The sequence below is a fragment of the Micromonospora sp. CPM1 genome (assembly GCF_023896895.1).
Lineage (GTDB): Bacteria > Actinomycetota > Actinomycetes > Mycobacteriales > Micromonosporaceae > Micromonospora > Micromonospora tulbaghiae.
Genome location: NZ_JAMHIU010000001.1, coordinates 573863 through 631533 on the forward strand (window position 1 = coordinate 573863; position 57671 = coordinate 631533).

Sequence of the window (57671 nt, forward strand, 5' to 3'; positions counted from 1 at the left end):
CCCGTCCGGGCCGAGCGCGGCGAAGTCCGGCTCGTCGTGTTCGGCCCGGCCGGTCAGCGGCGCGCCGGTGTCGAGACGCCGCCCGACGGCGAGTTCCCGGTCGGTGCGGCCCAGCAGGTCCCAGGTCTCCAGGTTCATGCTGATCCGCCGCACCACGAGCGTCGTCGAGTCGCGCAGCCAGTCCGGTCCGTCGGTGACCCACACCGCGGTGTCGGCCGGCGTGCCGGGCTTCGGGTTGGCGGTGCCGTCGAGCTGCCCGAACAGGTTGCGCTGGGTACGCCCCGGCTCGGCGCCGGCCGCCCGGCGGAAGCCCTGCTGCACCCAGCGGACGACGGCGAACGGGCGGCTGTCCTTGACCAGGACCCGCTGGGCGTGGGCGACGGTGAGCGGGTCGTCGGCGCAGATCTGGAGCAGCAGGTCCCCGCCGGACCAGCGGGGTTGCAGCCGGTCGATGCCGAACGCGGGCAGCTCGGCCACCGAGGCGGGCCGGCGGTCGTCGAGCCCGGCGGCGGCGTAGAGCCCGGGACCGAAACCGAACGTGACGGTGAGCCGGGCCGGCAGCACGCTCAGTTCCGGCTCGGTGTCGGCCAGCGCCGGGCGGCCCTGGGTGAGCCGGGCCGCGTCGTCGGAGAGCAGCCGCAGCATCCGCCCGAGCGCCGCCCGGTCGGTGCCGGGGCGCAGCGTGAACGCGACGAACGCCGCGTGTGCCTGCGGGTCGGTGGTGACGCCGGACTGCCGGGTGCCGTGGAACGGCTCGACCGCGCTGCCGACGTGTGCCACCGGGACGGCGTCGTCGGGGCGTACCCCCTGGGGACGGACGGCGGCGAGGGCGCCCGCGCCGGTCAGCGCGCCCCCGGCGGCCATCGCGCCGCCGGTGAGCAGGCCACGCCGGCTCACCCGGCGGGCGGGTGTGCCGGTGCCGGTCATGACGCCGGGCTCGCGCCGTGTCCGGGCGCGTACGTCTCCTGGGCGCCGGTGAACGGCTTCGCCACGGCGGTGAACGTCTGGGTCCGGCCGTCGGCGAAGGTGAGCGTGATGTCGAGCTGGTCGCCGGCCCGCACCGGGCGGGTCAGGTCCATCAGCATCAGGTGGTCGCCGCCGGGTTCCAGGGCGGCCCGGGAGCGGGCGGCGACCACGACGCCGCCCTGCTTCTGCCGCATCGCCATCGTCCCGCCGGTCATGGCCATCTCGTGGATCTCGGCCCGGGACACGTCGGTGGTCACCCCGGTGATCGTGATGTCGGTGTCGCCGTCGTTGGCGAGCGTGGCGAACGCGGCGGTCATGCCCTTGTCGGCGGCCTTCACCCACGGGTCGCGGACGGTGAGCACGCCCGCCGCCGCGCTCGCCGACGCCGAGCCCGGCGGGACGGCGGACGGCGTGCCGGAGGACCCGCAGGCGGTGACCGACGCGGCGAGCACGGCGGCGCCGATCAGGGCCGCCGGGCGCAGGAAGCGGCGGCTGGTGGTGCTGGGCATGACGTCGTCCCCTCGAAGATCCGGTGTTCGTACCGTTTGTCGGCGCGGTACGCCGGATAGTTCCGGCCGGGGCGGTCGGGCACGTCACACCGCAGGCGGCGGAGCGTCCCGGACCCGGGATCGGCGGTGCGGCCGGAAGGCATAATGGTTCCGGGTGTCACGTGGCGCGCCGGGCGCGGCCGCGGCCGGACGAGGGTGCCGGGCGGGCGCCCGGACGAGGGAGGCGACGGTGACCCAGGCGACGACCGGGGCGACCCGCAACACCCGTCAGCGCGCCGAGGTGCTGGCGCTGCTGCGGGAGTTGGACGGCTTCCACAGCGCGCAGCAGCTGCACCAGATGCTCGTCCAGCGGCAGGCGAAGGTCGGCCTGACCACGGTGTACCGGACGCTCCAGATGCTCGTCGACAACGGCGAGATCGACTCGGCGCGGTTGCCCGGCGGCGAGCACCTCTACCGCCGGTGCAGCCAGAGCCGCCATCACCACCACCTGGTCTGCCGCCGCTGCGGCCGGGCCGTGGAGGTGGCCGGCCCGGCCGTCGAGCGGTGGGCCGACCAGGTCGCCGCCCAGCACGGCTTCACCGACGTCGGGCACACCCTGGAGATCTTCGGCACCTGCGACCGCTGCGCCGCCTGAGCGGTGCCGCGGGCGGGCGGTGGCCCGCCCGCGCGTCCGGTCAGCAGTTGCGCAGCGCCGGCGACTGGTTGAGCAACTGGCCGCGGCTGGAGGTGAACCGGCGGTACGCCTCGGAGCCGGCCGCGCCGGGGCGGAACGCCGCGACCCGGTGGCAGTTCTGGAACGCCAGCGTCACCCCGAAGTGCCGCTCCAGGCCGGCGCGGATCGCGTCGCTGGCCAGCGCGCGCAGCAGTTGCCCGCGCTCGGCGTCGCCGGGCGGCGGCACCACGTTGTCGGCGAACTCGGCGTCGGACGCGGCCAGGTCGGCAGCGACCCGGCTGACCGTCTCCCAGGCGTACGGCAGGGAGTCGCGGACGCAGGCGACGAACTCCTCCTCGTTCACGGGACCGGTCTCGGCGGCGTGCAGCAGGGCGGGCGGAACGGTGAGCGACATGTCTCCTCCGGAGCACTAACGAACACGGTTTCCATTACCAACTGAGCACACCACGCGGCCGGCGGCCCGTCAAGCACCGGCGCACGCGAAACGGCGGGCGGACCCGCAGGCCCGCCCGCCGTCCGGCGATGGAACGTGTCAGCGCAGGCGCGCCTCGATCGCCTCGATGACGCGGGGACGCAGCTCGGCGGCCCGGATCACCGCGTCGACCGAACCGACCTCGACCGCGCGCTGGATGCTGTGCACCCGGTCGAACTCGGCGGCCACCTCGCCCAGCTTCTCCGCCCGCACCGACGAGCGCAGCTCGTCCAGCTCGGCGGTGAGCGTCGCCCGCTCGGTGCCGGCCGCGGCGGCGACCTTCGCCTCCAGGTCGCGTACCCGGGGATCGGCCGCGGTGCGGGCGGCGACCTCGCCGGCGAACACCACGGCCGCGGCGGGCGCGCCACCGAGCACCGAGGCGAACGACCCCTCGATCGCCAGCACCGTCATGTCCGGGTTGAGCGCCTTGGAGAAGACCACGAACGCGCCGCCGTGGTAGCGCGAGATCACGCAGAACACGATCGGGCCGCGGAAGTTGACGATCGCCCGGCCGATCTCCGCGCCGTACTCCAGTTGCAGCTTGCGCATCGACTCGGGTGAGCCGTCGAAGCCGGACAGGTTGGCCAGCACGACCAGCGGCCGGTTGCCGCTCGCCGCGTTGATCGCCCGCGCGGCCTTCTTCGACGAGCGCGGGAACAGCGTGCCCGCGGTGTAGGTGTCCGGGCCGTCGGTGGGCGGGAAGCCGTGCCGGGGCACCGAGCGGGACTCGATGCCGAGCAGGCACACCGGGATGCCGCCGAGGTGCACGTCCTGCACCACGGCGGTCTCCGCGTCGGCCATGCCGGCCCAGCGCTCCAGCACCGGGTGGTCCTGGTCGGCGAGCGCCCGCATGACGGTACGGATGTCGAACGGCTTCTTGCGGTCCGGGTTGGCGGTGGCGGAGAAGATCTCGCCCACCGTGGCGAAGTCGCTGCCGGCCACCGCGTGCGGATAGCCGCAGACGTCCCGGTCCACCGGGTCCATCGTGACGGCCCGGCGCGGGGCGTGCTCGCCCGGCGCGACGTACGTGTGGTCGTAGTGCGCCATCAGCACGTCCCGCGCGGCCGGCAGGTCCGGCGCCCAGTACTGCGCCTGCCCGTTCGGGCCCATCACCCGGTCGTAGCCGCCGATGCCGAAGTTGTCCTCGGCGGAGACGCCGCCGGAGAAGTCGAGCGACTGCTTGCCGGTCAGCACCATCGCCGAGTCCGGCGTCATGACCAGCACGCCCTTGGTGTGCATGAGCATCGTCGCCTCGGCGTTCCAGTACGGCTGGGCGCCGACGTTGATGCCGGCCACCACGATGTTGATCTCACCGCCGTCCTGGGTGAACTCGACGATGCGCTTGAGCGCCGCGGCCACCCAGTCCATGTTCTCGGTGCCGGAGGTCATCGAGATCCGGGCGCCGGCGCTCAGCGCGTACCACTCCAGCGGCACGCCCATCCGCTGCGCCAGGTCCAGCGCGGCGATCACCCGCCGGCACTCCGGTTCGGACAGCGCGCCGAGGGACTTGGTCGGGTCGCCCAGCAGCACCACCCGGGTCACGCCCTGCGGGTGCCGCGGCGTCGGGGTGGTCACCACACCGGCCACGATCGCCGCGCTGTTGCGGCCCTTCGGCCGGTCCACCGGCACCAGCTGGTGGTCCGCGTCCAGGTCGTGCTCGACGAAGTCGCCCAGCAGGCCGGTCAGCTCGTACGGGTAGACCGTGTTGCGCCCGGCCGCCCGCAGCACCTTCAGCCGGTAGTCGTCCAGCGGCTCGACCGGCTCGGCCGGCGGCTCGCCCACCGTCAGCTGCGCGTGCCCGGTCACGTCGAACGTGATCCGCACGCCCACCTTGGTCAGCTCGCCGGTACGCCGGTCGCGCTGCCGCGCGATGAACAGGATCTCCTCCAGCTCGGCGCCCACGGTGGTCGGGCGTACCCGCCCGGCGATCAGCTCCATCTCCTCGCGAGTCAGCTCGCTCGGCGGCCACACGTAGACGACGATCCGGTTGGTCGGGAACCGCGACTTCGACGGCCGCCGCGACTGCGCCCGGCGGATCGAGTCGATGCAGGCCGCCACCGTGTCCTCGGTGGTCGGCAGCGCCACCAGGCGGCCGTCCTGCTCCCGCAGCTCGGTCAGGTCACGCACCTGCGCGAACGCCACCAGCCGCTGGTCGGACGGGTTCTGCCGGGCCACCGCCTGGAACAGGTAGACCTCCTCGTCCAGCGACGGCAGCCGGGTCAGGTCGAACTCGCGCAGCCGTTCCAGCTGCATCCGCTGCGCGATGTACGGGTGCAGGCCGCGGATCAGCCGCTCCTCGGCCATCCCGCCGCCCTCCGCCGGGCGGAACGTGACGTGGTGGTGCATCACCGCGCCGCCACGGCCGGCGACGGTGGTGGTGAGGCGGCGTACCTGCTGCGGCAGCGGGTGCGCGTTGACCACGTCCAGCAGCGCGGCGGCGGTGGCGTCCAGGTCCGCCGGCTGGTTCTCCCAGGCCAGGTAGACGTCCGCGTCGACGGCCTCGCAGTCGCGGGCCACCTCGGCCAGGCCGCGCAGCGCGTCGCCGAGCGCGTCGAAGCGTACGGCGGCCGAGACCACACTCGACCCGTCCCGCCCGGCCACCACGAACGTGCAACCACCGGCGGTGCGGGTACGCACCTCGGTGAGCGCCTTGTTGCCGTAGTAGCGGCGGGTCAGCACCTCCAGCATGGCCGCGTTGTCCAGGTCGTTGCGGACCAGGCGCTGGCCGAGCAGCCGGACCAGCGGTTCGGTGCTGCGGACCATCTCGGCGATCCGCTCGGCGCGGTCCGGCGCGTCCGGCTGCGCGTCGAGGTGCCGCAGGTGGGTACGGACCTGGGCGTAGACCCGGGCCCGGTTGCGGCGCAGCAGCGGCTGGGCGAACCAGGCGAACACCACGCCCCGGGCCAGGTCGGCGACCACCGGGAAGCGGACCTGGGTGGCCGCGACGAGCCGCTCCAGCGTGAGGCCGGCCGGCTCGCGCAGCGCCTCGTCCGGCGGCGGCTCGCGCAACCAGGAGCGCAGCAGCGCGGCGATCACCGTGGCGTCGGCGGCGGCCCGCTGCTGGGCCAGGAAGATCCGGAAGACCGCGGCCTCCAGCTCGGGGGAGCGGTCCAGCTCGGTGACGCCGTAGTGGGCGAGCGCCTTCGCCAGGCGGGTCCGGAACGACTCGGGGGAACCGGCCCGCTCGACGTCGAGGCTCTGCAGGTAGGTGTGGAAGTACTCGCGGGCGCTGTGCACGTGCCCGCCCGGCCCGTCGTCGCCGCCGGGCCGGTTCCGGCTCAGCTCGGCCAGGTCGGCGAAGACGCCGACCAGGTCCAGTTCCTCGGCCAGCGGCCGGTGCCCGGCCTCGGTGGCGGCCCGCCGCGCGTCCAGGTAGTCGTCGAGCACCCGGCGCTCGTCGTGCGGGTCCACGTCGTAGCCGAGCAGCAGGGCGCACAGGTCCTCCTGGCCGCGCTCGGCCCGGGACCGCGCCGGCACGTCCGCGGGCGCGGCGGGCAGGTCCAGCTCGACCGCCGGTCCGGCCGGGCCGTCGGCGGCCTCGGCGTCGTCGTCGGCGACCGGCTCCAGGCGCAGCAGCGGCGCGCCGGCCTCCACCTGGGTGCCCACCGCCACCGACGACTCCTTGAGGCGGGCCCGGAACGGTGCCCGCAGCACCGTCTCCATCTTCATCGCCTCCAGCACCAGCACCGGCGCCCCGGCCTCGACCTCCGCGCCGACCTGGAGCGGCGTGGCGACCACGAGCGCCGGCATGGGGGAGCGCAGCACGCCGCCCTCGTCGCGGCTGATCCGGTGCGTCACGCCGTCCACCTCGACCAGGTGGACCGGGCCGTGGGTGTCGGTGAGCAGGCGGAACCGGGCGCCGTTGACGGCGATCTGGCCGGTGTGCCGGTCGAAGCGGTCCAGCTCGACGTCGGCGGTGCGGACGTCGCCACCGGCCTCGACACCGACCCGGAACCGGTGCGCGCCGACCCGGGCCACCCGCATCCGGTAGGTCACGCCGCGCAGCTTCAGGTCCAGCGGCCGGCCGCTGCGGTGCTGCACCTGCGGGCGGCCACCGGCCGCCGTGGACAGCAGCCGCTGCCGTTCGGCGGTCTCGTCCTCCTCGTACGCCTCGATCGCGGCGGCGGCGAGCGCCACGGCGGAGTGCCGGTGCGCGACCAGGCGGCCCTCGCCGCGTACCCGGTCGATCCAGCCGGTGTCCGCGCTGGCGTCGATCACCTCGGGCTGGTCGAGCAGGTCGAGCACGAAGCTCTTGTTCGTCGCGCCGCCGGCGATGACCACAGTGGTGTTCGCCATCGCCCGGCGCAGGCGGCCCAGCGCCTCGTCCCGGTCCCGGCCGTACGCGATGATCTTGGCGATCATGGAGTCGAAGTCGGCCGGGATGGTGTCGCCCTCGCTGACCCCGGTGTCGACCCGGATACCGGGACCGGCGGGCAGGTCCAGCCGGGTGATCCGGCCGGGGGAGGGGGCGAAGTCGCGGTCCGGGTCCTCGGCGTTGAGCCGCGCCTCGATCGCGTGCCCGCGCTCGACCGGCGGCTCGCCGGTCAGCCGGCCGCCGCCGGCCACGTGCAGCTGCGCCTTGACCAGGTCGAACCCGGTGGTCGACTCGGTGATCGGGTGCTCGACCTGAAGGCGCGTGTTGACCTCCAGGAACGCGAACAGCCGGTCGCCCGGGTGGTAGAGGAACTCGACAGTGGCCGCGCCCCGGTAGCCGACGGCGACCGCCAGCCGCTCCGCCGACGCCTTCAGCTCCGCGGTCTGCTCCGGGCTCAGCACCGGCGAGGCGGACTCCTCGATCACCTTCTGGTTGCGCCGCTGCACCGAGCAGTCCCGTACCCCGAGTGCCCACGCGGTGCCCTGGCCGTCCGCGATCACCTGGACCTCGACGTGCCGGGCGCCGGTGACCAGGCGCTCCAGGAACACCACGCCGCTGCCGAACGCCCGCGCGGCCTCCTGGCTGGTGCGCTCGTAGGCGTCGGCCAGCTCGGCGTCGCTGCGGATCACCCGGATGCCGCGCCCGCCGCCACCGGCTGTGGCCTTGAGCATCAGCGGGTAGCCGATCGAGGCCGCCGCGCGCAGCGCGTCCTCCAGGCTCTCCACCGCGCCGCGGCTCCACGGCGCGACCGGCACGCCGACCTCCTCGGCGATCAGCTTCGCGCCGATCTTGTCGCCGAGCTTGCGCATGGCGTCCGGGCTCGGCCCGACGAACGTCACGCCGATCTTCTCGCACAGCTCGGCGAACGCCGGGTCCTCGGCCACGAAACCCCAGCCCACCCACGCGGCGTCCGCGCGGGTCTCGACCAGCGCGCGCTCCAGGGCCTTGAGGTCCAGGTACGGGCGGGCGGACGCGGGGCCCAGGTCGTAGGCGACGTCCGCCTCGCGGACGAAGGTGGCGGTACGGTCGACGTCGGTGTACAGCGCGACGGTCTCGATCCGGCTGCCGGTCTCCGCGGCCAGTTCCCGGACCGCGTGGATGAGCCGCATCGCGGCCTCACCACGGTTGACGATGGCGACACGGGTGAACACGTGACCGTCCCCTTCGGTTGACCCACTCCTGCGCGCCGGGCGCGGCGATGCCCCCGGCCTGCCTCACCTTTCCGCCTGTCCGCGGGCGGCGCCATGTCGTAACGGCCGAAGCCTGTGTGGGGACCGTTGTAGGAACCGAACAAAAGTTTTTAGCCAGCCACTCACTACCCGCCGGTACGCGATACGGCGCCGGACCCGAACGGATCCGGCGCCGTATCGCGTCTGCGCTGAGTGCTCAGCCCGGGATCTCCCGGGGGTCGCGGCTGCGGGGGTACGTGTTCTTCTCGCCGATCGTGCCGTCCTGCTTCTTGATCACGTGCTCGGCGCCGCGCTCGGCCGCCATCTCCCGGCCGGCCGCCTCGGCCTCCGCCTTGGTGTCGTGGCGGCTGGTCGCGCGCTCGTTGCCCTCCGGGCGGTTCTTCCACTGCCCGTCCTGCTGGTAGGTGTCGATGTCGCCCTTCGCCATGCCGTCAGCTCCCTCGTTCGCGTGTCCGATGACAAATGTCTGCCCACGGGCGCGGTGCGTTAATCCTGCGGCGGCTCGGTGGTTTGCCGGAACGGCAAGGTTCCTTGCTGTCCGGTCCGAGGCGACGCACGATGGCGGGGCCGGTCGGGAGACGACCGGCGGCGAGGAGGCAGACATGACGGGGCACCACCACGAGCATCCGGCGGCGGACACCGACCCGGCCCGGTTCTGGGACGAGCGGTACGGCCAGCGGGACCGGATCTGGAGCGGCCGGGTGAACCCGGTCCTGGCCGAGGTGGCCGCCGCGCTGCCCCCGGGCACCGTGCTCGACCTGGGGTCCGGTGAGGGCGGCGACGCGGTGTGGCTGGCGTCGAAGGGATGGCGGGTCACCGCCGTGGACATCTCGTCGGTCGCGCTGGACCGGCTCGCCGTCGAGGCCGAGCGGGCCGGAGTGGCGGAGCGGATCACCACCGTCCGGCACGACCTGACGCAGGGCTTCCCGCCCGGCCGGTACGACCTCGTGTCCGCGCAGTTCTTCCAGTCGCCGCTGGTCCTGCCCCGGGAGACGGTGCTGCCCCCGGCGGCCGAGGCGGTCGCGCCCGGCGGCCGGCTGCTCGTCGTCGAGCACGGCGCGCCGCCGCCGTGGGCCGGGCCCGACACCGGCCACCACCGGTTCGCCGAACCGGAGGAGATCCTGGCCGCGATGAGCCTCGACCCGGACGGCTGGGACACCGAGCGGCTGGGCGCGGCACGCCGCACCGCCACCGGCCCGGACGGCCAGACCGGCGAGCTGATCGACCACGTGGTCCTGGTGCGGCGCCGCTGACCGCCGCGCCGGTCAGGCCCGCGCCCGCGGCCGGGTCAGCAGCAGCACCAGCAGCCCGGCCGCGCACAGCGCGGTGCTCATGCCGTACGCCCACCGGTAGCCGACCTGCGCGGAGATCCCGAGCAGCGGCCCGGCGAGCATGGCCCCGATCGGGAACGTGTTGGTGAACAGCGTGGTGGCCCGGCCCGGCTCGCCCGGCAGCAGATCCTGCACGTAGGCGATGCCGACGCCGGACACCGCGGCGATGAACAGCGCGTTCACCGGCTGCGTGAACAGCAGGACCGGCACGCTCGGCGCCAGCGCGGCGGTCGCGTAGTAGGCGACCCCGCAGGCACCGCCGACCAGGACCAGCGTCCGCAGCCGGACCCGCGCGGTCAGCGCGCCCAGCCCGAGCATCAGCGGGATCTCCAGCGCCGCGCACAGGCCCAGCACCAGTCCGGCGCGGGAGGGGTCGTCGTTCAGTTCGGTGTCGATGAACAGCGGCAGCGCCTGCACACCGACCGTCAGCGGGCACTGGAGCAGGACGAACGCGAGCACCGTCAGCGCCAGCCGCAGCCGGGACGCGCCGGGTGGGCCGGGCGCGGTGCCATCCGGATCGCCCGCGACCGGCCGCGCCGGCAGCGGCAGCTCCTCCAGCCGGAACGCGGCCACCAGCGCGGCCAGCGCGTACATGACGGCGGCCATGCCGTAGACCAGGCGGAAGCCGCCGACGTCGAGCAGCACCGCGGCCAGCGCCGGCCCGGCCACCCAGGCCAGCGAGAACACGGTACGCATGAGGCTGACGCCGAACGCGGCCCGCGCCGGATCGTCCCTGTCGAACAGCGCCCGGGTGTACGCGAACGACTGCGGGAACAGCGAGTTCGCCAGCGCCGTGGCGGTCGCGGTGAGCCCCAGCAGGATCCAGTAGTCGCGGACGTACGCGGTCAGACCCGCGCCCACCACGCCGGCCAGCGCGGCGCCGACGAGCAGCGCGCGCCGGATCGGCAGGCGGTCCGACAGCCGGCCGATCAGCGCCGAGGCGACCACCCCGGACAGCGGGGCGACGACCAGGAACACGGTCACCCGTAACGGACTGGCGTGCACCTCGCGGTCGAGGAACAGCGACAGGAACGGCAGCACCACGGCGGTGGAGAGGCCGACGGTCAGGAACACCACACCCAGCGGGAGCAGCCGGAATCGGCCGGCGCGCACCGCCGGCCTCGTGTCCAGAGCCATGCGGCGGACTGTACGCGGCGGCGGTGCGGCGGCCGACCGAGTTTCCGCCGCCCGGGTCAGCCGACGGCGGTGGGGGAGGGCGGCGCGCTGCCGCCCTGCGGCGCCTCGGCCGTCATCAGCCGGACGATCTCCGACCGGTCGGCCGCCGACGGCATCCCCCACTCCGGCCGGTAGCCGAACGCCCGGTCCAGCGGGATCGAGGAGGTCCGGCCGTCGAGGATCTCCACCGAGTCGGTGCCGATCAGCCCGGGATGCTCGACGCCACACGCCTCGGCCACCTTGACCAGGTCGCGGCGCAGCGTACGGATGTAGTTCGCGGCCCGGACCGACTTGCGGGCCGGGTCCAGACCCCGGGCCAGCCAGGCGTTCTGCGTGGCGACGCCGGTCGGGCAGGTGTCGGTGTGGCACTTCTGCGCCTGGATGCAGCCGATCGCCAGCATCGCCTCCCGCCCGACGTTGACCATGTCGGCGCCGAGCGCGAACGCCACCACGGCGTTGTCCGGCAGGCCCAGCTTGCCGGCGCCGACGAACACCACGCTCTCGTGCAGGTCGCGTTCGGCGAACGTCCGGTAGACCCGGGAGAAGCCCTGCTGGAACGGCAGCGAGACGGAGTCGCTGAAGATCAGCGGCGCGGCGCCGGTGCCGCCCTCGCCGCCGTCGACGGTCACGAAGTCCACGCCGCGGCCGGTGTCGCGCATCAGCGTGGTCAGCTCCTCCCAGAACCCCAGGTCGCCGACGGCGGACTTGATGCCGACCGGCAGCCCGGTCTCGGCGGCGAGCAGCTCCACCCAGTCCAGCAGGCTGTCGCAGTCGGAGAACTCGGCGTGCCGGGACGGGCTGACACAGTCGCGGCCGGCTGGGATGCCCCGGGTGGCGGCGATCTCGGCGGAGACCTTCGCCGCCGGCAGCAGGCCGCCGAGGCTCGGCTTGGCGCCCTGGCTGAGCTTGATCTCCAGCGCGCGTACCGGCGCCGACGCCACCAGGTCCTTGAGCCGTTCCAGGCTGAACCGGCCCCGCTCGTCGCGGCAGCCGAAGTACGCGGTGCCGAGCTGGAAGACCAGCTCACCGCCGTTGCGGTGGTACGGCGACAGCCCGCCCTCACCGGTGTTGTGCAGGCATCCGGCCAGCGCGGCACCCCGGTTGAGCGCCTCGACCGCGTTGCCGGACAGCGACCCGAAGCTCATCCCGGAGATGTTCACCACCGACTCCGGCCGGAACGCGTGCGCCCGGCCGCGCGCCGCGCCGAGCACCTTGGCGCAGGGCAGCGTCACGGCGTGCCCGGCGGTCGGCGCCGACGGCGGGACCGCCCGGCCGAACGTGCGGTGCTTGATGATCGGATAGCCGGACGTGTGCTCGATGTCGTTGTCGGTGCCGAAACCGAAGTAGTTGTTCTCCTGCTTTGCCGAGGCGTACACCCAGCGCCGCTGGTCGCGGGTGAACGGCCGTTCCTCGTCGTTGCCGGCCACGATGTACTGCCGCAGCTCCGGGCCGATCGACTCGATCAGGTACCGGGCCCGGCCCAGCACCGGGAAGTTGCGGCGCAGCGCGTGGTCGCGTTGCAGCAGGTCCCGCGCCGCCAGCGCGGCGACGGCGGCGACGGCTGCGGGTACGGCTCTCTTCGCCCAGCTCATCCCGCCACTCTTTCCGCCCCGGCACCCGGCCAAACTCCCGGTGGAACCCGGGCGGCGCGAGCGGTGTCATGGAAGCAGACCGACGGAGGCTGCCCTGGACGACGACGAACTCGTCACCCGCGTACGCGCCGGCGACCGGGAGGCGTACGACGCCCTGGTCGCCCGGCACACCGCGCCCGCGTACCGGACTGCGGTGCTGCTCGGCGCCGGTCCGGACGCCGAGGACGTGGTCCAGGAGGCGTTCGTGAAGGCGTACCGGAAACTGTCCCGCTACCGGGCCGAGGCGTCGTTCCGGTCCTGGCTGCTCGCGATCGTCGCCAACGAGACCCGGAACCTGCACCGGACGCGCACCCGGCGCGACGGGCTGACGCTGCGCGCGGCGGCGGTGGACCCGGTCGCGACGGTCACCGCCGACGACGGGCTCGACGCCGTGCTGGCGGCCGAGCGCCGGGCCGCGCTGGTCGGGGCGCTGCGCCGGCTGCCCGTCCGCGACCGGGAGGTGATCGTCTGCCGCTACCTGCTCGACCTCGGCGAGGACGAGACGGTGACCGTGCTGGGGCTGCCCCGGGGCACCGTGAAGTCACGGACCCACCGGGCGCTGGCGAAGCTGCGTGCCCTGTTGGACCGGGAGGTGGCGCACCGTGGATGACCTGGAACGGGAGCTGCGTGAGCTGACCGGCTGGCTGGAGCCGGCGCGGACGCCCGACCTCACCGCGCGGGTCCGCGCCCGGCTGGACGCGCCCGCGCCGCGCCGCCGGTGGCGGTACGTGCTGGCCGCCGCGCTCGCCGCCCTGCTCGTGGCGGCGCTGCCGCCGGGCCGGGCCGCACTCGCCGGCGCGGTGACCGGGCTGCTGCGGATCTCCGGGGTCGTCATCGACACCGCACCCGCGCCGCCACCGGCGGGTACGCCCTCGCCGCTGCCCGCGCAGCACCAGGTCGCGCTCGCCGAGGCGCAGCGACAGGTCCGCTTCCCGGTCCGCGTGCCGGCCCGCCTCGGCCCGCCCGAACGCGTGCTCGTCGCCGATCCGGACGGCGCCGGCGCCCACCGGGTCGTCAGCCTGCTCTACCGGGGCGGGACGGTGCGGCTGGACGCGTTCGACGGCTCGCTCGACATCGTGTTCCACAAGCGGTCCGCCGGGGCGGACGTGACGCTCACCCAGGTCGGCGGCGAGTTCGCGATCTGGGTGGGCGGTCCGCACGCGCTGGCGTACGTGGACCGCTCGGGGACGGAACGGGTCGCCACCGCGCGGTTGTCCGCCGCCACGCTGATCTGGGAGCGGGCCGGGGTGAGCTACCGGCTGGAGGGCGACCTCACCCGTGAGCAGGCGCTGGACGTCGCGTCCTCGGTGGAGTGAGCGCGGCGGGAACCTCGGGGCGCCGGGCGGTGTCGGGAAGACGAGAGTCGTCGACGGGGGAGGCCGGATGTCCGTTCGGAGAAGAGTCCTGCTGGTGCCGGTCCTGCTGCTGGCCGGTTGCAGCGGCCCGGCCGCGGTCCCGGCGGGCGCGCCGGCCACGGTCCCGGCCACCACGCCCGCCGCGGAACCGGCCGTGCCGGCGGCCTGCGCGGAGCGGCTGGAGACCGGCCGGCTGCCGGACTGGGCGGATGCCGGGTTCACCGGCGACACCCGGGTGCGGCACGTCTTCGGCGCCCGGGGCGACATCGTGGCGATCCTGTTCGCGTACCCGCTGGTGCACGCGCGCGGCGACGGCGCGAACAACAAGATCCTCTGGGTGGCGCGCCCCGAGCCGGGCCGGTCCGAGCCGGCGCAGCGGACACCCCTGGTGATCACCGCGACGCGCGACGGGACGGACAGTCCGGTCGTCCGCCGGGTGGACGGCGGGCCCGGGCCGTCCATCGTCGACCTGCCGGCCGCCGGGTGCTGGCGGCTGCGGCTGGACTGGTCGGGGCGCACCGACACGATGGATCTGGTGTACCGGCCGGCGTCCGGCTGACCGGCTGACCGGCATGGCCGCTCCCGGTCCGGGTAACGCTGCGTCATGGCGAAGTACACCGAGCCGGAACTGCGGGAACGCCTCAAGGCCGAGATCCGCGCCTCCGACAGGGGCGGACGGCCGGGGCAGTGGTCGGCCCGCAAGTCGCAGCTGCTGACGAACGAGTACAAGAAGGCCGGCGGGGGATTCGAGGGCCCGAAGGACGCACGGCAGCGCTCGCTGCAACGCTGGGGCGGCGAGAAGTGGCAGACCCGCAGCGGTGACACGCGCGCCCGCAACGGTGGCGAAACGCGCCGTTACCTGCCCGAACAGGCGTGGAAGGAGCTGTCGGAGAACGAACGGCGCGCCACCGACACCCGTAAGCGCCGCGCGTCGCGCTCCGGCCGCCAGTACGTGCCGAACACCGGCCCGGCGAAGCGGGCCCGCCGGGACGCCACGGCCGCCGAGCAGATCAACGAGCTGCCGGTGACCGAGGCGGTCAAGCTGGTCCGCGACCTCGACACCCGCCAGCTCGGCGCGGCGCTGCGCCGGGAGCGCGGCGGCAAGGCCCGCAAGACGCTCATCGGGCGGCTGGAGTCGGAACTGGGCCGGCGCCGGGCGGCGTGAGCGCGGACCGGCCGGACACCGGCGGCGGGGCCGGTCACCGGACCGGCCCCGCCGTGGTGCGCCGGTCGTCTAGCGGCGCGGGTGCTGCGGGATGCGCGGCAGCACGTAGGGCGGACCGGAGAAGATCAGGTCCGACTTCAGCTCGTGGTACGCGAGCTTCGGCTGGTAGTTCTCGTCGTAGACGGTGGCCAGGCCCTCCGGCGGGTCGGAGAACGCCCCGGGCACCCAGGAGTGCTTGTCGGTGAAGCCCCAGAGGGTGAACGACAGGCAGTGCCGCTCGGCCAGGCATGCCTGCATCAGCACGCTGAAGTTCGCCGCGGACGCCTGCAGGCGCGGGTTGATCTCCGCGGAGTCGCCGGCCTCCACCCCTTCGGTGATCTGGCTGCGCACGTCCACCTCGGTGAGGGCCGTGGCCAGCCCGAGCCCGGCGAACTTGCGCAGCGCCGCGGCCACCTGGAGTGTGCTGAAGTTGCCGTACTGGGTGCCCAGGTGGCCCTGTGCGCCCACGCCGTCGATCGGCACGCCCTTGGCCCGCAGGTCACGGGCCATGTTGTAGACGAACTGCGTCTTGTCGTCGGCCGGGTTGCCGGAGCCGAAGGCCTCGATGTTGTAGTCGTTGTAGAACAGCAGCGCCTTCGGGTCGGCGGCGCGGGCCCAGCGGAACGCGTCGGCGATGTAGCCGGGCCCGAGGTTCTGCGCCCAGAACCCCTTGTAGTGCAGGGTGGACGGGGTGTCCCAGGGGTCGCTGACCGCCTCGTTCACCACGTCCCACTGCCAGATCTTGCCCTTGAAGTGGGTGACCACAGCGGTGATGTGGTTGCGCAGGATCTGGCGCAGCTCGGCCTTGCTGATCGAGCCGTCCGCGACCCCGCTGGTCAGCCATGCGGGCAACTGGTTGTGCCAGACCAGCACGTGGCCCCGGACCCGCTGGTTGTTCTTGCGGGCGAAGTCGATCAGCTCGTCGGCCGGGCCCCAGTTGTAGGTGCCGCGGGTGGGTTCGAGGCTCTCCCACTTCATCACGTTCTCGGCGGTGACCGTGGAGAACTCGGACGCGGCTATCTGGCGGTACTGCGGTTCGCTGGCGTCGTTGAGGGCGGCCATGTCCACTGCGGTGCCCACGTACAGGCCGTGGCGCTTGGCCAGCTCGCGCAGGCTCTGCGCGGCTGGGTCGTACGGCCGTCCGGCCGTCGCGGGGACGACGTTGAGGGCGGTGGCGGTCACGACGGCGACGGCGCCGGCGGCGAGCCAACGTCTCAGCTTCATGGTCGTTCCTTTCGGGAGGGTGCGCACGGCCGGGGTCGGCGGTGGCGGTGCCGGGAACGCCGCGGCGTGGAACGGACCGGCGGGCGCCCGGGTGGACGGACGGTGCGGGCTTCCGAAACTTCCGGTCTCACTTCCGGAAGTAGCCCGAAACATTACGGACGCCGATAGCCGTCCGTCAATCACCGGATCGGGAGGGTGAGGTGACGCCTCAGCGCAGCGGGCGGCAGGAGGCCCGGACGACCAGCTCGGTGGGGAGCTGGATGTGCGTGTCCCGCTCGACGCCGGCGATGAGGTCGATCAGCAGGCGCAGCGACTCGGCGCCCATGCGTTGCAGCGGCTGCCGGATCGTGGTGAGCGGTGGGTCGACGAGCGCCGACTCCGGGATGTTGTCGAAGCCGATGACCGACAGGTCGTCCGGTACGCCGAGGCCGAGGCCGCGGGCGACGTCCACCGTGGAGATCGCCGAGAGGTCGTTGCCGGCGAAGATCGCGGTCGGCCGGTCGGGGAGCGCGAGCAGTTCGGCGGCGGTGCTGGCGGCGGTCTCGGTGCGGAAGCCGCCGACCCGGACCAGCTGCTCGTCGACGGGCACGCCCGCGTCGGCCATCGCCTTGCGGAACCCGGCCTCGCGCAGGCGGGCCGACTCCAGGTCGGGCCGGCCGCTGATGTGCGCGATCCGCCGGTGCCCCAGCGACAGCAGGTGGTCGGTGGCCAGCACCGCACCGGCGAAGTTGTCGGAGTCGACGGTGGGCAGGCCGGACGGGCCGGTGTGCGGGTCGACGGCCACCACGTGGAAGCCGTGCTTGGTCTCGACCACGGTCGGCGTCACGATCACCGCGCCGTCGATGAGCGTCCCGGACAGCCGGGCCAGCGAGCGCCGCTCCCACCCTATGGCCGCGCCCTCGCCGTCGCCGCTGGAGTAGGCGAGCAGCTGGTAGCCGCTGCCGGCGACCTCCCGGGAGGCGCCCTTGAGCAGCTCGGTGGAGAACGGCTCGAACTCGGCGACCAGGATGCCCAGCACGTTCGTGCGGTGGCTGCGCAGGCTCTGCGCCCCGAGGCTGGCCTCGTAGCCGAGCTCGTGGATGACCTGCTGGACGCGCTCGACGGTGGCCTGCGCGACGCCGTACCGCCCATTGACAACCTTGGATACGGTTGCCACCGAGACGCCGGCCGTACGTGCCACGTCCGACATCTTGACGCGCTGCTCGAACACCACGCGGACGATGATAGAGGGCTCTCCCGGCGGGATCGAAGACGATGTCGAAAACGTTATCGATACCGATTGACTTCACGTTACGGCCCTGTAAAACTCCCCCGCAGGTAACCCGGCTAAGTGGTCGAGGAGACATCTATGGCGATGAAGCGCCGTGCTGGTGCCGTCCTGGCACTGTTTGTGACAAGCGCTCTGCTGGCCTCCGCGTGCAGTGGTGGGGGCGAGGAGGAGAAGGCCGCCGAGAGCGAGCTGTACAAGAACCCGGTGACGTTGACCTGGTGGCACAACGCCTCGCAGGACGGGCCCGGCAAGACGTACTGGGAGAAGGTCGCCAAGGACTTCTCCGCAGCCCACCCGACCGTCAAGATCGAGATCGAGGCGATCGAGACGAACCAACTCCAGCGCACCCGGCTCCCCGCCGCGCTGCTGAGCAACGACCCGCCGGACGTCTTCCAGGCCTGGGGCGGCGGCGAGATGCGCGAGCAGGTCGAGGCCGACTACCTCAAGGACATCACCGACCAGGTGAAGGACGAGGTGGCCGACATCGGCAGCGCCTCGGAGATCTGGCAGGTGAACGGCAAGCAGTACGGCCTGCCGTACCGGATGGGCATCGAGGGCATCTGGTACAACAAGGACATGTTCGCGAAGGCGGGCATCACGGCGCCGCCGGCCACCTTCGAGGAACTCAACGCCGCGGTCACCAAGCTCAAGGCCATCAACGTCGTCCCGATCGCCCTCGGCGCCGGTGACAAGTGGCCCGCCGCGCACTGGTGGTACAACTTCGCGCTGCGTGCCTGCTCGGTCGACACGCTGAAGAAGGCCACCACCGACCGGACCTTCGACGACCCGTGCTTCGTCAAGGCCGGCCAGGATCTGAAGGCGTTCATCGACACCAAGCCGTTCCAGAACAACTTCATCGCCACGCCGGGCCAGAACGACCCGACCAGCGCCAACGGCCTGCTCGCCAACGGCAAGGCCGCGATGGAGCTGATGGGCGACTGGAACCGCGGCACCCTGGACACCGTGGCCACCGACAAGGCGGCCCTGGGCAAGTTCCTCGGCTGGTTCCCGGTGCCGGCGATCTCCGGCTCCGCCGGTGACCCGAAGGCCGCCCTGGGCGGCGGCGACGGCTTCGCCTGCTCCAAGAACGCCCCGGCCGAGTGCGTCGAGTTCCTCAAGTACCTCGTCAGCCCCGAGGTGCAGAAGGGCTACGCCGCCACCGGCACCGGCCTGCCGGTCGCCAAGGGCGCGGCCGACGGCGTCACCGACCCGGCCCTGAAGTCCATCCTGGAGTCCACCTCCTCGGCCACCTACGTGCAGCTCTGGCTCGACACCGCCTTCGGCAGCACCGTCGGCAACGCGATGAACGACGCGATCGTCGCGATCTTCGCCGGCAACGGGACACCTGAGAAGGTCGTCTCGGCCATGAAGGCGGCCGCAAGCAAGTGACGTCCGCATCGCAGACCCGTATGCCCGCCGGCGGCGTGACCGCGCCGCCGGCGGGCCTCCGGCCCGGCGCACGAGCCGCCTCACGCCGCGCCGAGACCCGCCGCAAGTGGTACGAGATCATCGGGCTGACCACGCCGGCGGTCCTCATCTACGTGCTGTTCGTGCTGGTGCCGATGGGCTTCGCGTTCTACTACAGCCTGTTCCGCTGGCGCGGCGTCGGCCCGCCCACCGAGTACGTCGGCTTCCGCAACTACACGCTCGCGTTCCAGGACCCGATCTTCCTCGACGCGCTGCGCAACAACGCGATCATCGTGTTCGGGTCGCTGCTCATCCAGGGCCCCGTCGCACTCGGCATCGCCCTGCTGCTCAACCGCCGCTTCCGCGGACGCTCGGCGTTCCGCCTGCTGGTCTTCGTGCCGTACGTACTCGCCGAGGTCACCGTCGGCATCATGTGGAAGCTGATCCTGACCGACGGCGGCACGCTCGACGCGCTGCTGCGGTCGGTCGGACTGGGCGGCTTCGTGCAGGCGTGGCTGGCCGACCTCGACGTGGTCATCTGGACGCTGCTGTTCGTCCTCACCTGGAAGTACGTCGGCTTCGCCATCATCCTCCTGCTCGCCGGCCTGTCGAACGTGCCGCCGGAGCTGAACGAGGCGGCCGAGATCGACGGCGCGAGCTGGTGGCAGATCCAGCGGCACGTCACGCTGCCGCTGCTCGGCCCCACCATCCGGATCTGGATGTTCCTGTCGATGATCGGCTCGTTGCAGGTCTTCGACATGGTCTGGGTGACCTCGGTGCCCGCGGTGCGCTCGCTCGGCGCCTCGGCCACCATGGCCACGTACATGGTGGACAACGGCTTCTTCGCCCGGCTGTGGGGCTACGGCAACGCGGTGGCCGTGATCCTGTTCGTCATCTCCTTCGTCGCGGCGCTGCTGTTCCAGCGGTTCCTGCTCCGCCGTGACATCGAGGGCGCCATCACCCGGAAGGGGAAGTGACAGTGGCCGTGAACTCCGTACCCGCCCCCTCCGCCGGGCGCCGTCCGGTGCAGTGGAGCTCGCCGCTGACGTACGCGCTGGCGCTCGCGGTCGCGGCCGTGTCGATCGCGCCCGTCGTGTACGTCGTCGTCGGTGGCTTCCGCACCACGCCGCAGATCGTGGACGACCCGGCCGGCCTGCCGGACCCGTGGGTCTGGGAGAACTACTACCGGGTGCTCACGCAGAGCGGGTTCTGGCGGCAGGCGTTCAACAGCGCCGTGGTCGCGTTCGGCACCACGCTCGGCGTGGTGGTGCTCGGCATGGCCGCCGCGTTCGTGCTGGCCCGGTACACGTTCCGGGGACGGGAGGCGCTCTACACCTTCTTCACCCTCGGCCTGCTGTTCCCGGCCGGCGCGGCGATCCTGCCGCTGTACCTCCTGCTGCGTGACCTGAACCTGATCAACTCCTACTACGCGGTGATCCTTCCGCAGGTGGCCTTCTCGCTGCCGCTCACGATCGTCATCCTGCGGCCGTTCCTGACGGCCATCCCGCGGGAGCTGGAGGACGCGGCCGCCATCGACGGCGCCGGCCGGCTCGGCTTCCTCTGGCGGATCGTGCTGCCGCTGTCGCGGCCCGCGGTCGTCACCGTCGGCATCCTCGCGTTCGTGGCGAGCTGGAACGCGTTCCTCCTGCCGCTGCTCGTCCTCGGGGACGTCAACCTGCACACCCTGCCGCTGGGCGTGCAGAACTTCTCCAGCCAGTACACCACCGACACCGCGGGAGTCCTCGCCTTCACGTCGCTGGCGATGTTGCCGGCGCTGCTGTTCTTCACCCTGGCGGAGAAGCAGATCGTGGGCGGTCTCCAGGGCGCGGTCAAGGGCTGAGCGGCAGCGGTACCAGCACAACCAGTGGAAAGGCACACCATGACAGAGGTCCACGCGCTGGTGGACGGGCCGGTACCGGCTCAGGCAGGTTCGGGCCACGACCGGCCGGACGGGCCCGACGCCGAGGCGCGCGTACGGGAACTGCTCGCTCGCATGACGATCGAGGAGAAGGTCGCGCAGCTCGTCGGGTTCTGGGAGAAGGAGGACGGTGAGGCGGTCGCGCCCCTGCAGGGCGAGTTCGCCGACAGCGGCCGGCTCGAGGACTTCTCCCGGCACGGGCTGGGTCACCTGACCCGCGCCTACGGCACCCGCCCGGTCGACGCCGCCGCGCGCGCGGCCTGGCTGTGGAAGTTCCAGCGGGACCTGGTGACGGGCACCCGGCTGGGCATCCCGGCGATCGTGCACGAGGAGTGCCTGACCGGCCTGTCGGCGTGGAAGGCGGCCACCTTCCCGACGCCGCTGGCCTGGGGCGCCGCGTTCGATCCCGACCTGGTCACCGAGATGGCGGCGGCGATCGGGGCCTCGATGCGCGCGCTCGGCATCCACCAGGGACTGTCCCCGGTGCTGGACGTGATCCGGGATCCCCGCTGGGGCCGGGTCGACGAGTGCATCGCCGAGGACCCGTACCTCGTCGGCACCATCGGCACCTCGTACGTGCGGGGACTCCAGTCGCAGGGCGTGCTCGCCACGCTGAAGCACTTCGCCGGCTACTCCGCCTCGCGGGCCGGGCGCAACTTCGGCCCGGTGCACGCCGGTCCCCGGGAACTCGCCGACGTGCTGCTGCCGCCGTTCGAGATGGCGCTCCTCGACGGCGACGCCCGCAGCGTCATGCACTCGTACGCCGAGATCGACGGCGTGCCGGTCGCCGCCGACCCGACCATGCTCACCGACCTGCTGCGGGACCGGTGGGGCTTCGACGGGACGGTGGTGGCCGACTACTACGGGGTGGCCTTCCTCAACCTGCTGCACCACGTCGCGGCCGACAACGCGGACGCGGCGGTGCAGGCGCTGAGCGCGGGTCTCGACATCGAGCTGCCCACCGGCGACGCCTACCTGACCCTGACCGAGTCGGTGCGGGCCGGCAGGGTCGACGAGGCGCTGGTCGACCGGGCGGTGCTGCGCGTCCTGCGCCAGAAGCAGGAACTCGGACTGCTCGACGCGACGTTCGACGACGAGCCGCCGGGCGCGATCGATCTCGACTCGCCGGAGCACCGGTCGATCGCACGCCGGCTCGCCGAGGAGTCGGTCGTCCTGGTCGGCAACGAGGGCGTGCTCCCGCTGCCGGCGGGCCGCCGGGTGGCGGTCGTCGGGCCGAACGCGGACCGGCAGGGCGCGCTGTTCGGCTGCTACTCGTTCCTCAACCACGTGCTGGCCCACCACCCGGGTGTGGAGACCGGCTTCGAGGTGCCGACCGTGCTGGAGGCGGTGCGCGCCGAGTTCGGCGCCGACTCGGTCACCTTCGCGGCCGGCTGCGAGGTGGACTCGGCGGACCGGTCCGGGTTCGACGAGGCGGTCGCCGCCGCGTCCGCCGCCGACGTGGCAGTGCTCGTGATGGGCGACCACGCCAGCCTGTTCGGCCGCGGCACCGTCGGCGAGGGGTGCGACCGGGACGACCTGGAGCTGCCCGGCGTGCAGCGTCAGCTCGTCGAGGCGGTGCTGGACACCGGCACCCCGGTCGTCCTGGTGCTGCTCACCGGCCGCCCGTACGCGCTCGGCTGGGCGCTGTCCCGGTGCGCGGCGGTGGTGCAGACGTTCTTCCCGGGTGAGGAGGGCGCCGGGGCGATCGCGGGCGTGCTCTCCGGGCGGGTCAACCCGTCCGGCCGGCTGCCGGTCAGCCTGCCCGGCTCGGCCGGCGCGCAGCCGTACTCGTACCTGCACCCCGAGCTGGGGGAGGGCATGAACGGCACGAACCTGCCGGCGACCCCGGTGGCGCCGTTCGGGCACGGGCTGTCCTTCACCACGTTCGCGTACACCGATCTGACCGTGCCGGCCGAGGTGCCGACCGACGGGACGCTGCGGGTGTCGGTGCGCGTGACGAACACCGGCCCGGTCGGCGGTGACGACGTGGTGCAGCTCTACGGCCGCGACCTGGTCGCCTCGGTGACCCGGCCGGTCGCGCAGCTGCTCGGCTACCGGCGGGTGCGCCTGGAGCCGGGCGCCTCGGTCACGGTCGAGCTGACCGTGCCGACCACGCGGCTGGCGTTCAGCGACCGCACGCTGACCCGTGTGGTGGAGCCCGGTGAGGTCGACGTCTGGGTCGGCACGAGCGCCCGGCGCGACGCCCAGGCGCGGACGACGCTGACCGGCGACACCGTCGCGATCACCACGGAGTCGCCCCGCTGGACGACGACCGACCTTCGCTGAGCCGGGTCCGCCGGTCGTCCACGGGGCGGCCGGCGGACCCTTTCAGCTCATATTGGCGTTATGTCGTTTTCGACTCAGTAGGCTCCAGGATGTCATCCAGCCCGTGACCCGGGACGGTGCCGCCCGCCACGCGCGGGTCGCGTCTCGCCGCCCGGCCGGCTGGTCCCGGTCGCCGGCACCCACAGGGATGCGTGAGTCACGATGATGGACGCGGACACCATGGTCCTGCCCCGGCTCGGGGACGCCGCGGTCGAGGACCCGTGGGGCGAGGCCCGGCCGCACCGGGCCGCCGTCCGTGCCGGGACCGGCGTGCTCCGGTGGCGGATCGCGGCGTGGCTGGTGCCCGCGCTCCTGATGGGCGCGCTCGGCGCCGCCCGGATCACGACATCGGGGCCGAGTGCCGCAGAAGTGGCGACCCGGCGCGCGGCCACGTCGCAGTGGCCGGGGATCGGCGCCGCGCTGACCGGCGACGACGTCGCGCTCGGGCCGTACCACCTGCTCGTGCGCGGCTGGGCGGCGCTGTTCGGCGCGACGGACCTCGCGCTGCGCGTACCGTCCCTGCTGGCCATGGTCGGGGCCGCGGCGCTCGTCGGCGCGCTCGCCGCCCGGATCGCCACGCCCGCCGCGGGCCTGGCGGCCGGGGCGATCTTCGCGGTGCTGCCGACCTCGATCCGGTACGCGCAGGAGGCGCAGCCGTACGCCCCGGCGGTGTTCGCCGCCGTGCTCGCCACCTGGCTGCTGGTGCCCGCGCTGGACCGGCCGGGCCCGCGGCGGCTCGTGCCCTACGCGGGCGCGGTGCTGCTGCTGGGCCTGTGCCAGCCGGTGGCGTTGCTGCTGGTCGCCGGCCACGGCTGGGTCGTGCTGGCGTTCCGCCGGCGCGTCGCGGTCAGATGGCTGGCCGCCGTGGTCCTCGGGCTGCTCCCGGTCGCCGCGCTGCTCGGTTACGCCCTGCGCGACGGCGGTCATCTGGCGTCCGGCGTGCGGCCCGGTGCCGCGGTGCTCGCGGCCACGCCCGGAGATCTGTTCGGCGTCGCCGCGTTCGGCGGCGTGCTGGCCGGGCTGGCGCTGTTCAGCCTCCCGCTGCGGTACGCCGCCGCGATCTGCACCGCCTGGGCGCTGGTGCCCGCGCTCGGGCTGCTGGCGCTGGCGCAGGCCGTGCCGGTCTGGTCGGCGGTGAACCTGCTGTTCACGGTGCCCGCCTGGGCGGTGCTCGGCGGGGTCGCCCTGTCCCGGGCGCGTGCCGCCGGTGCGCTCGCCGTGCTGGCGCTCGTCGCGCTGCTCGCCGTGGCGGCCCAGCTTCCCGCGTGACCCGGTGACCCGTCGACGAACGGGCGATGTCTGCCTGATTCGCCCTTTTTGCGGTTGATTGTCGGCTTAGCATTCGGTCGGCTCCTGAGCCTGCAGACCATGGGGGAAACGTGGCCGTCGCCGCCGATACACGCCCGTCCCGCGCCACGACGGCCGGGACACCGGGCGCCCGCCCGACCGCATTCGTCCCGCCCGGGACGCCGGCCGATCCGGACCGCCGGCAGCGCAACGTCCGCGCCCGCCTCGCGTACGCGCGCTGCGGCGCCACCGCCGGTCCGCTGCGACCACCCCGCCGCCCCGACGCGGCGGTCGAGTTCCGCCCCACCGCCTCGGTCGCCGCGCGGCTGGTCCTGACGCTGCTGGTGCTCGTCAACAGCGCCGCCGGACTGGTCTTCGTCGGCTGGCTGCTGCTGCCCCAGCACGTGCCCGGCCCCGGCGTCGTCGGGCTCGGCGGCTGGCAGACCGTCGCCGCCCGGCTCGCGTTCTGCGTCGTCGTCGGCGTCGAGCTGATCCGCCTGGCGCAGAACGTGGTGGTCTGGGTCTTCGCCTACCACGCCCGGGACCCGGTGCCGGTCGACCCGCCGGTCGGCCTGCGGGTCGCCCTGCTCACCACCATCGTGCCGAGCAAGGAGCCGATCGAGGTCGCCGAGCGGACACTGCGCCGGCTCCGGGAGATCGTCTACTGCGGCCACGTCGACGTGTGGATCCTCGACGAGGGCGACGACCCGGCGGTCCGGGCGATGGCCGCGCGGCTGGGCGTCCGCCACTTCACCCGCAAGGGCCGGCCCGAGTACAACCGGCCCGGCGGCGAGTTCCGGGCCCGCACCAAGTCCGGCAACCACAACGCCTGGCGGGCCGAGCACGAGCACCGCTACGACGTGGTCGCGAACGTCGACCCGGACCACGTGCCGCTGCCGAACTTCCTGGAACGCACGCTCGGCTACTTCCGCGACCCGGACGTCGCGTTCGTGGTGACCCCCCAGGTGTACGGCAACATGCACCAGAACTTCGTCGCCCACGGCGCCTCGGTGCAGCAGTACCTCTACAACGGCCTGATCGCCCGCGGCGGCAACGGCCTGGACGCGCCGCTGCTGACCGGCACCGGGCACCTCTACCGTCCGGCGGCCTGGCGGACCATCGGCGGCTACCAGGACTCGATCATCGAGGACCACCTCACCAGCATCCGCGTGCACGCCGCCGTCAACCCGGCCACCGGCAACCGGTGGAAGGGCGTCTACACCCCCGACGTGGTGGCGCTCGGCGAGGGACCGACCTCCTGGGCGGACTACTTCAACCAGCAGAAGCGCTGGGCGGCCGGGATCTGCGAGATCCTGCTCCGGCGCGAGCTGCGCACGCCGCGCGACCTGCCGTCGCGCCGTCGCTGGCAGTACCGCCTGCTCCAGTTCTACTACCCGAGCGTGGCCGTGAGCCTGCTGCTGGGCAACGCCGCCACCGCGCTGTACCTGCTGACCGGCGTCGACGCGGGACGGCTCGACCCGCAGGTCTGGGCGACGCTGTGGGGTTCCACCATCGGCACCTGGTTCCTGCTCTGGCTGTGGCTGCGCCGCTTCAACATCGCCCCGCACGAGCGGGAGGAGGTGGGCATGGTCGGCATGGCGCTCGCCCTGTTCGCCGGACCGGTCTACGTGGCCGCCGCGGTGGGCGCGCTGCTGCGCCGCAAGCTCGGGTTCGTGGTCACCGCCAAGGGCGCGCTGCGCACCGTCGAGTCGCCGCGCACGTTCCGGCTGCACCTGTGCTGGGCGCTCGCCGCCGCGGGGCTGCTCGCGGCGAGCTTCGCGCTCGACCACGACTACCCGCTGCTGCGGGTCTGGCCGGTGCTGACGCTGCTGACCGGGCTCGCGCCACCGCTGATCTCCTGGGTGGAGAGTCTGCGGGCGCGCCGGGACCGGGCCGCCGAACCGGCCCGCGAACCTCAGGTGGTGCCCCGGACCGTGACCGACGGCGGTGTGCCGTGCTGAGGCCGACGCTGCCCCGGATGGGCCTGGCACTGGCCGGGTTGCTGCTGCTCGCGTACGCCTTCGTGGTGGCACCGGGCGCGTGGCGTGACGACCCGGGGACGGGCGCCTCGGCGCAGCGGCCCGCCGGGGCGACGCCGCAGGCGAGCACCGACGTGCCGGCCGCGGTCGTGCCGAGCCCGCGCGGCGGCCCGTTTCCCCCGGCCGGGCAGGCGTTCTTCGGGGTGATGACGGACAAGGGCCCGTACGACTTCGCGCCGGTGGACCGGTTCGCCGAGGCGGCCGGGCGGTCGCCGCAGGTGATGCTCTTCGGCGCCGACTGGGCCTCGGCCGCGTTCGACCGGAGCCTGTTCGACCGGATCGCCGAGCGGGGCATGATGCCGATGCTCGGCTGGGAGCCGTGGGACCACACGGTCGACAAGGCGGCCCGCCGCACCGGCCTGACCGACCGGCAGATCGACCGGCTGCGCGCCACCCAGCCGGACTACCGGCTGGCCCGCATCGCGCGCGGCGACTTCGACGCGTACGTGCGCTCCTGGGCCGACGGCGTCCGGTCGCTGGGCTACCCGGTGGCGATCCGCTTCGCGCACGAGATGAACGGCGACTGGTACCCCTGGTGCGAGCGGGCCAACGGCAACCGCCCCGGCGACTACGTCCGGGCCTGGCGGCACGTGCACGACCTCTTCGCCGAGGCCGGCGCCACGAACGTCACCTGGGTGTGGAGCCCGAACGCCCGCTGGGACAAGACGACCGCTGGGCTCACCGGCCTCTACCCGGGCGACGAGTACGTCGACTGGGTCGGCGTCACCGGCTACTACGGCAGCGGCGCGTTCACCAAGACGTACTGGTCGTTCGACCAGATCTTCGGCCCGACGATCGCGGAGATCCGCAAGGTCACCGGCAAGCCGCTCGTGGTCACCGAGACCGGCGCCGCCGACGCCGCCGGGCACAAGGCGCGGTGGATCCGGGACACGTTCCGCGCCCTGCCCCGCTATCCGCACCTGATCGGGCTGATCTGGTTCGAGGTGGACAAGGAGAAGGACTGGCGCATCGCCGGCTCACCGGCGGCGGCGACCGCGTTCGCCGAGGCGGTGGCCGCCGAGCGCTACGACGTGACCTGGTCACCGGCGGTGCGGCCGCGAGCCGGGCCCTGATCCCGACCGTGCCGTACAGGCTCCATGTCGGACGGTGCGGCTACTCTCCACGATCATGAACGAGAGAGATCAATTCCGGCGGGCGGCGATCGAGCAGGGTGTGCCCGAGGACGAGGTGGCCCGCTTCGCGGAGCTGATCCGGTTCCAGATCCACGCCTGCCAGCACGAGGAAGGTGTGCACGTCGGGCGGCGGGGCGGGCGGCCGCGGCTGCCGGTGGGCATGCCGTGGCCCACGTGCTCGGAGGGCTATCCGTTGCCGTTCCTGCTGCGGCTCGACTGCGCGGCGCTGCCCCGGGTTCCCGACCTCGCCCTGCCCGCCGACGGCACGCTGCTGTTCTTCCTCGACCAGGAGAGCGCACTGGACGCCTGCGGCATCGAGCCCGAGCAGGAGTTCGCGCGGGTCGTGTACGTCCCGGCCGGCGCCGAGACGGTGGACGGTGAGTACGTCGTGCCCGCCGACACCGAGATGGAGCCGTTCCTCGCCCCCGAGCACGAGATGTACGCGGGGCTCCAGGCGGAGCTGCCGGACTGGCTCGACCGCTCGGAGGAGTGGCTGAGCGCCGCCCAGATCCAGCTCCTGCGCGACATGCCGCAGCTCAAGCAGATGAGCGCGCTGCTCGAGCAGCTCTGGCCGGAGCGGAACTGGTGGCTGCCGGAGGACGTCTTCATCGGCGGCTACACCATCTCGGCGCAGGACCCCCCTGAGGTGATCATGATGGACCCCGAGCGGGAGCGGCAGGCGCGGTCCCTGCCCCGCCCGGAGCGGATGGTGGCCCTGTACGAGGAACGGCAGCGGGTGATGCGCGAGTGGGTGCCACTGGCCCAGTTCGGCGTGCCGGACGAGGAGTTCGTCAACGCGCGGTTCCTGATCCGCCACGACGACCTCGCCGCCGGGCGGTTCGACAGGGCGCTGTCCTTCTGCGAGTTCACCGAGTGACGACCGTGCCGGCTCACACCAGCGTGCGGACCGCCCGCAGCGCCGCCTCCACGTCCTGCTCCCCGTTGGCGATCGTCGCGCCGAAGCGCAGGTACGACGGCCGGTAGGGGGTGCTGCTGGCGACCACACCGGCCGACCACAGCCGGTTCACCGCCTCGCCCACCGGCACGCCGGTCACCTCGCAGCAGACCACACCGGCGGACAGGTCGGCGGCGCGCGGCGTGACCAGCCGGACGCCCCGGATGCCGGCGAGCCCCTCCTTGAGCCGGTCGGCCAGCTCCCGGGTGCGTTCGGCGACCCGGGCCGGGCCGATGCGCCGGTGGAACGCGAACGCGTCGGCGAGCGCCCAGCGGTGCTCGAAGCTGTGGTAGCCGCCGGGCGTGTGCGCCGGGCCCGGCGGCACCGGCTGCCCACCCGTGCCGCCGGCGAGCCAGCGACCGATGCCGCGTCCGTCGAAGCTGGGGATCACCGGAGTCATCCGTGCCCACGCCCGCTCGGCGGCCCAGACCAGGCCGGTACCGCGCGGCCCGAGCAGCCACTTGTGGCAGCCGGAGACCAGCACGTCGCAGCCGAGCTGCTCAGGTGTGGACGCGTCGGCGCCGAAGCCGTGCACCGCGTCGAGGCAGAGCAACGCCTCCGGGCTGCGCTCGCGTACCGCCTCGGCGAGCCGGCGTACCGGCAGCTTCACGCCGGTGCTGGAGTGCACCCAGGTCAGCGCCACCACCCGGGTACGCGGCGTGAGCGCCGCGGTGAGGCCCGCGACCATCTCGTCCGCCCCGGCCGTGGCCGCGTCGCGGTAGAGGCGGGCCCGGCGCACGGTCACCCCGTCGCGTTCGGCGCGCAACCGCAGCGACTCGTGGGTGGCGTAGAAGTCGTGCTCGGTGGTCAGCACCTCGTCGCCCGGTCGCAGCCGGATCGCGCTGTAGACCAGGCCGAGGCCCATGGTCGTGGAGTCGGTGAGCGCGATGTGGTCCGAGCGGGCGCCGAGGTGCCCCGCCGCCGCGGCGAGCACCGCCCGGTCCAGCCGTTCCTCGTTCGCGGCCAGGTAGCCGGAGGCGTCCCGGTCGAGGCCGGCGCGGTGGGTGGCCACGGCGGCCCGTACCGGGGCCGGGTGCGGGGCGAAGACGAACGTGGCCAGGTGCGCCCGGGAGCGGTCGAGCGCGAACTGGGCGCGGACGCTGTCCCAACTGGCCGGATCCAGGGCGGGCGCGTCGTCGGACACCGCGGTCCCGCCCGCCGGGCGGTCCGGGTCGCAGCCGGTGGCCAGGCTGGTGACGCCCGCCGCCGCGGTCGCGCCGAGCAGGTGCCGCCGGGTCAGGTGCCGTCGGGTCGGATGCATGGGGTCAATCGTCCGCCGTGCATGTCACGGCCGGGTCACCGCCCCGGGACCGGTGATTTCACCGATGCGCGCCGGTGGCCCGGACGCGGATGCTGACGCATGTCGATGTAATTCCGGCGCAAGGAGTGACCGACGTGCCCACCACCCGTTCCCGTACCCCCGTCCGTGCCCTCGCCCGTCTCGCCGTGGCGGCACTGCTCGCCACCGGCGGCGCCCTCGCCGTCCCGGCCGCGGCGAGCGCGGCCAGCCCCTACGAGCGCGGCCCGGCGCCCACGAGCGCCATCCTGGAGGCCAGCCGCGGCCCGTTCGCCACCTCGTCGATCAACGTCTCCTCGTTGAGCGTGACCGGCTTCGGCGGCGGCGTCATCTACTACCCGACCAGCACCGCCGAGGGCACCTTCGGCGCGGTCGCCATCTCGCCCGGCTACACCGCCTCCTGGTCCAGCCTGAGCTGGCTCGGACCGCGGATCGCCTCGCACGGCTTCGTGGTGATCGGCATCGAGACCAACACCCGGCTGGACCAGCCGGACAGCCGGGGCCGCCAGCTCCTGGCCGCGCTGGACTACCTGACCGAGCGCAGCTCGGTTCGCGGCCGGATCGACTCCTCGCGGCTCGCCGTGGCCGGGCACTCGATGGGTGGCGGCGGCAGCCTGGAGGCCGCGGCGGCCCGGCCGTCGTTGCAGGCCGCCGTCCCGCTCGCGCCGTGGAACCTGGACAAGACCTGGTCCGAGGTGCGGGTGCCGACGCTCATCATCGGCGGCGAGACCGACAGCGTGGCGCCGGTGGCGACCCACTCGATCCCGTTCTACAACAGCATCCCGGCGTCGTCGGAGAAGGCGTACCTGGAGCTGGACGGCGCGAGCCACTTCTTCCCGCAGACGACGAACACGCCGACGGCGAAGCAGATGGTGGCCTGGCTGAAGCGGTTCGTCGACGACGACACCCGCTACGAGCAGTTCCTCTGCCCGGGCCCGAGCGGGTCGGCGATCCAGGAGTACCGCAACACCTGCCCCAGCTCCTGATCCCCACCGCTGTCGGGGTGGTCGCCGCGCGGTGACCACCCCGACAGCGTGTCCGCCTCTTTTCCGACGGGTTGCCCATAGGTGACACTGGATGCATGGTTTCTGCATCGACAGTGCATATAGCCTTGTGGGGCCGGGACGACGAGTGCGACGCGATCCGCCGCCTCCTCGACCGCGACGACGGCGGCGCGCTGCTGTTCCACGGGCCGCCCGGCTCCGGGCGCAGCGCCCTGCTGGCGTACGCCCGCAGGTGGGCCGGGCAGCGCGCGGTGCTCGCCGGCGCCGGCCTCGCCGACGAGGCGACACTGCCCTACGCCGGGCTGCACCGACTGCTCGACCCGGTGCTGGACGCGGACGCGGCCCTCCCGGTGCGGCAGCGGCGGCTGCTGCGCCGCGCGATCGGCGGCGACGGGTGCCCGGCCGAGCAGCGGCTGGCCCTGGCCGCGGCGGTGCGGTCCCTGCTCGCCGCCGTGGCGGCGGACCGCCCACTGCTGTGCACGGTGGACGACCTCGACACCGGCGATCCGCAGAGCGCCTGGACGCTCGCCGTGGTGGCGCGCCGGCTGCGCCGGCTGCCGGTGGCGATGCTGCTGACCGCGACCGCCCCGGCCACTGTCGACGGCGTGCCGGCCCACGGGCTGCGTCCGCTGGACGCCCACGAGTGCCACGCGATGCTCGCCGGACTGCGGGAGCGGCCACCCGCGCCGGTGGCCGCCGCACTGGCCGCGCTCAGCCGAGGCAGCCCGGCCGCGCTCGCCGACCTGGCCGGCACGCTCACCCCGGCCCAGTGGCGGGGCGAGGCGCCGCTGCCCGACGCGCCGCCGGTGGACGGCGCGCTCGCCGCCGCGTACCGGGCCCGCCTGGACCGGCTGCCGGTGCCGACCCGGCGGATGGTGCTGCTCGCCGCGCTCGACCCCGGAGACGACCCGGGCACGCTGGTGCGCGCCGCGTGGGCGGCCGGCCTGACCGTCGAGGCGCTCGCCCCCGCCGAGGCCGCCGGCCTGCTGCGCACCGGGCCCGGCGGGGTGACGTTCCCGCACCCGCTCGCCCGTACGATGATCACCGCCGTCGCGCCGCTCGCCGACCTGCGCGCGGCCCACCTGCTGCTGGCCGGCACGCTCGCCGAGGGCGCGCTGGGCCGGGCGCTGCGCCACGCCACCGCCGCCGACTGTCCGTCCGACGTGCTCGCCGCCGAGCTGACGGCGGCGGTCGACGAGGTGCCGGACCGCGCCGCCGCGGCGGTCGTGCTGCGCCGCGCCGCCGAACTGAGCCCCGACCCCGGCCGCGCCGCCGAGCTGACCATCGCCGCCGCGCGATGTGCCTGGACCGCCGGCGACCCGGACCAGGCCCGAGGTCTGCTGCGCCGCCTGACCGCCGGGCCGGCGCGCAGCCGGGCCGACCTGCTCCGCGGCGACATGCAACTGCGCTGCGACGCGCCCGCCGCCGCGGTCGCCACGCTGCTGGCCGCCGCCGACGCGATCGCGCCGGCCGACCGGCGGGCCGCGCTGCTCGCGCTGGTCCGGGCCGGCGAGGCCATCTGCGTCACCGGCGACCAGTACCGGTACGCCGAGGTGGCCCGCCGGGCCGAGGCGCTGCGACGGCCCGGCGACCCGCCCGAACTCGACCTGCTGGCCACGTTCGCCACGGGCGTCGGGGCGACGCTGCGGGGTGACCACGCGCGCGGCGGCCCGGCGCTGCGCCGGGTCGTCGTCATCGGCGGCCGGCTGACCGGGCCCGCGCTCACCCCCGGCGCGCTCGTCTGCGCCGCCGCGGCCGCCCTGCTGGTCGCCGTGGACGGTCCCGCGCACCGGCTCGCCGGCCGGGCGGTGGAGGTGGCCCGCGCACGCGGCGAGCTGTCGCTGCTGCCCCGGGCGCTGGAGCTGCGGGCCGTCGCCGAATACTGGCTGGGCCGGCACGAGGCCGCGGCGGAGACCGCCCGCGAGGGCGTACGCGCCGCCCGCGCCGGCGGCCAGCACGTGTGCGCCCAGGTGCACCTCGGCATCCTCGCCGTGCTGGCCGCGGTACGCGCCGACCGGGACGCCGCGCTGGCCCGGATAGCCGAGATCGGTGACGGGGCCGCGCCGGGGAGCCGGCCGGACGCGTACGCCCGCTGGGCGCTCGGCGTGCTGGACCTGATCGACGGCCGGTACGCCGACGCGGTGGCCCGGCTGTCCGCGCTGGCCCGTACCGGCACCGGCCGAGGGCAGGTGCTGGTCCAGGTGATGGCCACGCCGTACCTGGTGGAGGCCGCCGCCCAGGACGGCGGGCGGCCGGCCGCCGCGCTGGCCGTGTTCGACCACTGGGCCAGCAGCACGGCGAGCCCGTCGCGGCGGGCGCTCGCCGCGCGCTGCCGGGCGCTGCTCGCGCCGCGCGGCGGCCCGGAGGCCGAACGGGAGTTCCACGCGGCGCTGCGGTTGCACCCGGCCGACACCGACCGGTTCGAGCGCGCCCGCACCGAGCTGCTGTTCGGCCGCGAGCTGCGCCGCCGGCGCCGGCCCCGGGACGCCCGTGCGCACCTGCACCGGGCCCGGGAGGCGTTCACGCTGCTCGGCGCGACCGTCTGGGCCGACCGGGCGGGGGAGGAGCTGCGCGCGGCGGGGGAGTCGGTCGGGCCGGTGCGGCACGGTCCGGAGGAGTTGCTGACCGGGCAGCAGCTGCACATCGCCCGGCTGGTCGCGGAGGGGGCGACCAACCGGGAGATCGCCACCCGGATGTGCCTGTCCACCCGGACCGTCGACCACCACCTGCGCAACGTCTTCCACCGGCTCGGTGTGCGCTCGCGTACCGAACTGGCCCGCCTGCTGTCCTGACCGCCGCGCCGCGCCGGACGCGGGCCCCGGTGCGGCCCGTGCTCGGCCCGGCCCGGTGGTGCGGCCCGCGTTCGGCGTGGCCGCGCCGCGTTCCGCTCGGCGTCAGCGCAGCGCGGCCACCGCGGCGTCCCCGCCGCCGCGCCAGAGCACGCCGGCCTCGGCGAAGCCGGCCGCGCGCAGCGCGTCCAGGTGCCATGCCGCGGGCGGGCTCCACTCCGGGCTGTGCCCGGTCGGATAGATCTGCCGCCGCTTCTCCACGAGCGGGCCGAGCACCGGGTCGTCGGCCGCCTGCGCCCACCAGTCCGGCCAGGACAGCGCCGCGCCGGCACGGTGCCGGGCGTCCCGGCGTGCCCGCGCGCGCTCGCCGAGCCGTGCGGTGAGCGTCGGCATCGCGTCGTCGGGCATGTGGTCGGCGTTGACGAACACGCCGCCGGGGCGCAACACGTCGCGGATCTCGCGGTAGAGCTCGGTCAGGCGCGGACCGTCCACCCAGTGCAGGGCGGTGGCGGTGAGCACGGCGTCGTAGTCCCGGTGCGGGAGCGCGGCGGCCCAGTCGGTCCGGTTGAGGTCGGCGGTCACCACGGCGGCCCGCCCGGCCAGCGCCGCCTCGGCGAGGGTGAGCAGCACCGGGTCGAGGTCGAGCACCGTCACCTCGGCGTCGGGCCGGCGGGCCAGCGTCCGCAGGCTGATCGAGCCGGTGCCGCCGGCCAGGTCGAGCACCCGTGGCGGCCGGTCGCCGGTGACCGCCTCGACGGCGTCGAGCATCGTGTCGAAGCGGTGCTCCCGGTCCGGCATGAACGCCTCCTGCTGCCGGTCCCAGCTCTCCTGCCAGGCGCGCACATCCAAGTCGTAAGGAGTCATGCCGCTCACGATAGTTACCGGAAGGCGACCCTGTCGAGGCTTGTTGCCAAACTTTTGCAATAAGCGCGGGCGTCCCGGCGGCGTCACCGGGACCGGACGTGCGGCGGGTCGACGGTGACGAGCGGGTGACGCGCGCTGCGGCAGGGTCGCGGCACGACGACGGCACCGTTCGAGGGGGCTGCATGATCAGGACGATGCTCCGGCTGCGCGCGCGCACCGGCTGCGAGCCCGCGGTCGGGCCGGCCTTCGAGACGGTCGCCGGGCAGCTCGGCGCGCTGCCCGGCAACCTGCGGCACGAGCTGCTGCGCGACGCCCTCGACCCGCGCGGCTTCGTCGTCGTCACCGAGTGGGCCGACGAGGCGGCGCTGCGCGCGTACCGGCGGGGGCCGGTGGCGGCCCGCCTGGCCGGCCTGCTCCGGCCGCTGACCGAGCCGGCGGACGGCCCCGAGTACCCGCTGATGCGCGAGGCCGGGGACGGAACGGGCCCGGTCTACGTGGACGTCGAGCTCACCGTGCCGCTCGACCGGCTCGCCGAGTTCCACCGGGGCTACCCCGAGGTGGTCCGGCGGATGGCCGCGATACCCGGCTACCGCCGCGAACAGCTGCTGCGCGAACCCGGCTCGGACATCCACCACATCTTCGCCGAGTGGGACGGCGCCGCGCCGTTCCTCGCCTGGATCGGTGACCCGGCCCACGCCTCGGCGCAGGCCGGACCGATCGCACCGTTCCTTCTCGACATCCGGCGCCGGCTGTTCCACGTCGTGCCCGACGCGGACGACCGCCGACACCCCACCACGGGCTGGGAGGCCGACGTGCACAGGACAACAGACGTACTCGTCGTCGGGGCGGGGCCCACCGGGCTGACCGCCGCCGTCGAACTGGCCCGGCGGGGCATCGACTGCCTGGTGATCGACAAACAGGTCACCCCGCCCGGTCACGCGGACAAGGCGATCGGCGTGCACTGCCGCACGATGGAGATCTGGGAGGAGCAGGGCGTCGTCCGGGAGGCCATGGACGCCGGCATCTGGCTCACCGGCAACATGGTCTTCGTCAACGGCGAGCAGACCCACCGGATGAGCTGGGAGCTGCCCGGCCTGCCGTACGCCCACCTCGGCCTGCCGCAGTACGAGACCGAGCGGATCCTCACCGCCCGGCTGGCCACGCTCGGGGTGCGCCCGCAGCGCGGCGCCGAACTCGTCGACTTCACCCAGGACGCCGAGGGCGTGACCGCCACCGTCCGCACCGCCGACGGCGGCACCGAGACGGTACGCGCGGCGTACCTGGTCGGTGCCGACGGCGCGCACAGCCGGGTACGGGAGCGGCTGGGTCTCACGTTCACCGGCGGGCTGGGCCGGTTCCCGCAGCTGTTCATGCTGGTGGACGTCGACGTGAACTGGGACATGCCGGACGGGCACCTGCTGCGGTTCCTGCACATGACCGACGGGCAGATGGACGGGATGCTCGTCTGCGTACCGCTGCGCGGCGAGCACCGCTACCGCATCGCCACGCTCGCGCCACCCCGGTTCTTCGCCCAGACCGGCGGGCGCGACGCCCCGCCCGGGTTCAGCGAGGAACTCGACGAACCGACCATCTCCGACGTGCAGGCCGCGCTGGACCGCCTCGCGCCACCGGGCACCCGGGCGAGCAACCTGCGCTGGTCGTCGGTGTTCCGGATCAGCCACGGCATCGTCGACCGCTACCGCGACGGCCGCGTGTTCGTCGCCGGGGACGCCGCCCACCTGCACCCGCCCGCCGGCGGGCAGGGCATGAACACCGGCATCCAGGACACCTGGAACCTGGCCTGGAAGCTCGCCCTGGCGGTACGCGGGCTGGCCGCGCCCGGCCTGCTGGACAGCTACGAGACCGAGCGGCGCCCGGAGGGCGAGGAGATCGTCGGCCGGGCGGTCCGGATGGCCGGCACCGAGGAGGTGGACCGCGCCGACCTGGAACGCCAGTTCCTACAGGAGATGTCCATGCTGCTCAGCTACGCGGGCAGCCCACTGGTCGGGGAGACGGTCGCCGACCCGGCCGCGCTCGGTGAGGCGCCCCGCCCCGGCGACATCGCGCCCGACGTCGACGGGCTGCGCCGGCGCGGCGTCGGCCACCCGCTGCGGCTGCGCGACCTGACCCGGGGCACCCGGCACACGCTGCTGCTCTACGCCGACCGCACGGCCGGCGCGGGGGAGCTTGCCGCGTTCGCCGGGCTGTGCGCCGACGTGCGAAGGCTGGCCGGCGGGGAGATCGAGGCGTACCTGCTGCTCGACCCGGACGCCGACGAACCGCGACTGCTCGACCCACCGGTGGTGCGCGACGCCGAGCGGCGCTTCCGCACCTCGTACGGGCTGGACGGCACCGGCCTGTACCTGATCCGGCCGGACGGGCACGTCGGGTTCCGGGGTGCGCCGGTCGACCCGGACGCGCTGCGCAAGCACCTGCACCTGGTCTTCGGGAGCGCGAGGTGAGCCGGGTCCGGACCGTGCTGTCGATGCGGACCCGGGAGGGCTGCGAGGAGCGCTTCGAGGCGGAGTGGCTCACCGCGGCCGAACAGATCCGCACGCTGGACGGCTGCCTGCACCAGGACCTGGTCCGCGACGCCGACGACCCGCGCAGCTACCTGATCATCAGCGACTGGGCCGACCGCGAACGGCTCGACGCGTTCGGCCGCAGCACGCACCGGGACCGGCTGCTGAGCATCATCCGCGAGCTGCGCGAGTCCGCCGACCGGCACACCTACCAGGTACTGCACAGCGTGGCCGGCGAGCCGGGGGAGGGGCGATGACCGACGACGTGGTGCCGGCGAGCGAGCTCTACACCGACGCGTTCGCGGCCGATCCGTACCCCACGCTGGCCCGGCTGCGCGCCGAGCGGCCGGTCTGCCCGGTCGGCTCGCCGCGCTTCGACTCCTGGCTGATCACCCGCTTCGACGACGCGCGCACCGCGCTGACCGACCCGCGCCTGTCCAAGGACCTGTACGGCCCGGAGCAGCACTACCTGAAGATCTTCGGCCCGAACTCCGAGGGCCTGAACCGCAACATGCTCAACTCCGATCCGCCGGAGCACACCCGGCTGCGCCGGGTCGTGTCGCAGGCGTTCGCGCCCCGGCGGATCGAGGCGTTGCGCCCCCGGGTGGCGTCGATCGTCGACCAGCTCATCGACAAGATGGCGCCGCACGGCGAGGCGGACCTGATGCACGACTTCGCCATCCCGCTGCCGATGACGGTCATCTGCGAACTGCTCGGCGTGCCGCCGGCCGACCACGGCCGGGTGCTCGACTGGACCCAGGTCATCCGCACCTCCGGCTCCACCAGCCGGCCCCCGGCGCAGGAGCGGGCGGCGGTGCAGGAGGCCCAGCTCCGGCTGCACCAGTACCTGACCGGGCTGGTCCGCGCCAAGCGCGACGACCCGGCCGACGACATCATCGCCGCGCTGATCAAGGCCGTCGACGAGGACGGGACGCTGTCCGAGGCGGAACTGGTCACCACCACGTTCCTGCTGCTGTTCGCCGGGCACCAGACCACCGCCGACTTCCTCGGCAACGCCGTGCTGGCGCTGCTCACCCACCCCGAGCAGATGGAACTGCTGCGCGCCACGCCCCGCCTGCTGCCCGCCGCCATCGAGGAGCTGTTGCGCTTCGACGGGCCGCTGCCCGTGGCCAGCCCGCGCATCGCCACCGAGGACGTCGACTACCAGGGTGTACGCATCCCGCGCGGCGCGATCGTCGGGGTGGCGATCAACGCGGCGAACCACGACCCGGCCCACTTCGCCGACCCGGACCGGCTGGACCTGCGCCGGGTCCGGGGCCCGCACCTCGGGTTCGGTCACGGCGTCCACTACTGCCTGGGCGTCTCGCTGGCCCGGATGGAGGCCGAACTCGCGCTCGGCGCGTTGCTGCGGCGGCTGCCCGGACTGCGTCTCGGCGTACCGCTCGCGCAGGTGCGCCGGCTCCCCGCCGCCTCGCCGTTCCGCGGCCTGCTGGAACTGCCGGTCACCTTCACCGCCTGACGGCGCCGCCGCCGCGCGCCGCCGCCCCCGTCGCAACCATCAAGGAGCAGTCATGGTCTTCCGCAACGTGATCGTCTGTCACATGGTCCCCGGCAGCGAGCAGATCGTCGGCGGCGTGTTCGGCCACTACGACCAGGCCACCCGGCCGCAGGACCTGGGCGTCATCGGCCGGTACCTGCTGTCGCACCACGACCTCTACATCCACGTGATCGAGCGGGAGCAGGACCCGCGGATCTCCGGGCAGACCCGTGGCCTGCCCGCCTTCCAGAAGATCGCCGAGGAGATCGGCCCGTACGTGACGCCGTACCCGCGCTACTGGAAGAACCCGTCGGACTCGGTGGCCAAGGAGTTCTACCACTGGGCGCCCGAGGGCGAGCCGCCCGCCGACACCACGCTCACCGTGATCGTCGGCCGGATCAAGCCCGGCGCCGAACCGGACGTGGCCCGGGTCTTCGCCGAGTCCGACGCCGGGTCGCTCCCGACCGACCTCGGCGTGACCGGGCGCTGGCTCTACTCGATCGACGACGTCTACGTGCACCTGCTCGAACAGGAGTCGTCGGCGGCCGAGGCCACCCGCGACCAGCACGGCGACAAGCCCGCCTTCGGCAAGGTGATGCAGGACCTGGGCCCGTACATCGAACCGTACCGGCCGGACCGGTGGCAGGGTCCGCAGGACTCCGTCGCCGGCGTCTTCTACCGCTGGCAGGCCCAGGACTGACCCGATCCGCGCCCCCGCCCACCGGGTGGCGGGGGCGCGGAAACGCCGCCCCCGCGACCGGCCGTACGCCAGGCTGGTGTGGGGGTGCCGGTGTCGACGAAGGAGATCGTCCAGCACGTCGGGACGCTGCTGGACCTGGCCGGGGTGCTCGTCATCGCGGTCGGCGTCGCGGTCGCCACGGCGGTGTTCGCGGTGCGCTGCGCCCGGACCCGTCAGGTGGTCGCGCACTACCGGGCGTACCGGCAGGGTGTCGGCCGGGCCATCCTGCTCGGCCTGGAGTTCCTGGTCGGCGGCGACATCATCCGGACCGTCGCGGTGTCGCCCACGTTCACCAGCGTCGGCGTGCTGGCGCTGATCGTGCTGGTCCGTACGTTCCTCAGCTTCTCGCTGGAGGTGGAGCTGGACGGCCGCTGGCCCTGGCAGAGCCGGACTCCCGCCGAGCGGCCGAGCGTCGGCGCCCGCCCCCAGCGCTGAGCGTCGTACCCCTGCGGCAGCATGCCGGGCATGGCGGAGTTCCGGATCGTGCGCGGTGACGCGACGAGCCCGCAGGCGAAGGGCCCCAAGATCGTCGCGCACGTCTGCAACGATCTGGGCGGCTGGGGAAAGGGCTTCGTCCTCGCCGTCTCGCGGCGGTGGCCCGAGCCGGAACGCGACTACCGGGAGTGGCACCGGCACCGGGCCGGCAACGACTTCGGGCTGGGCGCCGTCCGGCTGGTCCGGGTCGCTCCGGACCTGTGGGTGGCCAACATGGTGGGCCAGCGCGGGATGCGCCGGGGCAGCGCCGGGCCGCCGATCCGGTACGACGCGGTGGAACGCTGCCTCGCAGCCGTGGCCGACCGCGCCGAGGAGCTGGGCGCGTCGGTGCACATGCCGCGCATCGGCTGCGGGCTGGCCGGCGGCTCGTGGCAGCGGATCGAGCCGTTGATCCGGCGCGCGTTGTCCGAGCGCGGCATCCCGGTGACCGTCTACGACCGGTAGTGACCTCCGCCTGTCGCCCTCGCCACTTCACCGAGCCGATGCCGGCCGGTACCCCCAGGGGGTATGGTGGTGCGATGGAGCACGGATCCGGTCACGACACCGGCCACCACGGCGGCCACGGCGGCCACGGCGGCGGTCATGGCGGCGGCCACGGCGCGCACGCCGGGCACGACCCGGAGCAGTTCCGCCGCCGGTTCTGGCTGAGCCTGGCGCTCACCGTGCCGATCGTCGCCACCAGCCACATGGTGATGGACTGGTTCGGCTACACGCTGGACTTCCCGGGCGTGCGCTGGGTCGGCCCGGTGCTCGGCACCGTGGTCTTCCTCTACGGCGGCTGGCCGTTCCTCACCGGCGGCCTGCGTGAGCTGCGCGAACGTACCCCCGGGATGATGCTGCTGATCTCGATGGCGATCGTGGTCGCGTACCTCGCCTCGGCCGCCACCAGCATCGGCCTGTTCGATCTGGACTTCTGGTGGGAGCTGGCCGCGCTGGTCACCATCATGCTGCTCGGCCACTGGCAGGAGATGCGGGCGGTCGGGCAGGCGCGCGGCGCGCTCGGTGCGCTCGCAGCGCTGCTGCCCGACGACGCCGAGCGCCTGGACGACGCCGGGCGGCCGCATCCGGTGCCGGTCGGCGAGCTGCGGGTGGGCGACCTGGTGCTGGTGCGCCCCGGCGGGCGGGTGCCGGCCGACGGCCGGATCGTCGAGGGCGCCGCCGAGCTGGACGAGTCGATGATCACGGGGGAGTCGCGGCCGGTGGCCCGCGCTGCCGGGGACCGGGTGGTCGCCGGCACCGTCGCCACCGACTCCACCCTGCGGGTACGCGTCGAGGCGGTCGGCGCGGACACCGCGCTGGCCGGCATCGGGCGGCTCGTGGCGCAGGCGCAGGCCTCCGGCGGGCGCGCGCAGGTGCTCGCCGACCGGTTCGCCGCGCTGCTGTTCTACCTGGCGGCGTTCGCCGGCCTGGCCACGTTCGCGGTCTGGGCGCTGCTCGGCGACCCCGACCAGGCGGTGGTACGCACCGTGACGGTGCTGGTGATCGCCTGCCCGCACGCCCTCGGCCTGGCGATCCCGCTGGTGGTGGCGCTGTCGACCGCGCTGTCGGCCCGCGCCGGCATCCTGGTCAAGGACCGGCTGGCGCTGGAGCGGATGCGCACCGTCGACACCGTCCTGTTCGACAAGACCGGCACGCTCACCACCGGCCGGCACACGGTCACCGGCGTGGCCACCACCGGCGGGCTGGACGAGAACGCCGCCCTGGCCCTGGCCGGCGCGGTGGAGGCCGACAGCGAGCACCCGCTGGCCCGGGCGCTGGTCGCCGCCGCCGACGCGCGCGCGGCGGGTCCGGCCGAGCCCGACCGGCATCCGGACGCGCGGGAGGCGGGCCGGAGCAGCCGGGAAGCGGGGACGACGCGTCCGGCGGCGCACGGCTTTCGCGCGCTGACCGGCCGGGGCGTGCGCGCCACGGTGGACGGCGTCGACTGGGCGGTCGGCGGGCCGGCGCTGCTGCGCGAACTCGACGCCCCGGTGCCGGACGACCTGGCCCGGGCCGCGCAGGAGTGGTCGGGCCGGGGCGCCGCGGTGCTGCATCTGGTCCGCCTGCCCGAGGGCGGCCGGCCCGAGGTGACCGCCGCGTTCGGGATGGAGGACCAGGTGCGCCCGGAGGCGCGGGCCGCCGTGGCGGAGCTGCGCGACCTCGGCGTACGCAAGATCGTGATGATCACCGGCGACGCGCGCCCGGTGGCCGAGGCGGTGGCCGCCGACCTCGGGTTCCGGCCCGGCGTCGACGAGGTCTTCGCCGAGGTGCTCCCGGCCGACAAGGACAAGGCGGTGGCCGAGCTGCGCGATCGGGGACTGACGGTGGCGATGGTCGGCGACGGCGTGAACGACGCGCCGGCGCTGGCTCGCGCCGACGTCGGGCTGGCCATCGGCGCCGGCACCGACGTGGCGATCGAGTCCGCCGGGGTGGTGCTCGCCGGCTCCGACCCGCGCGGTGTCGGCGGCGTGATCCGGCTGTCCCGCGCGTCGTACCGGAAGATGCGGCAGAACCTGGCCTGGGCGGCCGGCTACAACGTGGTCGCGATCCCGCTCGCCGCCGGGGTCCTCGCGTGGGCGGGCGTCGCGCTCAGCCCGGCGCTGGGCGCGGTGCTGATGTCCGCCTCCACGATCGTGGTCGCGCTCAACGCCCAACTGCTGCGCCGGGTCCGGATCGCCCCGGCCGACTGAGCCGCAGTTCCGGCCCGGCGACCGCCCGGTGGCTTGCGGTTGCGAGCGACAATGCCCCTTCCGGCCCGCACCTGCGTCCCGCTAGGGTGAGCGCGTGACGGTGTTCCGGATCGGCGAGGCGGCCGAGCTGCTCGGGGTCAGCGCGGACACGGTCCGCCGCTGGATCGACGCCGGCAAGCTGCCGGCCACCCGCGACGAGCACGGCCACCGGGTGCTCGACGGCGCCGACGTGGCCGCGTTCGTCCGCGCCCCCGGCCACCCCGAGCTGTCCTCGGCCCGCAACCGGCTGCGCGGCATCGTCACCGCCGTCGTCAAGGACGCCGTGATGGCCCAGGTCGACATCCAGGCCGGGCCGTTCCGGGTGGTGTCGCTGATGAGCCGCGAGGCCGTCGACGACCTCGACCTCCAGGTCGGCTCCGTCGCCGTCGCGGTGATCAAGTCGACCACCGTCGTGGTCGAGCGCGCCTCCACCCCCAGGGGAAGGACCAGCCCGTGACCGTACGGTGGAGCCGCGCCGCGCTCGCCGCCGCGCTGGTGGCGGCACTCGGCCTGACCGGCTGCGGCGGCGCCGACGAACCGGCCGGGCCCGACGGCGCGGGCCCGGTGACCGTGTTCGCCGCCGCCTCGCTCACCGAGTCGTTCACCCGGCTCGGCAAGGAGTACGAGGCCGCGCACCCGGGCCGCACCGTCGCGTTCAACTTCGGCGGCAGTTCCGGGCTCGCCACCCAGATCACCCAGGGTGCGCCGGCCGACGTGTTCGCCGCCGCCTCCCCGGCCACCATGAAGACGGTCACCGACGCCGGTGACGCCGCCGGCGAACCGGCCGTGCTGGTCCGCAACCAGCTCGTCGTCGCCGTACCCTCTGGCAACCCGGCGCGGGTCGGCGGGCTGGCCGACCTGGCCCGCCCCGGCGTCAAGGTGGCGCTCTGCGCGGAGCAGGTGCCCTGCGGCGCCGCCGCGCGCACCGCGCTCGACGCGGCGGGTGTGCGGCTCACGCCCGCCACGCTCGAACAGGACGTCAAGGGCGCGCTGGCCAAGCTGCGCCTCGGCGAGGTCGACGCCGCGCTGGTCTACCGCACCGACGTACGCGCCGCTCCCGGGCTCGACGCGGTCGAGTTCCCCGAGTCGGCGCGCGCCGTCAACGACTATCCGATCGTGGTGCTTCGCGCCGCCGGCAACCCGGCCGGCGCCCGTGACTTCGTCGACTTCGTCCGCTCCGACGCCGGGCTCGCCGTGCTCACCGCCGCCGGGTTCCAGGCGCCGCCGGGCGCATGAGCCGCACCGTACGCCGGCAGCGGGTGCCGATCGCCCTGCTCGTGCCCGCCGGGCTCGGACTCGCCTTCCTCGTCCTGCCGCTCGCCGGTCTGCTCATCCGGGCACCCTGGACCACGCTGCCCCGGCGGCTGACCGAACCGGGTGTGCTCACCGCGCTTCGGCTGTCGCTGGAGACCGCCACCGTCGCCACCCTGCTCTGCGTGGCGCTCGGCGTACCCCTGGCGTGGCTGCTGGCCCGGGTGGAGTTCCCCGGGCGGCGGCTGGTCCGGGCGCTGGTCACGGTGCCGCTGGTACTGCCGCCGGTGGTCGGCGGCGTGGCGCTGCTGCTGGTCTTCGGCCGGCGCGGGCTGATCGGGTCGTGGCTGGACGAGACGTTCGGCGTGACGCTGCCGTTCACCACCGCCGGGGTGGTGCTGGCCGAGGCGTTCGTGGCCATGCCGTTCCTGGTCATCGCCGTCGAGGGCGCGCTCCGCGGCGCCGACCCCCGGTACGAGGAGGCAGCCGCCACGCTCGGCGCCGGGCGGTTCACCACCTTCACCCGGGTCACGCTGCCGCTCGTCGCCCCGGGCGTGGCGGCCGGCGCGGTGCTCTGCTGGGCGCGCGCGCTCGGCGAGTTCGGCGCCACCATCACGTTCGCCGGCAACTATCCCGGCCGCACCCAGACCATGCCGCTGGCGGTCTACCTGGCGCTGGAGACCGACCTGCAGGCCGCGATCGTGCTCAGCCTGATCCTGCTCACCGTCTCCGTGGTCATCCTCGCCGCGTTGCGCGACAAATGGGTCGGGACGACATGAGTGTGCTGGACGCGCATCTGGTCGCAGAGCGGGACGGGTTCACCCTCGACGTGCGGCTGCGCATCGCCGCCGGCGAGGTGGTGGCGCTGCTCGGCCCCAACGGCGCCGGCAAGACCACAGCGCTGCGGGTGCTCGCCGGACTGCACCCCCTCACCGCCGGGCACCTCACGCTCGACGGCGCCGACCTGGACCGGCCCGACCGCCGGGTGTGGACGCCGCCGGAGCGGCGGCCGGTCGGCGTGGTGTTCCAGGACTACCTGCTGTTCCCGCACCTCAGCGCGCTGGACAACGTGGCGTTCGGGCCGCGCCGACGGGGCGCCGACAAGCGCGCCGCCCGCGCCCGGGCCCAGGAGTGGCTGGACCGCGTCGGCCTCGGCGACCAGGCCCGGCGCCGGCCCCGGCAGCTCTCCGGCGGGCAGGCGCAGCGGGTCGCGCTGGCCCGCGCGCTCGCCGTCGACCCGGCGCTGCTGCTGCTCGACGAGCCGCTCGCCGCGCTCGACGCCCGGACCCGGCTGGACACCCGCGCCGAACTCCAGCGCCACCTCGGCGCGCACTCCGGCGCGACGCTGCTCGTCACCCACGACCCCCTCGACGCCCTGGTGCTCGCCGACCGACTGGTCATCGTGGAGCAGGGCCGGGTGGTGCAGGAGGGCGACGCCGCCACCGTCACGGCCCGGCCTCGCACCGACTACGTGGCCCGGCTGGTCGGCCTCAACCTGCACCACGGTCACGCCGACGGGCACACCGTCACCGTCGGTGAGCTGACGCTCACCACCGCCGACACCGTCCACGGTGAGGCGTTCGTGGCGTACCCGCCGGCCGCCGTCGCGCTGCACCCGTCCCGGCCCGAGGGCAGCCCGCGCAACGTCTGGGCCGCCACCGTCACCGGCGTGCAACGCCACGGCGACAACCTGCGCGTGCAACTGGCCGGGCCGGTCGAGGTCGCCGCCGACGTCACGCCCGCCGCCGCGGCCCATCTCGGACTGATCCCCGGCCGGCCGGTCTGGGCCGCGGTCAAGGCAGCCGAGACGCGCGCCTATCCGGCGTGACAAACACCGCTGGTCGCGACATGTGCGCAGGTGAGAGGTTTGATCTGCGCTCAACCGGTCACTGGGACGGTAGCGACGACGCAAAGGGGGACACGGTGCCCGACACGATCCGCAACAGGTCCAGTCTGGACGCCGACCTGCCACGGGGAGTCACCGACCCGTTGCTCTGGCGGGCCGCGTACGACGTTGCAGTCGCCCACCGGCCCGACGGGTCCGGCCGGTGCGAGAGCCTGCTGTGTGACGGCCAGGTAGCGCCGTGTGACGCGCTGACCGCCGCCCACCGGGCCATGGAACTGGCCGGGGACCGGCACGCCGACCGGGCCGAGCCCGAGACCTGGCGTACGGAGCAGCGCCGGCGCGCCGCCTGAGCATCGGGTCGCGGGCGGTTCGAACCGTGGACGCCCCGCTTCCGTGTTTATGATCGACAACTCGGTCGGAATGCGGGGAAGAGGAGAGTTCGTGACGGTCGACGCCCACGCGTTCTGGCTCCGCGCCCCCGGCCAGGGCGAGATCCGGCCGGTCCGGCTCGCCGCGCCCGGCCCCGGTGAGGTGCTGGTGCGCACGCGCTTCTCCGGCGTCAGCCGCGGCACCGAGACGCTCGTGTTCACCGGCCGCGTCCCGGCCGACCAGCACGACGCGATGCGGGCGCCGTTCCAGGAGGGCGACTTCCCGGCCCCGGTCAAGTACGGCTACCTGAGCGTCGGCACCGTCGAGGCGGGCGACGAGCGGCTGCTCGGCCGTACCGTCTTCTGCCTCTACCCGCACCAGAGCGCGTACGTGGTCCCGGCCGACGCCGTGACCGTCGTGCCGGACGGTGTGCCGGCGCAGCGTGCGGTGCTGGCCGGCACCGTGGAGACCGCGGTGAACGCCCTCTGGGACGCCGCGCCGCTGGTCGGCGACCGGGTCACGGTGATCGGCGGCGGGATGGTGGGCTGCGCGGTCACCGCGCTGCTGGCCCGTTTCCCCGGCGTCCGGGTCGAACTCGTCGACGCCGACCCGGCCCGCGCCGAGGTGGCCGCCGCGCTCGGCGCCGGCTTCGCCACGCCCGCCGACGCGACCGGCGAGCGCGACCTCGTGGTGCACGCCAGTGCCACCGCCGACGGGCTGCAGCGCGGCCTGGAGCTGCTGCGCCCCGAGGGCACGGTGCTGGAGCTGAGCTGGTACGGCGACCGGCCGGTCACGCTGGCGCTGGGCGGCGCGTTCCACTCCCGACGGCTGGGCATCCGCAGCAGCCAGGTCGGCACCGTGTCGCCCCGGCGGGCCGGCCGCAGCTACGCCGACCGGCTCGCGCTGGCCCTGGACCTGCTGGCCGACCCGGCGTTCGACGCGCTGCTCACCGGCCGGTCCCGCTTCGACGACCTGCCCGACGTGCTGGACCGGCTCGCCTCTGGCGAGCTGCCGGCGCTGTGTCATCTCATCACCTACGGCGAGGAGTGATCGTGTTCAGCGTGACCGTCCGGGACCACATGATGGTCGCCCACAGCTTCCGCGGCGAGGTCTTCGGCCCGGCCCAGCGGCTGCACGGGGCGACGTTCGTCGTCGACGCCACGTTCCGCCGCGCCGAGCTGGACGACGACGGGATCGTGGTCGACATCGGGCTGGCCACCGAGCAGCTCAAGGCCGTGCTCGCCGAGCTGAACTACCGCAACCTCGACGACGAGCCCGCCTTCGCCGGGGTGAACACCACCACCGAGGTGCTCGCCCGGACGATCGCCGACCGGCTCGCCGACGCGGTGCACGGCGGCCGGCTGGGGGAGGGCGCGCGAGGCCTGGCCGGCATCACCGTCACGCTGCACGAGTCGCACATCGCGTGGGCGAGCTACGAGCGGTCGCTCTGACCGGATGACAGTCGTCCACGTGGTGCTGCCGGGCGACATCGACGACCCGGCGGAACCCAGCGGCGGCAACGCCTACGACCGCCACGTCTGCCGGGGCCTGGCCGGACGCGGCTGGACGGTACGCGAGCACCAGGTGCCGGGCGGCTGGCCGCACCCCGGGCCACGGGAACGCGCCGACCTGGCCGGGCTGCTCGGCGGGCTGCCCGACGGCGTTCCGGTGCTCCTCGACGGCCTGGTCGCCTCGACCGTGCCGGACGTGCTCGCCCCGCACGCCGCGCGGCTGCGCCTGGTGATCCTGGTGCACCTGCCGATCGAGGGCGAGACGGAGGCGCGGTCGCTGGCGGCGGCCACCGCCGTGGTCGCCACCAGCGAGTGGACCCGCGACCGGCTGCTCGACCGCTACCGGCTGCCACCCGGACGGGTGACCGTCGCCCCGCCCGGCGTCGACCCGGCGCCCGTCGCCTCCGGCACGCCCGGCGGGGGACGGCTGCTCTGCGTCGCGGCGGTCACCCCGGTCAAGGGCCACGACGTGCTCGCCGCCGCGCTCACCGAGGTCGCGGATCTCGACTGGACCTGCGACTGGGTGGGTCCGCCGGACCGGGACCGGGCGTTCGCCGACCGGCTGCGCGGGCGGCTGGCCGCGACCGGTCTCGGCGGCCGGGTCCGGCTCACCGGTCCGCGCACCGGCCCCGACCTGGCCGCCACGTACGCAGCCGCCGATCTGCTGGTTGCGCCCTCCCGGCGGGAGACGTACGGAATGGTGGTCACGGAGGCGCTGGCCCGGGGCGTACCGGTGCTGGCGAGCGACACCGGCGGCCTGCCGGACACGCTCGGGCACGCCCCCGGCGGCGACCGGCCCGGCCTGCTGGTGCCGGCGGGCGACCCGGGCGCGACCGCCGCGGCGCTGCGCCGCTGGCTCACCGACCCGGGCCTGCGGGACCGGCTGCGCCGCGCCGCCCGGCAGCGGCGGCACACCCTCACCGGCTGGCCGGCCACAGTGGACCGGCTGGCGACGGCGCTCAAGGAGGCGACCGAGGCATGACCACCTCACTCCCGCCCGGCTTCGCGGACTGGCTGCGGCTGCGCGAGCCCGCCGACGCGGCGGCCCGCAGCGCCGAGCTGGCCGACGCGGTCCGCGACCGGCTGCCCGCCGGCCGTCCGCTCGTCGTGCACGACCTGGGCAGCGGCACCGGCTCGATGGCCCGCTGGCTCGCCCCGCGGCTGCCCGGCCCGCAACACTGGGTGCTGCACGAACGTGACGCGGACCTGCTGGCGCTGGCCCGGGCCGGACGGCTCACCGCCGCCGACGGCGCCGAGGTCACGGTGACCACCCGTGGCTCCGACGTCACCCGGCTGACCGCCGCCGACCTGGCCGACGCCCACCTGGTCACCGCGTCCGCGCTGCTGGACATGCTCACCGTCGAGGAGGTCGAACGGATGGCGGCGGTGTGCGCCGGCCACCCGACGCTGTTCGCGCTCACCGTGACCGGGCGGGCCGAGTTCACCCCGCCGGATCCGCTCGACGCCGAGCTGACCGCCGCGTTCAACGCCCACCAGCGCCGTACCGTCGACGACCGGGTCCTGCTCGGACCGGACGCGGTGGACGTCGCCGTGGCCGCGTTCCGCCGTCACGGCGTCGAGACGCGCGTGCGGCCGACCCCTTGGCGGCTCGGGCCGGAGCAGGCGGAACTGGCCGCCGAGTGGCTCACCGGCTGGGTCGGCGCGGCGGTCGAGGAACGACCGCATCTGTCCGGGCCCGCCGCGACGTATCAGAAGTGGCGGCTCACCGAGGCCGCCGCCGGCCGGCTCGAGGTGGTGCTGCATCACGCCGACCTGCTCGCCGGCTGAACCGTACCGGCCGTCGGCACGTGACAACCGGTGGGAACAAGGGAGGACCGTTTGTCACACGTCGCCGTCGCCGGGCCCGTACCGGCCGTCACGCCCGCCCCGCGCCGGGCCCGGACCGGCCGGGCATGGGTACGCCCGCTGCTCGGGCTCGCGGTGCTCGCCGCGCTCGTCGCCTCGGTGGGCACCGGCCCGTTCCTGGCCGGACTGCGGCTGATCGACGCGCCGGCGCTGGCCGCCGCGCTCGGCATCGGCGTGGTCACCACCGTCTGCTGCGCCTGGCGCTGGTCGCTCGTCGCCGGTGGGCTGGGCGTACGGCTGCCGATGCGCGCCGCGGTGGCGCACTGCTACCGGGCGGTCTTCCTCAACTCCACGCTCCCCGGTGGCGTGCTCGGCGACGTGCACCGGGCGGTACGGCACGGCCGCGACGCCGGTGACGTGGCGCGCGGCGTCCGGGCGGTGGTGTGGGAGCGCACCGCCGGGCAAGTGGTGCAGGTGGTCATCGCGGTGGCGCTGCTCGCCGCGTTCCCGTCGCCGGTGCGCCGGTACCTGCCGGCGCTGGCCGCCGTACTGGCAGTGGTGGCGTTGGCGCTGGTGCTGGCGGCCCGCGCGGTGCCCCGCTCCGGGGCGTCCCGCTTCGCCCGGGCGGCCCGGACGGCGCTCGCCGACGTGCGCTCCGGGGTGCTGGGCCGCCGGACCTGGGCCGGTGTGGTGATCGCCTCGACAGTGGTGTTCGCCGGTCACCTGGCCACGTTCGTGGTGGCCGCGCGCACGGCCGGCGCGGACGCGCCGCTGTCGCACCTGCTGCCGCTGACGCTGCTCGCGCTGCTGGCCATGGCGGTGCCGCTGAACGTGGGCGGATTCGGGCCGCGCGAGGGGGTGGCCGCGTGGGCGTTCGCCTCGGCCGGGCTGACCGCCGCGCAGGGTGTGGCGACCGGCACGGTGTACGGCGCGCTGGTCCTCGTGGCCAGCCTGCCGGGCGCCGCGGTGCTGCTGGCACGGCGGATGCCCCGGCGCGAGCCCGGCAACTGTCGGTGATCCCGCCTACGGTGGGGGAGCGAGGTGTGCGTCGCCGGGTCCGCCCGGCGACCGGACGACAGGAGAACCATGGACGAAACGCTGCCCACCGCGACGGTCCGGACCCGCGTGACGGTTCCGCTCCGGTTCCCCGACGGCTACGTGACCACGGCCCGCGTGCACACCTTCCACGGTCTCGTCGACGGCCGCGAGCACCTGGCGTTCGGGCTCGGTGAGCACGCCGACGCCGACCCGCCGCTGGTCCGCCCGCACAGCGAGTGCCTCACCGGGGACGTGTTCGGCAGCCAGCGCTGCGACTGCGGCCCGCAGTTGCGCGAGGCGGTCGAGCGGATCGCCGAGGCCGGCGGCTACCTGCTCTACCTGCGGCAGGAGGGGCGCGGCATCGGCCTGTACGCCAAGCTCGACGCGTACGCCCTGCAGGACGGCGGCCTGGACACGTACGAGGCGAACCTGGCGCTCGGGCGCGGCGCGGACGAGCGCGACTACACGGTGGCCGCGCAGATGCTCGCCGCGCTGGGCGTGGACCGGGTGGCCCTGCTCAGCAACAACCCGGACAAGGCGGCCCAGCTCGAACGGCTGGGCGTGACGGTGGCCGACCGGGTCTCCACCGGCGTGCACCTGTCGCCTGCCAACGCGGGCTACCTGGCGGCCAAGGTGACCCGTGCCGACCATGCCCTCGACCTGCCGTTCGTGCCGTGACCACCCGCCCGTACGTGCTGCTCAGCTGCGCGATGTCGATCGACGGCTACATCGACGACGCGACCGCCGAGCGGTTGCTGCTGTCGAACGACGACGACCTGGACCGGGTCGACGCGACCCGGGCCGGGTGTGACGCGATCATGGTGGGGGCGGCCACCGTCCGCCGCGACGATCCGCGCCTGCTGGTGCGCAGCGAGCGCCGGCGTGCCGAGCGGGTGGCGCGCGGGTTGCCGCCGTCGCCGGTGAAGGTGACTGTGACCGGCAGCGGCGACCTCGATCCGCGGGCCCGGTTCTTCACCGCCGGCGACGGCCTCAAGCTGGTGTACTGCCCGAGCGGCGTGGTGGACAAGGCCCGCGAGCAGGTGGGCGCGGTGTCCACGGTGGTCGACGCCGGTGATCCGGCCACTCCGGAGGCGGTGGTGGCCGACCTGGCCGGGCGCGGCGTGTCGCGCCTGATGGTGGAGGGCGGCGGCTCCGTGCACCGCCAGTTCCTCACCGCCGGCCTGGCCGACGAGTTGCACCTGGTGGTGGCGCCGTTCTTCGTGGGGGACCGGCGGGCGCCGCGCTTCGTCGGGGACGGCCGTTTCCCGTGGCACCCGGGGCGCCGGGCCCGGGTGGTCGAGGTGCGCCAGATCGGCGACGTGGTGCTCACCCGGTACGCGCTGTCCGACCGCTGCCCGGCCTGACCCCCGCGTCGATCCGGTCCGCCCTTGTGCAAGCTCATCGACGTGATTAGTTTGTTGACCATCCATACGAACTAATCCACTGCGCTTCCCTTCCCGAAGGGGGACCGATGACCGCGCACCACCCCGACCCGGGCTCCTCGCGCCGCCGCTTCCTCGGCCTGGTCGGCCTCGGCGTGGCCGCCACCGCCACCGGCCCGCTGCTCGCCGGCTGCTCCGAGAAGCCGGCCGGCTCCGGCGCCGCCCAGGACCTCGACGCCGTCTCCGGCCTGCTGCCCACCCGCAAGGACCTGCCCGGTGCGGTCAAGCCCGACATCGCGGGCACCCGCCCGGTGCCCGACGGCTACACCCGCTATCCGGCGAGCCTCGTCGACGCCGTCACCGACAAGCCCGGCACCAGCGGCAAGCAGGTCACCGCGATGACCCCGGCCTGGGGCCCGGCGCCGCCCGGCGTGGCGCAGAGCGCCTACCTCCAGGCCGTGAACGCCGAGCTGGGCACGCCGGTCAACTTCACCATCCAGGACGGCGTCACGTACGCCGACAAGCTCAACGCGATGCTCGGCGCGCGGGACGTGCCGGACCTGCTGTGCGTGCCGGGGTGGGAGGTGGAGAAGATCCCGCGCTTCGCCGAGGCGATCAAGGTGCTCTTCGAGGACCTGACCGACCACCTGAAGGGCGACGCCGCCGCCGCGTACCCGATGCTGGCGACCTTCCCCACCGGGGCCTGGCGGCGTGCGGTCTGGAACGAGCGGATCATGTCCGTGCCCAACCCCACGGACGGGCCGTTCCCCTGGGCGCTGTTCACCCGCAAGGACCTGCTCGACGCGCGCGGCCTGGCCGTGCCCGCGAACCTGGACGACCTGCTCGCCGTGGCCAGGCAGGTCACCGACCCGGCGCGCAAGGTGTGGGCGTTCAACGACGTCTTCGCCATGATCCAGATGTTCCACCGGGTGCCGGGCCACAAGGGCGGATGGCGGGTCAAGTCCGACGGCACCCCCGAGTTCAAGTACGAGACCCAGGAGTTCCGCCGCGCGCTGGAGGTGATGGCCAAGATCTACGCGGACGGCCTGGTCCACCCGGACATCGTGGCCAGCAAGGGCGCGGACGCCAAGCAGTTGTTCGCCAAGAACGGCGCGATCGTGTTCCTCCAGGACGGCTTCGGCTTCTGGCAGGGCGCCCAGGCCGAGCACCAGAAGACCAACCGCGCGCTGAACATCCAGCCGGTGCCGGTCTTCTCCGCCACCGGCGGCGACCCGCTGGTCTGGGGCGACGACGAGCCGATCTCCTACACGTTCGTCAAGAAGGGCCTCGGCAAGGACCGGGTCCAGGAGCTGCTGCGGATCATCAACTGGTGTTCCGCGCCGCTCGGCAGCCAGGAGGCCCAGCTACGGGACTTCGGCGTCGCGGGCAAGCACCACACCCCGTCGCCGAACGGGCCGGTGAAGACCGACCTGGCGTTCAAGGAGATCGCCAACCAGTACTTCTTCATCAGCGGCCGCAACCCCACCATCGGGCCGTTCCCGGACACCCCGCGCTTCGTGCCGGACGCGCTCGCCTACTCCAACGAGATGGTGAAGCACCTGGAGCCCAACCCGTGGGCCGGGGTGAAGCTGGAGATGCCCGCCGCCTACAAGGCCAACCAGGTGCCCACCGAGGACAAGTTCACCGACGTGCTGCGCGGCCGCCGCCCGCTCGCCGACGTGGACGCCATCGTCGCGGAGTGGAAGGCGAACGGCGGCGAGGAGGCCCGCAAACTGCTCGCCGACTCGCTGCCCAAGGAGGGCCGGTGAACGAGCCGGCCGTCCTGGCCGGGCCCGAGCGGGCCCGGCCGGACGCGCCGGCCCCACCCGGCCGCCCGCCCCGCCGCCGCCCGTCCCGCCGCCGGGTGCCGCTGCGCACCCGGCTGCGCCGGGACTGGCAACTGCTCGCCATGGTGGCGCCCGGCTTCCTCGTCCTGCTGATCTTCAGCTACCTGCCGATCGCCGGCAACGTCATCGCCTTCCAGGACTACAACCCCTACCTGGGCGACAACCCGTGGCAGGCGTTCCTGCACAGCGACTGGATCGGCTTCGGGCAGTTCCAGCTGCTGTTCGACGACCCGGCCTTCTGGGACGCGTTCCGCAACACGCTGGCGATCACCGCCTTCCAGCTCGTGTTCTTCTTCCCGCTGCCGATCCTGCTGGCGATCGCGCTGCACAACCTGCTGTCCAGCCGGCTGCGCGGGCTCATCCAGACCGTCGTCTACCTGCCGCACTTCTTCAGCTGGGTGCTCGTGGTCACGTTCTTCGTCGCGATGCTCGGCGGCGCCGGGCTGCTCGCCCAGAGCATGCGCGAGGCCGGCATGCAGCCGTGGAACGTGATGACCAACCCGGACACGTTCATCGTCCTGGTCACCGTCGAGGCGGTGTGGAAGGACGTCGGCTGGGGCACCATCGTCTTCCTCGCCGCGCTGTCCACGATCGACCAGAACCTCTACGAGGCCGCCGCCGCGGACGGCGCCGGCCGGTGGCGGCGGCTCTGGCACATCACGCTGCCCGGCCTGCGCCCGGTGATCGTGCTGCTGCTCATCCTGCGGCTGGGCGACGCGCTCTCGGTCGGCTTCGAGCAGTTCCTGCTGCAACGCGACGCCGTCGGCCGGCAGGCCGCCGAGGTGCTGGACACCTTCGTCTACCACTTCTCCATCGCCACCGGGAACTACGGCTACGGCGCGGCGGCCGGACTGTTCAAGGCCGTCATCGGGCTGGTGCTGATCCTGGCCGCGAACCGCGTGGCGCACATGCTCGGCGAACGAGGGATCTACTCGAAGTCATGACCACGCTCATCCGCCGGGCCGCCGGCGACCGATCCCGCCGGCCGGTGTGGCAGGAGCCGCCCACCCGCCTCGGGCAGGGGCTCAAGGCCGTCGCGCTCACCGTGCTGGTGGCGGGCGTGCTGTTCCCGCTCTGGGTGATCCTGGTGACCAGCCTCTCCTCCCGGGAGACCATCGCGCGGGCCGGCGGCCTGGTGGTCGTGCCCCGCGGCGTCGACACGTCCGCGTACGAGACGATCTTCGCCGGTGGCGCGGTCACCCGGGCGCTGTGGATCAGCACGCTCGTCACCGTCTTCGGCACCGCCATCGCGCTGACCGTCACCGTGCTCGCCGCGTACGGGCTGTCCCGGCCGGGCACGCTGGGCCACCGCTGGCTGCTCGCGTACTTCCTGATCCCGTTCCTGGTCTACCCGCCGCTGGTGCCGCGCTACCTGGTGGTCACCGGGCTGGGCCTGAAGGACACCATCTGGGCGCTGGTCCTGCCGCCGGCGATCAGCGTGTTCAACCTGGTCGTGGTGCGCGGGTTCTTCCAGGGCATCCCGTCGGAACTGCTGGACAGCGCCCGCATCGACGGCGCGAGTGACTTCCGTACGCTCGCGCGCATCGTGCTGCCGCTGTCCCGCGCGGTGATCGCCGTGGTCGGCCTGTTCTACGCGGTCAGCTACTGGAACGTGTGGTTCGACGCGCTGCTGTTCATCGACCGCAACGACATGTACCCGATCCAGCGGGTGCTCCAGAGCTACCTGCTGGCCGGGCAGGCCCCGCACACGTCCGGCGCCAGCAGCGGGGTGACCATGCCGCCGACCGAGGCGATCAAAATGGCGGTGGTGGTGCTGACCGTCGCGCCGATCGTCGCGGTCTACCCGTTCATCCAGCGGCACTTCGTCAAGGGCGTGCTGATCGGCGCGGTGAAGGGCTGAGGCCGCAGGTCAGTCAGAGCACCTGGGACAGGAAGCGCCGCAGCCGCGGGTGCTCCGGCGCCTCGAACACCGCCTCCGGCGGCCCGGCCTCCAACACCACGCCCGCGTCCATGAACGCCACCGTGTCGGCGACGCTGCGCGCGAACCCCATCTCGTGCGTCACCACGACCATGGTCATGCCGGCGGCGGCCAGGTCCGCCATCACCGCGAGCACGCCCTTGACCAGTTCCGGGTCCAGCGCGCTCGTCGCCTCGTCGAACAGCATCACCTGCGGGCGCAGCGCGAGCGCCCGCGCGATGGCGACGCGCTGCTGCTGGCCGCCGGAGAGCTGCGCCGGCCGTGCGTCCGCCTTGCCTGCCAGGCCGACCAGGTCGAGCTGGGCGCGGGCCAGCGCCACCGCCTCGTCCTCGCTCAGCTTCTTCAGCTTGCGCAGCGCCAGCGTGACGTTGCGCAGCACGCTCAGGTGCGGGAACAGGTTGAACTGCTGGAACACCATGCCGATGCGCTGGCGCAGCGCGTCCGGGTCGTCGCGCAGTACGCTGCGCCCGTCCAGCAGCACGTCGCCCCGGTCCGGCTCGATCAGCCGGTTGACGGTGCGCAGCAGCGTCGACTTGCCGGACCCGGACGGGCCGATCACGCAGGCCGCCCGGCCCCGGGCCACGTTTAGGTCCGCGCCGCGCAGCACCCGGTGCGCGCCGAAGGCCAGGTGCACGTCGCGGACGGCCAGGCTGACCGAGGTCGTGGTGGTGGTCATCGCGGGTCCTTTCCGGACGGAGTGAGATCCGCCGGCTCGGCGTCCGGCTCGGGCTCGGGCGGCGCGACCGGCCGGCCCTGCCGCAGGCGCCGGTCCAGCCAGTTGACCGCGTGGGTCAGCGGCACGGTCAGCAACAGGTAGAACAAACCGGCCAGCAGCAGCGCGGACTGGTTGCCGGTGTTCGCCGCGTAGTCCTGCCCGATCCGGAACAACTCCCGCTGGCTGGCCAGCAGGCCGAGGAAGTAGACCAGGCTGGAGTCCTTGATCAGCGCGATGAGCTGGTTGACCCAGGCGGGCAGCACCCGGCGTACGCCCTGCGGGATGATCACCAGGCGCATCGCCTCGCCCCAGGAGAAGCCCAGCGCCCGCGCGCCCTCCAACTGGGCGGCCTCCACGCTCAGGATGCCGGCCCGGAAGATCTCACCCAGGTAGGCGGCGGCGATCAGCGACAGCGCCAGCACGCCCAGCGGATACGGGTTCGGCCCCCACACCTGCATGCCGAGCGGCGCCAGGCCCACGCCGATGAGCAGGATGGTCGCCGCGGCCGGCAGGCCGCGGAACACATCGGTGTAGACCCGCGCCGGCCAGCGCAACCATCGGGTACGCGAGATGCCGGCGACGGCCAGCAGCATGCCCAGCACCGAGCCGAGCAGGGCGGCGGAGACCGCCAGGGTCAGCGTGTTGGGCAGCCCGACGGTGAGCATCTCGGGCAGCGCCTCGCGCATCGAGTCCCAGTCGAAGAACGTCTCCCAGAGGGTGCTCAGTGGATCCATGTCCGCTCCGTCCGCCCCGCTCGTGCTCGGTTACCGGTTCAGGAGGCGGCCGACGGCGACGGCACCGCCACCGACCCGCTGCCCGGCTTGAAGTCGGCCGGGATCGGCCGTCCCGGGTAGTACTCGGCCTGCAGGCGGCTCCACGTGCCGTCGGCGATCACCTCGTCCAGGCCCTTGTTCAGCGCCTCGCGCAGCTTGTCGTCGCCCTTGGCCACCGCGTACGCGGTCGGGGTGGGGCTGAGCTGCTTCGCCGCGACCTTGATCTTGCCGTTGCTGTCGGCGGCGGACTTGTCGCCGATCTCGGCCGGGGCGATCCAGGCGTCGGCCGTGCCGGCCTTGAGCTGGTTGATCGCGCTGTTGTAGTCCGGCACCCGCACCGGGTCGAGGTTCTGCTTGGTGGCGTAGTCGTCCTGCACGGTGCCCTGGACGACCACCACCCGCTTGCCGGCGAGCTGGTCGAAGCCGTTGATCGAGGAGCCCGCGGGCACGTCCAGGCCGAAGTAGCCGAAGTCGTAGCCGTTGCCGAAGTCCACAGTCTTCTTGCGGGCCTCGGTGATCGTGATCGAGGAGCTGCCCACGTCGAACTTGCCGCTGTTGACCTGGGCGAGCAGGCCGGAGAAGTCGGTGCCGACGAACTCCACCTTCAGGCCGATCTTGTCGGCCACGGCACGCAGCAGCTCGTTGTCGAAGCCGGTGAACTTCCCGTCCTTCAGGAAGACGTTCGGCGGGGCGTCGGTGAGCGTGCCGGCGCGGATCACGCCGGGCTGGAGCAGGCCGTACGGGTTGTCGGCCGCTGCGGTGTCGTCGTTGCCGCAGGCGGTGAGCGCGGTGACGGCGAGCAGGGCGGCCGCGCCGACGGCGGCGGCACGGGTCAGGA

General features: G+C 74.0%; 52 protein-coding genes (2 of these 52 running past the window's edge). 38 read left to right on the forward strand and 14 right to left on the reverse strand.

Features of this window, described 5'->3' with window-relative positions:
- Positions 1-927: the 5' portion of a Dyp-type peroxidase gene (locus M8C11_RS02160; protein WP_252448091.1), read on the reverse strand. Its footprint begins 300 nt before the window's first position; the window shows 927 of its 1227 coding nt (coding positions 1-927); its start codon is at positions 925-927; the stop codon falls past the left edge of the window.
- Entirely contained in the window at positions 924-1475 is a 552-nt protein-coding gene (locus M8C11_RS02165; RefSeq protein ID WP_252448092.1) for a copper chaperone PCu(A)C, read from the reverse strand. Before M8C11_RS02165 ends, M8C11_RS02160 begins: the two co-directional genes overlap by 4 nt.
- Before the next feature lie 229 nt (positions 1476-1704).
- On the opposite strand from M8C11_RS02165, the gene M8C11_RS02170 reads away from it, so the two are divergent.
- Entirely contained in the window at positions 1705-2109 is a 405-nt protein-coding gene (locus M8C11_RS02170) for a Fur family transcriptional regulator (RefSeq protein WP_013286817.1), read from the forward strand.
- A gap of 40 nt (positions 2110-2149) precedes the next feature.
- On the opposite strand, the gene M8C11_RS02175 is transcribed toward M8C11_RS02170, so the two are convergent.
- The 3 genes from M8C11_RS02175 to M8C11_RS02185 form a co-directional block, all read right to left on the reverse strand.
- The gene (locus tag M8C11_RS02175; RefSeq protein ID WP_252448093.1) at positions 2150-2542 is read right to left on the reverse strand and encodes an SCO5389 family protein; all 393 of its coding nucleotides are present in this window, start codon (positions 2540-2542) and stop codon (positions 2150-2152) included.
- 138 nt (positions 2543-2680) lie between these two features.
- Positions 2681-8146: a carboxyl transferase domain-containing protein gene (locus M8C11_RS02180; RefSeq protein WP_252448094.1), complete on the reverse strand. Its 5466-nt coding sequence runs from the start codon at positions 8144-8146 to the stop codon at positions 2681-2683.
- A gap of 235 nt (positions 8147-8381) precedes the next feature.
- Positions 8382-8612, reverse strand: coding sequence for a DUF2188 domain-containing protein (locus M8C11_RS02185; RefSeq protein WP_013286814.1), 231 nt, complete (start codon positions 8610-8612; stop codon positions 8382-8384).
- A gap of 175 nt (positions 8613-8787) precedes the next feature.
- Between M8C11_RS02185 and M8C11_RS02190 the strand changes: the two genes are divergently transcribed.
- Positions 8788-9438: a bifunctional 2-polyprenyl-6-hydroxyphenol methylase/3-demethylubiquinol 3-O-methyltransferase UbiG gene (locus M8C11_RS02190; protein ID WP_252448095.1), complete on the forward strand. Its 651-nt coding sequence runs from the start codon at positions 8788-8790 to the stop codon at positions 9436-9438.
- Positions 9439-9450: 12 nt separating this feature from the next.
- On the opposite strand, the gene M8C11_RS02195 is transcribed toward M8C11_RS02190, so the two are convergent.
- Both M8C11_RS02195 and M8C11_RS02200 read right to left on the reverse strand, forming a co-directional pair.
- Complete coding sequence (locus tag M8C11_RS02195; RefSeq protein WP_252448096.1) at positions 9451-10653, reverse strand: sugar efflux transporter; 1203 nt, start codon at positions 10651-10653, stop codon at positions 9451-9453.
- A 56-nt stretch (positions 10654-10709) separates the two neighbouring features.
- Positions 10710-12284 carry an FMN-binding glutamate synthase family protein gene (locus M8C11_RS02200; RefSeq protein WP_252448097.1) on the reverse strand — a complete coding sequence of 525 codons (1575 nt, stop codon included), beginning with the start codon at positions 12282-12284 and terminating at the stop codon, positions 10710-10712.
- Positions 12285-12324: 40 nt separating this feature from the next.
- Between M8C11_RS02200 and M8C11_RS02205 the strand changes: the two genes are divergently transcribed.
- From M8C11_RS02205 to M8C11_RS02220, 4 genes are all read left to right on the forward strand, one after another.
- Positions 12325-12933: an RNA polymerase sigma factor gene (locus M8C11_RS02205; protein ID WP_252448098.1), complete on the forward strand. Its 609-nt coding sequence runs from the start codon at positions 12325-12327 to the stop codon at positions 12931-12933.
- Complete coding sequence (locus M8C11_RS02210) at positions 12926-13639, forward strand: hypothetical protein (protein WP_252448099.1); 714 nt, start codon at positions 12926-12928, stop codon at positions 13637-13639. The genes M8C11_RS02205 and M8C11_RS02210 overlap by 8 nt, the downstream gene beginning before the upstream one ends.
- Before the next feature lie 67 nt (positions 13640-13706).
- Positions 13707-14237: a hypothetical protein gene (locus M8C11_RS02215; RefSeq protein ID WP_252448100.1), complete on the forward strand. Its 531-nt coding sequence runs from the start codon at positions 13707-13709 to the stop codon at positions 14235-14237.
- Positions 14238-14282: 45 nt separating this feature from the next.
- Positions 14283-14843, forward strand: coding sequence for a DUF5872 domain-containing protein (locus M8C11_RS02220; protein ID WP_121683744.1), 561 nt, complete (start codon positions 14283-14285; stop codon positions 14841-14843).
- Between the two features lie 69 nt (positions 14844-14912).
- Here M8C11_RS02220 and M8C11_RS02225 read toward each other — a convergent pair whose 3' ends face one another.
- A complete protein-coding gene (locus M8C11_RS02225; RefSeq protein ID WP_252448101.1) occupies positions 14913-16106 on the reverse strand; it encodes an endo-1,4-beta-xylanase in 1194 nt (397 codons plus the stop codon).
- Positions 16107-16314: 208 nt separating this feature from the next.
- Entirely contained in the window at positions 16315-17319 is a 1005-nt protein-coding gene (locus tag M8C11_RS02230) for a LacI family DNA-binding transcriptional regulator (RefSeq protein ID WP_120569507.1), read from the reverse strand.
- Between the two features lie 177 nt (positions 17320-17496).
- Between M8C11_RS02230 and M8C11_RS02235 the strand changes: the two genes are divergently transcribed.
- The 8 genes from M8C11_RS02235 to M8C11_RS02270 all read left to right on the forward strand — a co-directional run bounded on the left by M8C11_RS02235 (position 17497) and on the right by M8C11_RS02270 (position 28362).
- Positions 17497-18765, forward strand: coding sequence for an extracellular solute-binding protein (locus M8C11_RS02235; protein ID WP_252448102.1), 1269 nt, complete (start codon positions 17497-17499; stop codon positions 18763-18765).
- Positions 18762-19760, forward strand: a complete 999-nt coding sequence (locus tag M8C11_RS02240; protein ID WP_098744448.1) for a carbohydrate ABC transporter permease — start codon at positions 18762-18764, stop codon at positions 19758-19760. The genes M8C11_RS02235 and M8C11_RS02240 overlap by 4 nt, the downstream gene beginning before the upstream one ends.
- On the forward strand, positions 19757-20623 hold the full coding sequence (locus M8C11_RS02245; protein ID WP_252448103.1) for a carbohydrate ABC transporter permease: 867 nt from the start codon (positions 19757-19759) through the stop codon (positions 20621-20623). Before M8C11_RS02240 ends, M8C11_RS02245 begins: the two co-directional genes overlap by 4 nt.
- 39 nt (positions 20624-20662) lie before the next feature.
- Entirely contained in the window at positions 20663-22987 is a 2325-nt protein-coding gene (locus tag M8C11_RS02250; RefSeq protein WP_252448104.1) for a glycoside hydrolase family 3 N-terminal domain-containing protein, read from the forward strand.
- Positions 22988-23188: 201 nt separating this feature from the next.
- Positions 23189-24295 carry a glycosyltransferase family 39 protein gene (locus M8C11_RS02255; protein ID WP_252448105.1) on the forward strand — a complete coding sequence of 369 codons (1107 nt, stop codon included), beginning with the start codon at positions 23189-23191 and terminating at the stop codon, positions 24293-24295.
- A 110-nt stretch (positions 24296-24405) separates the two neighbouring features.
- Positions 24406-26274, forward strand: coding sequence for a glycosyltransferase family 2 protein (locus tag M8C11_RS02260; RefSeq protein WP_252448106.1), 1869 nt, complete (start codon positions 24406-24408; stop codon positions 26272-26274).
- A gap of 17 nt (positions 26275-26291) precedes the next feature.
- Complete coding sequence (locus M8C11_RS02265) at positions 26292-27425, forward strand: glycoside hydrolase family 26 protein (RefSeq protein ID WP_252448108.1); 1134 nt, start codon at positions 26292-26294, stop codon at positions 27423-27425.
- A 55-nt stretch (positions 27426-27480) separates the two neighbouring features.
- Positions 27481-28362: a DUF1963 domain-containing protein gene (locus M8C11_RS02270; protein ID WP_252448109.1), complete on the forward strand. Its 882-nt coding sequence runs from the start codon at positions 27481-27483 to the stop codon at positions 28360-28362.
- A 13-nt stretch (positions 28363-28375) separates the two neighbouring features.
- Here the strand turns inward: M8C11_RS02270 and M8C11_RS02275 are convergent, their stop codons facing one another.
- Positions 28376-29701, reverse strand: coding sequence for an aminotransferase class V-fold PLP-dependent enzyme (locus tag M8C11_RS02275; protein ID WP_252448110.1), 1326 nt, complete (start codon positions 29699-29701; stop codon positions 28376-28378).
- 134 nt (positions 29702-29835) lie between these two features.
- Here M8C11_RS02275 and M8C11_RS02280 point away from each other — a divergent pair, with 134 nt between their 5' ends.
- Both M8C11_RS02280 and M8C11_RS02285 read left to right on the forward strand, forming a co-directional pair.
- On the forward strand, positions 29836-30723 hold the full coding sequence (locus M8C11_RS02280) for an alpha/beta hydrolase (protein ID WP_252448112.1): 888 nt from the start codon (positions 29836-29838) through the stop codon (positions 30721-30723).
- Positions 30724-30818: 95 nt separating this feature from the next.
- A complete protein-coding gene (locus M8C11_RS02285; RefSeq protein WP_252448113.1) occupies positions 30819-33533 on the forward strand; it encodes a LuxR family transcriptional regulator in 2715 nt (904 codons plus the stop codon).
- Between the two features lie 102 nt (positions 33534-33635).
- Here M8C11_RS02285 and M8C11_RS02290 read toward each other — a convergent pair whose 3' ends face one another.
- Positions 33636-34394 (reverse strand): trans-aconitate 2-methyltransferase, encoded by a 759-nt coding sequence (locus tag M8C11_RS02290; RefSeq protein WP_252448115.1) that lies wholly within the window; start codon positions 34392-34394, stop codon positions 33636-33638.
- A 182-nt stretch (positions 34395-34576) separates the two neighbouring features.
- On the opposite strand from M8C11_RS02290, the gene M8C11_RS02295 reads away from it, so the two are divergent.
- The 22 genes from M8C11_RS02295 to M8C11_RS02400 all read left to right on the forward strand — a co-directional run bounded on the left by M8C11_RS02295 (position 34577) and on the right by M8C11_RS02400 (position 55267).
- Entirely contained in the window at positions 34577-36856 is a 2280-nt protein-coding gene (locus M8C11_RS02295) for an FAD-dependent oxidoreductase (protein ID WP_252448117.1), read from the forward strand.
- Entirely contained in the window at positions 36853-37173 is a 321-nt protein-coding gene (locus M8C11_RS02300) for a putative quinol monooxygenase (protein WP_120569519.1), read from the forward strand. The genes M8C11_RS02295 and M8C11_RS02300 overlap by 4 nt, the downstream gene beginning before the upstream one ends.
- On the forward strand, positions 37170-38396 hold the full coding sequence (locus M8C11_RS02305) for a cytochrome P450 (RefSeq protein WP_252448118.1): 1227 nt from the start codon (positions 37170-37172) through the stop codon (positions 38394-38396). Before M8C11_RS02300 ends, M8C11_RS02305 begins: the two co-directional genes overlap by 4 nt.
- A 52-nt stretch (positions 38397-38448) precedes the next feature.
- Positions 38449-39114, forward strand: a complete 666-nt coding sequence (locus tag M8C11_RS02310) for a TcmI family type II polyketide cyclase (RefSeq protein WP_252448120.1) — start codon at positions 38449-38451, stop codon at positions 39112-39114.
- A 90-nt stretch (positions 39115-39204) separates the two neighbouring features.
- Positions 39205-39588 (forward strand): DUF1622 domain-containing protein, encoded by a 384-nt coding sequence (locus M8C11_RS02315; RefSeq protein WP_120569521.1) that lies wholly within the window; start codon positions 39205-39207, stop codon positions 39586-39588.
- 30 nt (positions 39589-39618) lie between these two features.
- Positions 39619-40092, forward strand: a complete 474-nt coding sequence (locus M8C11_RS02320; protein WP_184686367.1) for a macro domain-containing protein — start codon at positions 39619-39621, stop codon at positions 40090-40092.
- 74 nt (positions 40093-40166) lie between these two features.
- Positions 40167-42317 (forward strand): heavy metal translocating P-type ATPase, encoded by a 2151-nt coding sequence (locus tag M8C11_RS02325; protein ID WP_252448121.1) that lies wholly within the window; start codon positions 40167-40169, stop codon positions 42315-42317.
- Between the two features lie 94 nt (positions 42318-42411).
- A complete protein-coding gene (locus M8C11_RS02330; RefSeq protein ID WP_252448123.1) occupies positions 42412-42813 on the forward strand; it encodes a MerR family DNA-binding transcriptional regulator in 402 nt (133 codons plus the stop codon).
- Complete coding sequence (gene modA / locus M8C11_RS02335) at positions 42810-43592, forward strand: molybdate ABC transporter substrate-binding protein (RefSeq protein WP_252448124.1); 783 nt, start codon at positions 42810-42812, stop codon at positions 43590-43592. The genes M8C11_RS02330 and modA overlap by 4 nt, the downstream gene beginning before the upstream one ends.
- Positions 43589-44386: an ABC transporter permease gene (locus M8C11_RS02340; protein ID WP_252448126.1), complete on the forward strand. Its 798-nt coding sequence runs from the start codon at positions 43589-43591 to the stop codon at positions 44384-44386. Before modA ends, M8C11_RS02340 begins: the two co-directional genes overlap by 4 nt.
- Entirely contained in the window at positions 44383-45435 is a 1053-nt protein-coding gene (locus M8C11_RS02345) for an ABC transporter ATP-binding protein (RefSeq protein ID WP_252448127.1), read from the forward strand. Before M8C11_RS02340 ends, M8C11_RS02345 begins: the two co-directional genes overlap by 4 nt.
- A 95-nt stretch (positions 45436-45530) precedes the next feature.
- Positions 45531-45803: a hypothetical protein gene (locus tag M8C11_RS02350; protein WP_252448129.1), complete on the forward strand. Its 273-nt coding sequence runs from the start codon at positions 45531-45533 to the stop codon at positions 45801-45803.
- Between the two features lie 49 nt (positions 45804-45852).
- Positions 45853-46872 carry a zinc-binding alcohol dehydrogenase gene (locus tag M8C11_RS02355; RefSeq protein ID WP_374666807.1) on the forward strand — a complete coding sequence of 340 codons (1020 nt, stop codon included), beginning with the start codon at positions 45853-45855 and terminating at the stop codon, positions 46870-46872.
- 2 nt (positions 46873-46874) lie between these two features.
- On the forward strand, positions 46875-47273 hold the full coding sequence (locus M8C11_RS02360; RefSeq protein WP_252448132.1) for a 6-carboxytetrahydropterin synthase: 399 nt from the start codon (positions 46875-46877) through the stop codon (positions 47271-47273).
- Between the two features lie 4 nt (positions 47274-47277).
- Complete coding sequence (locus tag M8C11_RS02365) at positions 47278-48315, forward strand: glycosyltransferase family 4 protein (protein WP_120569528.1); 1038 nt, start codon at positions 47278-47280, stop codon at positions 48313-48315.
- A complete protein-coding gene (locus M8C11_RS02370; protein ID WP_252448133.1) occupies positions 48312-49121 on the forward strand; it encodes a class I SAM-dependent methyltransferase in 810 nt (269 codons plus the stop codon). Before M8C11_RS02365 ends, M8C11_RS02370 begins: the two co-directional genes overlap by 4 nt.
- A 51-nt stretch (positions 49122-49172) precedes the next feature.
- Positions 49173-50156, forward strand: coding sequence for a lysylphosphatidylglycerol synthase transmembrane domain-containing protein (locus M8C11_RS02375; protein WP_120569530.1), 984 nt, complete (start codon positions 49173-49175; stop codon positions 50154-50156).
- Between the two features lie 69 nt (positions 50157-50225).
- A complete protein-coding gene (gene ribA, locus M8C11_RS02380; protein WP_121684974.1) occupies positions 50226-50855 on the forward strand; it encodes a GTP cyclohydrolase II in 630 nt (209 codons plus the stop codon).
- Complete coding sequence (locus M8C11_RS02385; protein ID WP_120569532.1) at positions 50852-51541, forward strand: RibD family protein; 690 nt, start codon at positions 50852-50854, stop codon at positions 51539-51541. Before ribA ends, M8C11_RS02385 begins: the two co-directional genes overlap by 4 nt.
- Positions 51542-51648: 107 nt before the next feature.
- Entirely contained in the window at positions 51649-53328 is a 1680-nt protein-coding gene (locus M8C11_RS02390) for an extracellular solute-binding protein (RefSeq protein WP_121684972.1), read from the forward strand.
- Entirely contained in the window at positions 53325-54350 is a 1026-nt protein-coding gene (locus tag M8C11_RS02395; RefSeq protein ID WP_252448134.1) for a sugar ABC transporter permease, read from the forward strand. The genes M8C11_RS02390 and M8C11_RS02395 overlap by 4 nt, the downstream gene beginning before the upstream one ends.
- Positions 54347-55267 carry a carbohydrate ABC transporter permease gene (locus M8C11_RS02400; RefSeq protein WP_120569535.1) on the forward strand — a complete coding sequence of 307 codons (921 nt, stop codon included), beginning with the start codon at positions 54347-54349 and terminating at the stop codon, positions 55265-55267. The genes M8C11_RS02395 and M8C11_RS02400 overlap by 4 nt, the downstream gene beginning before the upstream one ends.
- 13 nt (positions 55268-55280) lie before the next feature.
- Here M8C11_RS02400 and M8C11_RS02405 read toward each other — a convergent pair whose 3' ends face one another.
- The 3 genes in view from M8C11_RS02405 to M8C11_RS02415 are tightly spaced (at most 38 nt apart) and all read right to left on the reverse strand, a layout consistent with a single transcriptional unit that may run on beyond the window.
- The gene (locus M8C11_RS02405; RefSeq protein WP_252448135.1) at positions 55281-56021 is read right to left on the reverse strand and encodes an amino acid ABC transporter ATP-binding protein; all 741 of its coding nucleotides are present in this window, start codon (positions 56019-56021) and stop codon (positions 55281-55283) included.
- Positions 56018-56794, reverse strand: coding sequence for an amino acid ABC transporter permease (locus tag M8C11_RS02410; RefSeq protein WP_128137467.1), 777 nt, complete (start codon positions 56792-56794; stop codon positions 56018-56020). Before M8C11_RS02410 ends, M8C11_RS02405 begins: the two co-directional genes overlap by 4 nt.
- A 38-nt stretch (positions 56795-56832) precedes the next feature.
- Positions 56833-57671, reverse strand: partial view of an ABC transporter substrate-binding protein gene (locus M8C11_RS02415; RefSeq protein WP_252448136.1) — the 3' portion only. It continues 16 nt past the right edge of the window; only the last 839 of its 855 coding nucleotides appear in the window; its start codon lies off the right edge, out of view; the stop codon is at positions 56833-56835.

Excerpts from the sequence above, each read along its gene's own strand:
- M8C11_RS02340 (WP_252448126.1), top strand. The coding sequence starts at position 43,589 with ATGAGCCGCACCGTACGCCGGCAGCGGGTGCCGATCGCCCTGCTCGTG.
- M8C11_RS02405 (WP_252448135.1), bottom strand. The coding sequence starts at position 56,021 with ATGACCACCACCACGACCTCGGTCAGCCTGGCCGTCCGCGACGTGCAC.
- M8C11_RS02400 (WP_120569535.1), top strand. The coding sequence starts at position 54,347 with ATGACCACGCTCATCCGCCGGGCCGCCGGCGACCGATCCCGCCGGCCG.
- M8C11_RS02200 (WP_252448097.1), bottom strand. The coding sequence starts at position 12,284 with ATGAGCTGGGCGAAGAGAGCCGTACCCGCAGCCGTCGCCGCCGTCGCC.
- M8C11_RS02370 (WP_252448133.1), top strand. The coding sequence starts at position 48,312 with ATGACCACCTCACTCCCGCCCGGCTTCGCGGACTGGCTGCGGCTGCGC.
- M8C11_RS02250 (WP_252448104.1), top strand. The coding sequence starts at position 20,663 with ATGACAGAGGTCCACGCGCTGGTGGACGGGCCGGTACCGGCTCAGGCA.
- M8C11_RS02320 (WP_184686367.1), top strand. The coding sequence starts at position 39,619 with ATGGCGGAGTTCCGGATCGTGCGCGGTGACGCGACGAGCCCGCAGGCG.
- M8C11_RS02275 (WP_252448110.1), bottom strand. The coding sequence starts at position 29,701 with ATGCATCCGACCCGACGGCACCTGACCCGGCGGCACCTGCTCGGCGCG.
- M8C11_RS02190 (WP_252448095.1), top strand. The coding sequence starts at position 8,788 with ATGACGGGGCACCACCACGAGCATCCGGCGGCGGACACCGACCCGGCC.
- ribA (WP_121684974.1), top strand. The coding sequence starts at position 50,226 with ATGGACGAAACGCTGCCCACCGCGACGGTCCGGACCCGCGTGACGGTT.
- M8C11_RS02215 (WP_252448100.1), top strand. The coding sequence starts at position 13,707 with ATGTCCGTTCGGAGAAGAGTCCTGCTGGTGCCGGTCCTGCTGCTGGCC.
- M8C11_RS02365 (WP_120569528.1), top strand. The coding sequence starts at position 47,278 with ATGACAGTCGTCCACGTGGTGCTGCCGGGCGACATCGACGACCCGGCG.
- M8C11_RS02220 (WP_121683744.1), top strand. The coding sequence starts at position 14,283 with ATGGCGAAGTACACCGAGCCGGAACTGCGGGAACGCCTCAAGGCCGAG.
- M8C11_RS02255 (WP_252448105.1), top strand. The coding sequence starts at position 23,189 with ATGATGGACGCGGACACCATGGTCCTGCCCCGGCTCGGGGACGCCGCG.
- M8C11_RS02290 (WP_252448115.1), bottom strand. The coding sequence starts at position 34,394 with ATGACTCCTTACGACTTGGATGTGCGCGCCTGGCAGGAGAGCTGGGAC.
- M8C11_RS02185 (WP_013286814.1), bottom strand. The coding sequence starts at position 8,612 with ATGGCGAAGGGCGACATCGACACCTACCAGCAGGACGGGCAGTGGAAG.
- M8C11_RS02225 (WP_252448101.1), bottom strand. The coding sequence starts at position 16,106 with ATGAAGCTGAGACGTTGGCTCGCCGCCGGCGCCGTCGCCGTCGTGACC.
- M8C11_RS02390 (WP_121684972.1), top strand. The coding sequence starts at position 51,649 with ATGACCGCGCACCACCCCGACCCGGGCTCCTCGCGCCGCCGCTTCCTC.
- M8C11_RS02295 (WP_252448117.1), top strand. The coding sequence starts at position 34,577 with ATGATCAGGACGATGCTCCGGCTGCGCGCGCGCACCGGCTGCGAGCCC.
- M8C11_RS02305 (WP_252448118.1), top strand. The coding sequence starts at position 37,170 with ATGACCGACGACGTGGTGCCGGCGAGCGAGCTCTACACCGACGCGTTC.
- M8C11_RS02195 (WP_252448096.1), bottom strand. The coding sequence starts at position 10,653 with ATGGCTCTGGACACGAGGCCGGCGGTGCGCGCCGGCCGATTCCGGCTG.
- M8C11_RS02355 (WP_374666807.1), top strand. The coding sequence starts at position 45,853 with ATGATCGACAACTCGGTCGGAATGCGGGGAAGAGGAGAGTTCGTGACG.
- M8C11_RS02285 (WP_252448113.1), top strand. The coding sequence starts at position 30,819 with ATGGTTTCTGCATCGACAGTGCATATAGCCTTGTGGGGCCGGGACGAC.
- M8C11_RS02345 (WP_252448127.1), top strand. The coding sequence starts at position 44,383 with ATGAGTGTGCTGGACGCGCATCTGGTCGCAGAGCGGGACGGGTTCACC.
- M8C11_RS02410 (WP_128137467.1), bottom strand. The coding sequence starts at position 56,794 with ATGGATCCACTGAGCACCCTCTGGGAGACGTTCTTCGACTGGGACTCG.
- M8C11_RS02175 (WP_252448093.1), bottom strand. The coding sequence starts at position 2,542 with ATGTCGCTCACCGTTCCGCCCGCCCTGCTGCACGCCGCCGAGACCGGT.
- M8C11_RS02165 (WP_252448092.1), bottom strand. The coding sequence starts at position 1,475 with ATGCCCAGCACCACCAGCCGCCGCTTCCTGCGCCCGGCGGCCCTGATC.
- M8C11_RS02270 (WP_252448109.1), top strand. The coding sequence starts at position 27,481 with ATGAACGAGAGAGATCAATTCCGGCGGGCGGCGATCGAGCAGGGTGTG.
- M8C11_RS02310 (WP_252448120.1), top strand. The coding sequence starts at position 38,449 with ATGGTCTTCCGCAACGTGATCGTCTGTCACATGGTCCCCGGCAGCGAG.
- M8C11_RS02325 (WP_252448121.1), top strand. The coding sequence starts at position 40,167 with ATGGAGCACGGATCCGGTCACGACACCGGCCACCACGGCGGCCACGGC.
- M8C11_RS02265 (WP_252448108.1), top strand. The coding sequence starts at position 26,292 with ATGGGCCTGGCACTGGCCGGGTTGCTGCTGCTCGCGTACGCCTTCGTG.